This window comes from Allobosea sp. 47.2.35 (assembly GCF_024655635.1).
Classification (GTDB): Bacteria; Pseudomonadota; Alphaproteobacteria; order Rhizobiales; family Beijerinckiaceae; genus Allobosea.
The window spans coordinates 1-55,325 of record NZ_JANLGI010000013.1 but is presented as its reverse complement, the minus strand read 5'-3'; the positions used below and the strand labels follow the sequence as shown (position 1 = coordinate 55,325).

Annotated in this window: 54 protein-coding genes and 1 pseudogene (1 of these 55 running past the window's edge); 27 read left to right on the top strand and 28 right to left on the bottom strand. The window is 67.1% G+C overall.

The window, feature by feature from the left end; all coding sequences use genetic code 11:
- On the bottom strand, positions 1-1,009 hold the 5' portion of the coding sequence (locus tag NUV79_RS16495) for an NAD(P)/FAD-dependent oxidoreductase (protein ID WP_257734182.1). Its footprint begins 350 nt before the window's first position; only the first 1,009 of its 1,359 coding nucleotides appear in the window; it begins with the start codon at positions 1,007-1,009; its stop codon lies off the left edge, out of view.
- A 132-nt stretch (positions 1,010-1,141) separates the two neighbouring features.
- On the opposite strand from NUV79_RS16495, the gene NUV79_RS16490 reads away from it, so the two are divergent.
- The 6 genes from NUV79_RS16490 (at position 1,142) to NUV79_RS16465 (ending at position 5,258) form a co-directional block, all read left to right on the top strand.
- On the top strand, positions 1,142-1,741 hold the full coding sequence (locus NUV79_RS16490) for a hypothetical protein (RefSeq protein WP_257734291.1): 600 nt from the start codon (positions 1,142-1,144) through the stop codon (positions 1,739-1,741).
- Between the two features lie 30 nt (positions 1,742-1,771).
- Complete coding sequence (locus NUV79_RS16485; protein ID WP_257734181.1) at positions 1,772-2,140, top strand: DUF2147 domain-containing protein; 369 nt, start codon at positions 1,772-1,774, stop codon at positions 2,138-2,140.
- Between the two features lie 88 nt (positions 2,141-2,228).
- Positions 2,229-2,816 (top strand): sigma-70 family RNA polymerase sigma factor, encoded by a 588-nt coding sequence (locus tag NUV79_RS16480; protein WP_257734178.1) that lies wholly within the window; start codon positions 2,229-2,231, stop codon positions 2,814-2,816.
- A complete protein-coding gene (locus NUV79_RS16475; protein ID WP_257734177.1) occupies positions 2,813-3,439 on the top strand; it encodes a ChrR family anti-sigma-E factor in 627 nt (208 codons plus the stop codon). The genes NUV79_RS16480 and NUV79_RS16475 overlap by 4 nt, the downstream gene beginning before the upstream one ends.
- Before the next feature lie 56 nt (positions 3,440-3,495).
- On the top strand, positions 3,496-4,239 hold the full coding sequence (locus NUV79_RS16470) for a DUF1295 domain-containing protein (protein ID WP_257734290.1): 744 nt from the start codon (positions 3,496-3,498) through the stop codon (positions 4,237-4,239).
- The gene (locus NUV79_RS16465; RefSeq protein ID WP_257734176.1) at positions 4,236-5,258 is read left to right on the top strand and encodes an SAM-dependent methyltransferase; all 1,023 of its coding nucleotides are present in this window, start codon (positions 4,236-4,238) and stop codon (positions 5,256-5,258) included. Before NUV79_RS16470 ends, NUV79_RS16465 begins: the two co-directional genes overlap by 4 nt.
- 19 nt (positions 5,259-5,277) lie before the next feature.
- Here the strand turns inward: NUV79_RS16465 and NUV79_RS16460 are convergent, their stop codons facing one another.
- Complete coding sequence (locus NUV79_RS16460) at positions 5,278-5,691, bottom strand: DUF2177 family protein (RefSeq protein ID WP_257734175.1); 414 nt, start codon at positions 5,689-5,691, stop codon at positions 5,278-5,280.
- A 145-nt stretch (positions 5,692-5,836) separates the two neighbouring features.
- Between NUV79_RS16460 and NUV79_RS16455 the strand changes: the two genes are divergently transcribed.
- From NUV79_RS16455 to NUV79_RS16440, 4 genes are all read left to right on the top strand, one after another.
- On the top strand, positions 5,837-6,682 hold the full coding sequence (locus NUV79_RS16455) for an alpha/beta hydrolase (RefSeq protein ID WP_257734174.1): 846 nt from the start codon (positions 5,837-5,839) through the stop codon (positions 6,680-6,682).
- A gap of 231 nt (positions 6,683-6,913) precedes the next feature.
- Positions 6,914-9,040, top strand: coding sequence for a hydantoinase/oxoprolinase family protein (locus NUV79_RS16450; RefSeq protein ID WP_257734173.1), 2,127 nt, complete (start codon positions 6,914-6,916; stop codon positions 9,038-9,040).
- Positions 9,033-10,742, top strand: coding sequence for a hydantoinase B/oxoprolinase family protein (locus tag NUV79_RS16445; RefSeq protein ID WP_257734172.1), 1,710 nt, complete (start codon positions 9,033-9,035; stop codon positions 10,740-10,742). Before NUV79_RS16450 ends, NUV79_RS16445 begins: the two co-directional genes overlap by 8 nt.
- Before the next feature lie 160 nt (positions 10,743-10,902).
- Entirely contained in the window at positions 10,903-11,718 is an 816-nt protein-coding gene (locus NUV79_RS16440; RefSeq protein WP_257734171.1) for an NAD-dependent epimerase/dehydratase family protein, read from the top strand.
- 52 nt (positions 11,719-11,770) lie between these two features.
- Here the strand turns inward: NUV79_RS16440 and NUV79_RS16435 are convergent, their stop codons facing one another.
- From NUV79_RS16435 to NUV79_RS16420, 4 genes are read right to left on the bottom strand one after another with little or no spacing between them, the layout of a single operon-like run.
- Positions 11,771-12,601 carry a metal ABC transporter permease gene (locus NUV79_RS16435; RefSeq protein ID WP_257734170.1) on the bottom strand — a complete coding sequence of 277 codons (831 nt, stop codon included), beginning with the start codon at positions 12,599-12,601 and terminating at the stop codon, positions 11,771-11,773.
- Positions 12,601-13,458, bottom strand: a complete 858-nt coding sequence (gene sitC, locus NUV79_RS16430; protein ID WP_257734169.1) for an iron/manganese ABC transporter permease subunit SitC — start codon at positions 13,456-13,458, stop codon at positions 12,601-12,603. Before sitC ends, NUV79_RS16435 begins: the two co-directional genes overlap by 1 nt.
- Complete coding sequence (locus NUV79_RS16425) at positions 13,455-14,360, bottom strand: manganese/iron ABC transporter ATP-binding protein (protein WP_308218213.1); 906 nt, start codon at positions 14,358-14,360, stop codon at positions 13,455-13,457. Before NUV79_RS16425 ends, sitC begins: the two co-directional genes overlap by 4 nt.
- The gene (locus NUV79_RS16420) at positions 14,357-15,265 is read right to left on the bottom strand and encodes a metal ABC transporter substrate-binding protein (protein WP_308218212.1); all 909 of its coding nucleotides are present in this window, start codon (positions 15,263-15,265) and stop codon (positions 14,357-14,359) included. The genes NUV79_RS16425 and NUV79_RS16420 overlap by 4 nt, the downstream gene beginning before the upstream one ends.
- 24 nt (positions 15,266-15,289) lie before the next feature.
- Here NUV79_RS16420 and NUV79_RS16415 point away from each other — a divergent pair, with 24 nt between their 5' ends.
- The 6 genes and pseudogenes from NUV79_RS16415 (at position 15,290) to NUV79_RS16390 (ending at position 18,809) form a co-directional block, all read left to right on the top strand.
- Entirely contained in the window at positions 15,290-15,451 is a 162-nt protein-coding gene (locus tag NUV79_RS16415) for a hypothetical protein (RefSeq protein ID WP_257734168.1), read from the top strand.
- A 563-nt stretch (positions 15,452-16,014) separates the two neighbouring features.
- Complete coding sequence (locus tag NUV79_RS16410) at positions 16,015-16,626, top strand: IMPACT family protein (RefSeq protein ID WP_257734167.1); 612 nt, start codon at positions 16,015-16,017, stop codon at positions 16,624-16,626.
- 302 nt (positions 16,627-16,928) lie between these two features.
- Positions 16,929-17,282: pseudogene (locus tag NUV79_RS16405) on the top strand (MBL fold metallo-hydrolase); the annotation flags it as partial.
- A 71-nt stretch (positions 17,283-17,353) separates the two neighbouring features.
- On the top strand, positions 17,354-17,977 hold the full coding sequence (locus NUV79_RS16400) for a GNAT family N-acetyltransferase (RefSeq protein WP_257734166.1): 624 nt from the start codon (positions 17,354-17,356) through the stop codon (positions 17,975-17,977).
- A 76-nt stretch (positions 17,978-18,053) separates the two neighbouring features.
- On the top strand, positions 18,054-18,470 hold the full coding sequence (locus NUV79_RS16395; protein WP_257734165.1) for a hypothetical protein: 417 nt from the start codon (positions 18,054-18,056) through the stop codon (positions 18,468-18,470).
- A gap of 24 nt (positions 18,471-18,494) precedes the next feature.
- Entirely contained in the window at positions 18,495-18,809 is a 315-nt protein-coding gene (locus tag NUV79_RS16390; RefSeq protein WP_257734164.1) for a hypothetical protein, read from the top strand.
- A gap of 9 nt (positions 18,810-18,818) precedes the next feature.
- On the opposite strand, the gene NUV79_RS16385 is transcribed toward NUV79_RS16390, so the two are convergent.
- From NUV79_RS16385 to NUV79_RS16350, 8 genes are all read right to left on the bottom strand, one after another.
- On the bottom strand, positions 18,819-19,808 hold the full coding sequence (locus NUV79_RS16385; RefSeq protein WP_257734163.1) for a nitroreductase family protein: 990 nt from the start codon (positions 19,806-19,808) through the stop codon (positions 18,819-18,821).
- Between the two features lie 3 nt (positions 19,809-19,811).
- Positions 19,812-20,927, bottom strand: coding sequence for a GNAT family N-acetyltransferase (locus tag NUV79_RS16380; RefSeq protein ID WP_257734162.1), 1,116 nt, complete (start codon positions 20,925-20,927; stop codon positions 19,812-19,814).
- A complete protein-coding gene (locus NUV79_RS16375) occupies positions 20,924-22,144 on the bottom strand; it encodes a hypothetical protein (RefSeq protein ID WP_257734161.1) in 1,221 nt (406 codons plus the stop codon). Before NUV79_RS16375 ends, NUV79_RS16380 begins: the two co-directional genes overlap by 4 nt.
- A complete protein-coding gene (locus NUV79_RS16370; RefSeq protein WP_257734160.1) occupies positions 22,141-23,022 on the bottom strand; it encodes a ThiF family adenylyltransferase in 882 nt (293 codons plus the stop codon). Before NUV79_RS16370 ends, NUV79_RS16375 begins: the two co-directional genes overlap by 4 nt.
- Positions 23,019-23,981 (bottom strand): hypothetical protein, encoded by a 963-nt coding sequence (locus NUV79_RS16365; protein ID WP_257734159.1) that lies wholly within the window; start codon positions 23,979-23,981, stop codon positions 23,019-23,021. Before NUV79_RS16365 ends, NUV79_RS16370 begins: the two co-directional genes overlap by 4 nt.
- On the bottom strand, positions 23,981-27,388 hold the full coding sequence (locus tag NUV79_RS16360; RefSeq protein ID WP_257734158.1) for an acyl-[ACP]--phospholipid O-acyltransferase: 3,408 nt from the start codon (positions 27,386-27,388) through the stop codon (positions 23,981-23,983). The genes NUV79_RS16365 and NUV79_RS16360 overlap by 1 nt, the downstream gene beginning before the upstream one ends.
- A gap of 107 nt (positions 27,389-27,495) precedes the next feature.
- Complete coding sequence (locus NUV79_RS16355) at positions 27,496-27,774, bottom strand: YiaA/YiaB family inner membrane protein (protein WP_257734157.1); 279 nt, start codon at positions 27,772-27,774, stop codon at positions 27,496-27,498.
- A gap of 36 nt (positions 27,775-27,810) precedes the next feature.
- Entirely contained in the window at positions 27,811-28,506 is a 696-nt protein-coding gene (locus NUV79_RS16350; protein ID WP_257734156.1) for a PspA/IM30 family protein, read from the bottom strand.
- A gap of 123 nt (positions 28,507-28,629) precedes the next feature.
- Between NUV79_RS16350 and NUV79_RS16345 the strand changes: the two genes are divergently transcribed.
- The 4 genes from NUV79_RS16345 to NUV79_RS16330 all read left to right on the top strand — a co-directional run bounded on the left by NUV79_RS16345 (position 28,630) and on the right by NUV79_RS16330 (position 32,791).
- Positions 28,630-29,241: a TetR/AcrR family transcriptional regulator gene (locus tag NUV79_RS16345; RefSeq protein WP_257734287.1), complete on the top strand. Its 612-nt coding sequence runs from the start codon at positions 28,630-28,632 to the stop codon at positions 29,239-29,241.
- 113 nt (positions 29,242-29,354) lie between these two features.
- Positions 29,355-30,443, top strand: coding sequence for a PspA/IM30 family protein (locus NUV79_RS16340; RefSeq protein ID WP_257734155.1), 1,089 nt, complete (start codon positions 29,355-29,357; stop codon positions 30,441-30,443).
- Positions 30,443-31,093, top strand: coding sequence for a YqiJ family protein (locus tag NUV79_RS16335; protein ID WP_257734154.1), 651 nt, complete (start codon positions 30,443-30,445; stop codon positions 31,091-31,093). Before NUV79_RS16340 ends, NUV79_RS16335 begins: the two co-directional genes overlap by 1 nt.
- Before the next feature lie 3 nt (positions 31,094-31,096).
- A complete protein-coding gene (locus tag NUV79_RS16330) occupies positions 31,097-32,791 on the top strand; it encodes a flotillin family protein (RefSeq protein WP_257734153.1) in 1,695 nt (564 codons plus the stop codon).
- 72 nt (positions 32,792-32,863) lie between these two features.
- Here the strand turns inward: NUV79_RS16330 and NUV79_RS16325 are convergent, their stop codons facing one another.
- The 7 genes from NUV79_RS16325 to NUV79_RS16295 form a co-directional block, all read right to left on the bottom strand.
- A complete protein-coding gene (locus tag NUV79_RS16325; RefSeq protein WP_257734152.1) occupies positions 32,864-33,679 on the bottom strand; it encodes an ABC transporter permease in 816 nt (271 codons plus the stop codon).
- A gap of 1 nt (position 33,680) precedes the next feature.
- The gene (locus NUV79_RS16320; protein ID WP_257734151.1) at positions 33,681-34,595 is read right to left on the bottom strand and encodes an ABC transporter permease; all 915 of its coding nucleotides are present in this window, start codon (positions 34,593-34,595) and stop codon (positions 33,681-33,683) included.
- A complete protein-coding gene (locus tag NUV79_RS16315; RefSeq protein WP_257734150.1) occupies positions 34,592-35,731 on the bottom strand; it encodes an ABC transporter ATP-binding protein in 1,140 nt (379 codons plus the stop codon). Before NUV79_RS16315 ends, NUV79_RS16320 begins: the two co-directional genes overlap by 4 nt.
- Complete coding sequence (locus NUV79_RS16310) at positions 35,728-36,789, bottom strand: ABC transporter substrate-binding protein (protein ID WP_257734149.1); 1,062 nt, start codon at positions 36,787-36,789, stop codon at positions 35,728-35,730. The genes NUV79_RS16315 and NUV79_RS16310 overlap by 4 nt, the downstream gene beginning before the upstream one ends.
- Before the next feature lie 155 nt (positions 36,790-36,944).
- On the bottom strand, positions 36,945-38,243 hold the full coding sequence (locus NUV79_RS16305) for an NAD(P)/FAD-dependent oxidoreductase (protein ID WP_257734148.1): 1,299 nt from the start codon (positions 38,241-38,243) through the stop codon (positions 36,945-36,947).
- 20 nt (positions 38,244-38,263) lie between these two features.
- Complete coding sequence (locus tag NUV79_RS16300; protein WP_257734147.1) at positions 38,264-39,757, bottom strand: aldehyde dehydrogenase family protein; 1,494 nt, start codon at positions 39,755-39,757, stop codon at positions 38,264-38,266.
- A complete protein-coding gene (locus NUV79_RS16295; RefSeq protein ID WP_257734146.1) occupies positions 39,754-40,860 on the bottom strand; it encodes a mandelate racemase/muconate lactonizing enzyme family protein in 1,107 nt (368 codons plus the stop codon). Before NUV79_RS16295 ends, NUV79_RS16300 begins: the two co-directional genes overlap by 4 nt.
- Positions 40,861-40,993: 133 nt before the next feature.
- On the opposite strand from NUV79_RS16295, the gene pdxR reads away from it, so the two are divergent.
- The 6 genes from pdxR to NUV79_RS16265 all read left to right on the top strand — a co-directional run bounded on the left by pdxR (position 40,994) and on the right by NUV79_RS16265 (position 48,612).
- The gene (pdxR, locus tag NUV79_RS16290; RefSeq protein WP_257734145.1) at positions 40,994-42,535 is read left to right on the top strand and encodes a MocR-like pyridoxine biosynthesis transcription factor PdxR; all 1,542 of its coding nucleotides are present in this window, start codon (positions 40,994-40,996) and stop codon (positions 42,533-42,535) included.
- Positions 42,536-42,567: 32 nt separating this feature from the next.
- Entirely contained in the window at positions 42,568-44,178 is a 1,611-nt protein-coding gene (locus tag NUV79_RS16285) for a GMC family oxidoreductase (RefSeq protein WP_257734144.1), read from the top strand.
- Positions 44,179-44,234: 56 nt separating this feature from the next.
- A complete protein-coding gene (locus NUV79_RS16280) occupies positions 44,235-44,579 on the top strand; it encodes a RidA family protein (RefSeq protein WP_257734143.1) in 345 nt (114 codons plus the stop codon).
- 92 nt (positions 44,580-44,671) lie between these two features.
- Positions 44,672-46,039 carry a glutamine synthetase family protein gene (locus NUV79_RS16275; RefSeq protein WP_257734142.1) on the top strand — a complete coding sequence of 456 codons (1,368 nt, stop codon included), beginning with the start codon at positions 44,672-44,674 and terminating at the stop codon, positions 46,037-46,039.
- Between the two features lie 45 nt (positions 46,040-46,084).
- On the top strand, positions 46,085-47,467 hold the full coding sequence (locus NUV79_RS16270) for an aldehyde dehydrogenase family protein (protein WP_257734141.1): 1,383 nt from the start codon (positions 46,085-46,087) through the stop codon (positions 47,465-47,467).
- On the top strand, positions 47,467-48,612 hold the full coding sequence (locus NUV79_RS16265; RefSeq protein WP_257734140.1) for an iron-containing alcohol dehydrogenase: 1,146 nt from the start codon (positions 47,467-47,469) through the stop codon (positions 48,610-48,612). The genes NUV79_RS16270 and NUV79_RS16265 overlap by 1 nt, the downstream gene beginning before the upstream one ends.
- A 12-nt stretch (positions 48,613-48,624) precedes the next feature.
- On the opposite strand, the gene NUV79_RS16260 is transcribed toward NUV79_RS16265, so the two are convergent.
- The 4 genes from NUV79_RS16260 to NUV79_RS16245 are packed head-to-tail and all read right to left on the bottom strand — an operon-like array spanning position 48,625 to position 51,244.
- Positions 48,625-49,269: a CDP-alcohol phosphatidyltransferase family protein gene (locus NUV79_RS16260; RefSeq protein WP_257734139.1), complete on the bottom strand. Its 645-nt coding sequence runs from the start codon at positions 49,267-49,269 to the stop codon at positions 48,625-48,627.
- A 3-nt stretch (positions 49,270-49,272) separates the two neighbouring features.
- Positions 49,273-49,662, bottom strand: coding sequence for a hypothetical protein (locus tag NUV79_RS16255; protein ID WP_257734138.1), 390 nt, complete (start codon positions 49,660-49,662; stop codon positions 49,273-49,275).
- A complete protein-coding gene (locus tag NUV79_RS16250) occupies positions 49,659-50,609 on the bottom strand; it encodes a phosphatidate cytidylyltransferase (protein ID WP_257734137.1) in 951 nt (316 codons plus the stop codon). The genes NUV79_RS16255 and NUV79_RS16250 overlap by 4 nt, the downstream gene beginning before the upstream one ends.
- Positions 50,606-51,244, bottom strand: coding sequence for a lysophospholipid acyltransferase family protein (locus NUV79_RS16245; protein WP_257734136.1), 639 nt, complete (start codon positions 51,242-51,244; stop codon positions 50,606-50,608). Before NUV79_RS16245 ends, NUV79_RS16250 begins: the two co-directional genes overlap by 4 nt.
- Before the next feature lie 148 nt (positions 51,245-51,392).
- Between NUV79_RS16245 and NUV79_RS16240 the strand changes: the two genes are divergently transcribed.
- Positions 51,393-52,109, top strand: coding sequence for a GntR family transcriptional regulator (locus NUV79_RS16240; protein WP_257734135.1), 717 nt, complete (start codon positions 51,393-51,395; stop codon positions 52,107-52,109).
- A gap of 6 nt (positions 52,110-52,115) precedes the next feature.
- Here NUV79_RS16240 and NUV79_RS16235 read toward each other — a convergent pair whose 3' ends face one another.
- The 3 genes from NUV79_RS16235 to NUV79_RS16225 form a co-directional block, all read right to left on the bottom strand.
- Complete coding sequence (locus NUV79_RS16235) at positions 52,116-53,636, bottom strand: tripartite tricarboxylate transporter permease (protein WP_257734134.1); 1,521 nt, start codon at positions 53,634-53,636, stop codon at positions 52,116-52,118.
- A gap of 3 nt (positions 53,637-53,639) precedes the next feature.
- Positions 53,640-54,125: a tripartite tricarboxylate transporter TctB family protein gene (locus NUV79_RS16230; RefSeq protein WP_257734133.1), complete on the bottom strand. Its 486-nt coding sequence runs from the start codon at positions 54,123-54,125 to the stop codon at positions 53,640-53,642.
- Positions 54,126-54,205: 80 nt separating this feature from the next.
- Positions 54,206-55,156: a Bug family tripartite tricarboxylate transporter substrate binding protein gene (locus NUV79_RS16225; RefSeq protein ID WP_257734132.1), complete on the bottom strand. Its 951-nt coding sequence runs from the start codon at positions 55,154-55,156 to the stop codon at positions 54,206-54,208.
- Between the last annotated feature and the right edge of the window lie 169 nt (positions 55,157-55,325).

Below are 55,325 nucleotides of genomic sequence, written 5' to 3'. Positions count from 1 at the left end.
CGCAAGCGGCGTCCGGTCGGGCACGGTCGCCGATATGGTTCCAGCTCGCCCAGGCCCGGCGGCGCTTCGGCATCAGTGCCACGTCGCCATGCAGCACGGCGCGATTGCGGCTGTAGCGGAAGGCGCCGAGGGCCTCGATCTCGCCCGGACGACGGTCGGCGAGCATGGCCAGCGTCTGGTCGGCATGGGTGGCGAAGACGACATGGTCGAATGTCTCGGTCCAACCGTCGCCGGTCAGAACGACAGCGTTGGCCCCGCGCCGAACCTGCCTTACGGGCGAGCCGGCCCTCACCTCGCCCGAGAAGGCGGTGCGCAGTGCCTGCACATAGGTGCTGCTACCGCCAGTCACGGTGCGCCAGGCCGGCCTGTCGGTGAGCTGGAGCAGGCCGTGATTGTGATGGAAGCGCAGGAAGGCGGCTGCGGGATAGGACAGGATTTCCGCGCAAGGCGCAGACCAGATGGCGGCAGCCATCGGCAGGAGATGATCGTCCCGGAAGGCGGCACCGTAACCGCCGGCGGCGAGATAGTCGCCAAGCGAGACGCCAGCCGCAACGCCCGAAAGCGCGTCTCTGGAGGCATTGCGGTAAAAGCGGGTGATGTCCTGCAGCATCGCCCAGAAGCGGGGGCGCACCAGATTGCTGCGCTGGGCGAACAGGCCGGCGACGCTGGTACCGCTATATTCGAGGCGCCCGCCGTCGAGCGACACCGCAAACGACATCTCGGTCGGCTGCGTGGCGACACGCAGATGGTTCATCAGCGCGATGAAGTTCGGATATGTCGCCTCGTTGTAGACGATAAAGCCGGTATCGACCGCTGTCTCGCCGCTGCTGCCGGCAACGCGAACCGTGTTCGCATGTCCGCCGAGGCGGGGCGCGGCCTCGAACAGCACCACGTCATGCGCCTGGCCTAGCAGCCACGCTGCCGATAGGCCGGAGATTCCGGCACCGATCACGGCGAGCCTCATCGCCTTGCCCTGCGCCCGCTCGATCATCGCGTCCGTGTTTTTCATGATCGGTATACGCGGCATGAGCCGGACTGGATTTGTCGCAGCGCCACCAAAAACGTGCAGGCGGCGTGACCCAACACAGAGCCATCTGCGTAGACGAAAGGAGCCCGGGGTAGTTCGTGAGAGGTTGGGATGATGCTGGTGAGCAGGCTGAAGCGGATGGCTGCCGCGCTCAGCGCCTATGCGGCGCATCCCGATCCCCGAAGTGCCGTGGCCAATACCGTCGCGCTGGTGATCGTTTCGAACCAGCCCTTCTATCCGCTTTATGTTTACTGGGCGGCTTCGCCCGTCATCGCGCCGTCCTACCTGACCTTCCTGTCGACGCCGTTCTTCGCAGCCGTGCCGGCGGCCATGCGGCGCAGCACCTTGCTCGGGCGAGCGCTGCTTCTCGCGGCCGGCATCGGCAATACGTTGCTCTGCCGCGCCGCCTTCGGCTCCGGCTCGGGGGTCGAGGCCTTCCTGTTTCCCTGCCTCATGCTGGCGCTGATGCTGTTTCGCCGCTCGGAACGCGGCTTTGCGCTCGGCTTCACGGCATTCGCCTTCGCGACTTACCTGCTGCCGGCAACGTTTCTCGGCGGGCCGCTACACCTCTACGAGCCTGACGAATACGCCGCCCTCCAGCGCCTGAACTTCCTGAGCGCCGCATCCCTGACAGTCCTGATTGGATGGCTCTTCTCCAGGCATCTCGACACAATTTCGTGCGCCGATGAAACCAACGATGTCCGGGGAGCGTAGAGGAGACGCACCCGCCGAAAGGACTTCGTCATGACGCGCCTTCTGTTGGCTCTCGCTCTTGCTGCCATTGCAATCGAAGGCGCGGCCGCCAGCGACATGGATGGCACATGGCTGCGCGATGACGGCAATGCGCGTGTGCGCATCGCACCTTGCGGCGACAAGATTTGCGCCACCAATCTCTGGATCGGCGACACCAGCAGGGGCGAGGCAGCCGGCGACAAGCTCGTCATGACGCTGGCCCGCCAGCCTGACGGAACCTTTTCTGGCAACGCCTACGACCCCAAGCGCGACTGGACCTACTCAATGACGATCACCGCCACGCCTGGCGCACTGACCACGCGCGGCTGCATCGTCGGGCGCCTGATCTGCCGCGACGTGAACTGGAAGGCCGCCGAGTGATGGCGGCCTTCCTCATCCCGGTGATCCGCTGCGGCGCCGCCCGCGTATCTCGCTCATGGTCCCCGCTCTCGCCCTGACTGTCGACGGCATGCGCGAGGCGGGAGCCCGCGCTCAAGGAGGTCGTTTCATCGTCCTGTTCGACCCCAACAGACTGATTGCTGCCATTGCGCGCTCGGGGGACCGGGCCGCTTTCGCCGCGCTGTTCGACCATTTCGCGCCGCGCGTGAAAGGGCTGCTGATGCGCGGCGGCGCCCCGGCGGAACTGGCCGAGGAGGTCGCGCAGGAAACGCTCTTGGCCGTCTGGCGCAAGGCTGCCCTGTTCGACCCCGCGAAGGCGAGCGCTTCCACCTGGATCGCCACGATCGCGCGCAACCTGCGCATCGACATCGCCCGCCGCGAAAAGCGCTCGCGGCTGTCGCAAGTTTACGAGATTCTGGATGAAGAAGCCCCCGAACAACCCGATGCGACGCTCTCCGGCGCCGAACGCGACGCGCGCGTGCGAGCCGCGATGACCCAGCTTTCTCCCGATCAGTACCGCGTCGTCGAGCTCGCCTTCCTCGAGGGCTTCAGCCATCAGGATGTCGCGGATCGCCTCGCCATTCCGCTGGGCACGGTGAAATCCCGCCTGCGCCTGGCGCTGTCGCATCTGCGCGGCCGGCTGGAGGATTTGCGATGAGCATCATGCATCGCCCATCCGAGGAGACGCTCGCCGCCTTCGCCGCAGGACAGCTCGACGAAGGCCTGGCCGTGGTCGTCGCCTGCCATATCGAGGCGGATCCAGAGAGCCGGCGCCGCCTGCGTGAGCTGGAGGCCGTGCAAGGTGCGCTGCTGGACAAGGTCGAGCCCGTCGCGATGGCGGCAGGTCCCCGCGACGCGGGGAGCGTCGCGCGAACCGCACCGGCTTCCGGCATGGCGGGGCCGTCCCCCGAAGCCGGGATGCTACAGGTGCTTCGCCCCTACGGCCTTGGCCCGTGGCGGCCGATCGGCGTCCGCATCGCCATGCGGCGCGTCGAGGTTCCCGGCGCAGGGGCGCGCGTCTTCATGCTGCGTGCCGGGCCGGGGATCGCCCTGCCGCACCACAAGCATACCGGGTTCGAATGGACCACGATCCTCGCCGGCGCCTACGAGCACGAATACGGGCGCTACGCGGCCGGCGACTTCGATGAGGCCGATTCCGAGCACGACCACACGCCGCGCGTCGACCCTGTCGAGGGCTGCACCTGCATCGTCGCGATGACCGGACATGTGCAGTTGCAGGGATGGCTCGGCCGGCTGCTGCAGCCGCTGGTGCGATTTTGACACTCGTCTCCTTCGTCGTGGCTGTGGCCTTCGTGGCCGCGGCCATGTCGGCCTTCATGGCCTTGGCGGCGGTGGCCGAGCGTCGCACCGGCAATTCCGGCTGGATCGACGTGGTCTGGACCTTCGGGCTGGGCCTGACAGGGATTGCGGGTGTGCTGCTGCCTTTTGGAACCGGGCCGATGTCACGGCGCCTGCTCGTGGCAGCGCTCGCGCTGGCCTGGGCGCTGCGCCTCGGCCTGCACATCGCGCAGCGCACGGCCGGCATCGCCGAAGATCCACGCTATGCCAAGCTGAAAAGCGCTTGGGGCAACGATGCTCCCCGGCAACTCGCCCGCCTGTTGCAGATGCAGGCGCTGGCCAGCATCCCGCTGGGGCTCGGCATCATCCTGGCGGCCCATAATCCCACGCCTGCATTGGGCTGGGGCGATATCGCAGGCATTGCGATTTTCGTGACAGGGCTGGTGGGTGGGGCCCTTGCCGACAGCCAATTGCGCGCATTTGCCCGCTCAGGCCGTGGTGGCATCTGCGACCAAGGCCTGTGGCGCTGGTCGCGTCATCCGAACTATTTCTTCGAATGCGTGCTCTGGTGCACCTATCCGGCGATTGCGCTTGCAGCCGGATACCCCTGGGGTTGGCTCGCCGTTCTGGCACCAGCCTGCATCACGCTGCTGCTGACGCGCATCTCCGGCATCCCGCCTTTGGAGGAGCACATGCTCGCCAAGCACGGCGACGCCTATCGCGCTTACCAGAACCGAACCAGCGCCTTGATCCCGCTGCCGCCGAAAGGAGCGACGCGATGACGATCATGCAGAAGCTCTCGACCTGGGGTGAAGGCCTCCCCGTTCCCGATGCCGTCAGCCGCATGGTGATCGCGTCGCTGGTCGGGCGCACAGCGCGTTCCCTCGCGGCGCAGTCGGCCGACGCCGCAAGCTTCGCCCGCGACATGGTGGCGTTTCCGATCGCGGTTCATACCGACGCGGCCAACGCTCAGCATTACGAGGTGCCGGCCGCCTTTTTCGATCAGGTCCTCGGTCCCCGGCGCAAGTATTCCTGCTGCTACTATGCCGATCCCGGCGACACGCTGGCGGCAGCGGAAGAGAAGGCGCTGGAGCTGACCGCGGAGCATGCCGGCCTGGCCGACGGACAAGACATCCTCGAACTCGGCTGCGGTTGGGGCTCGCTGTCGCTGTGGATGGCGGAGCGCTATCCGAAGGCTCGGATCGTCTCAGTCTCCAATTCGGCCTCGCAACGCGCCTATATCGAAGAGCAGGCGCAGCGCCGCCATCTCGGCAATCTCCGCGTCGTCACCGCCGACATGAACGCATTTGCGATGGAGGGGCGTTTCGATCGCGTCGTCTCGGTCGAGATGTTCGAGCACATGGCGAACTGGCGCGAACTCCTCGGGCGGGTTCGCGGCTGGCTGAAGCCGGATGGCCGGCTCTTCATCCATGTCTTCGCCCACCGGCAGGGCTGCTATCGCTTCGATGCTGCCGATACGGGAGACTGGATCGCGCAGCATTTCTTCACCGGCGGCCTGATGCCGAGCGCTGCGCTCGCGCACCAATTCCCGGACCTCTTCACCGTGGAGGCAGAGTGGCGCTGGAGCGGCGAACATTACCGGGCCACGGCCGAGGACTGGCTGGCGAATTTCGATCGCAATCTGGCGAAGATCGATCCGATCCTGCGCGAGACCTATGGCGCGGAAGCGCCGCTCTGGCGCCGGCGCTGGCGCCTGTTCTTCCTCGCGACGAGCGGTTTGTTCGGCCATGCCGGCGGCGAGGCCTGGGGCGTCCAGCACTATCGGCTGCGCCCGACCTGACGGGTTGGCCAGCCGGGGTTTAGACCCAGCCCCAGCCCGCAAGGCGGCGGACGGTGCCGAAGGCGACCCATGTGCACAGGCCGACGACGACCGTGCCATAGACGAGGTCCACCAGCGTGATCGTCAGCGTCCAAGGCCGCAGCGTGGCGTAGTTCGTCAGATCGTAGGTCGCGTAGGCGAGCAGGCCGATGAGTGCGCCATTGATCAAGGCGGCGCTCGCGCTGCCATCGCGCAGCGCCGGCATCAGCGCGAAATAGACGACCCCGAGCGGAAAACCGAAATAGAACAGCGCCGCAGGCCAGTAACGGACCTGCTCGACGATCAGGTCCCCCAATACCGGACGATAGAGTTTGGCCGTCATCGTGCTCAGCCAGACTGCATCGCAAATGCCGAATGCGATGAGGAAGGCGACATAACCGGCAATGAAGCGCATCGTGACCTCCAGGGGTTCCGCGAGAAGATACGTCTTGCGGGCTGGCGTGGTTCAGTATCGGCTGCGACGTCGTGCTGGCGCAGCGCAGATCCATTCGAGCGCATGGCGCGTATAGATCGCGATGCTTCCTCGGCCCCAGGCGACCATGACGACCCGGATTGCCCGACGCACGATCCTGCCGCTGCTTGCCGGGCTCGCCCTGCCCGCTTGCGCAGCCCTGCGCCCCGGTGGTCTGACCGAAGGCGCGCGCGATGTGGCCTACGGCGCGCATCCCCGGCAGCGGATGGACATCTATGTCCCCCAGGGCGGTGGGGGCACGCTGAAGCCCGTTGTCTTCTTCATCTATGGCGGCTCATGGGCCAACGGGGCGAAGGAATCCTATTCCTTTGTCGGAGACGCGCTTTCCGCTCGCGGCTTCGTCACGGTGATCGCGGATTATCGCCTGGTGCCCGAGGTCCGCTTCCCTGTCTTCATCGAGGATGGCGCGCTGGCACTACGCTTCGTGCGCGACAATATCGCCCGCTTCGGCGGCGCACCGCGAGACCTCCACCTGATGGGACATTCGGCGGGCGCCTACAATGCGATGATGCTGACCCTGGACAAGCGCTACCTTGCCGCCGTGGGCATGCGTTCCGGCGACATCAGGGCTACTATCGGTCTCTCCGGGCCTTATGATTTCCTGCCCTTCGACATCGACGTCACGAAGGAAGCGTTCGGAAACGCGCGCGATCCCGCCCGGACGCAACCGATCAATTTCGCGCGCAGCGACGCCCCGCCGATCTTTCTGGCAACGGGATCGGACGACACAACGGTCCTTCCCCGCAACAGCGAGCGCCTTGCGCTGGCGCTCAGCAAGGCCGGTTCCCGATCGGTCTCCCTGAAGATCTATCCGGGGCTCGGCCATGCCGGCACAGCCACTGCGCTCTCCCGGCTGCTGGAATGGCAAGCGCCTGTCCTCGACGACACCGTCGCGTTCCTGAGAATGACGTGACGACGTTCCAGCTCTTGCGCTACCGGGGCATGGCAGCATGCGCCAGTATCCGAACTCACCGGCGAGAGGGCTGTGCGACATCATCAGGGCGATGCGTGAAAGACTTTGGAGGCTGCTGCGCGCTCCATGCAGCGATAAAGCCCCCTATCGAACTCCATAGAAAATAATAATTCGACGACATCGACGCCGCGTTCCATCCTCGCCGCCTCAGACAACGGAGGCGCGTAAGTCATGTCCATTCTCGGGGCCCGCCTGGGCGTCGATATCGGGGGAACCTTCACGGATGTCGTGCTTGAGCAGGGCGGGCAGCGGTTCTCCACCAAGGTCCTGACGACCTACGCCGCTCCCGAGGAGGCGATCATCGAGGGCATGCACCGGGTCTGCGAGAAGGCCGGCATCGCCGCCTCCGCGATCCGGCAGATCATCCACGGCACGACGCTGGCGACCAATGCGCTGATCGAGCGGCGCGGCGCCAAGACCGCGCTCATCACGACGGAAGGCTTCCGCGACGTCATTGAAATGCGGACCGAGAGCCGCTTCGAGCAATATGACCTCAACCTGACGCTGCCGGAGCCGCTGCTGCCGCGCAACCGGCGCTATACGGTCAAGGAACGGATGGATGCCCGTGGCAAGGTTCTGGTCCCGCTCGATCGCGCTACCGTCGAGGCGCTGGTCGATGAACTGCGCGAAGCCAGCTACGAGAGCGTCGCGGTCGGGCTGCTGCATTCCTATGTCAACGACGCGCATGAGCGTCTGATCCTGGAGATCCTGGCTGAACGCATGCCGGGCGCGATGGTCTCGCTCTCCTCGGAAGTCTCGCCGCAGATGCGGGAATACGAGCGCTTCAACACGACGATCGCCAACGCCTATATCAAGCCGTTGATGAAGAGCTATCTCGTCCGGCTCAAAGGGCGGCTCGCGGCGGAGGGCGCCACCTGCCCGATCTTCCTGATGCATTCGGGCGGCGGCATCATCTCACTGGAGAGCGCCTCAGAGTTCCCGGTCCGCCTCGTCGAATCCGGACCGGCGGGCGGCGCGGTCTTCGCCGCCGATATCGCCGCGCGGCACGGACTGAAGAAGGTTCTCTCCTTCGACATGGGCGGCACCACCGCCAAGATCTGCCTGATCAAGGATTATACGCCGAAGACCGCCCGCGTCTTCGAGGTCGCCCGGACCTATCGGTTCAAGAAGGGATCAGGGATGCCGATCTCGATCCCCGTGATCGACATGGTCGAGATCGGGGCCGGCGGCGGCAGCCTCGCCCATGTCGACTCGATGAACCAGATCCGCGTCGGGCCAGAAAGCGCCGGCTCCGAGCCCGGCCCGGCCTGCTATGGCCGCGGCGGCAAGCGCCCGGCCGTGACCGATGCCGACGTCATCCTCGGCAAGATCGACCCGGACAATTTCGCGGCCGGCACGATTCCGCTCTTCGCCGACCGTTCGGCGGCTGCACTGGAGGCGGAGATCGGCGGCAGGCTCGGCATGGCGGCCGAGGAAAGCGCCTGGGGCGTGGCCGAGGTCGTCGACGAGAACATGGCGAATGCCGCCCGCGTCCATGCCGTCGAGAACGGCGAGGACCTCTCGGAATACACGATGATCGCCTTCGGCGGCGCCGCGCCTCTCCATGCCGGCCGCCTCTGCGAGAAGCTCGGGATTGCCCGCTGCCTCGTGCCGCCCGGCGCCGGCGTCGGCTCGGCCATCGGCTTCCTCAGGGCGCCGTTCAGCTTCGAGGCCAACCGCACGCTGTTCATGCGGCTCGCCCAGTTCGACACCGCGCGCGTCACGAAACTCTTCCGCGAGATGGAGGAGGAAGCGACGCGGGTGGTGCGCTCCTGCGGCTGGTCCGGCGCGATCGAGGCCGAACACAAGATCTATATGCGCTATGCCGGTCAGGGCTGGGAAATCCCGGTCACCCTGACGCCTGAGGAGGCTCGCGCCGCCGAGCCCGCCGTCATCGTCCAGCGCTTCGAGCATGAATACGCCAACCTGTTCGGCCGCACGGTGAAGGGCCTCGCCGCCGAGATCACGGTCTGGTCGGTGAACGCCCACACGCCGCAGGAGGCCGTCGCTCCGGTGGCTCCGGTATCGCAGACGCGCGATGCGCCGCCTCAAGCCAGCCGCTCCGTCTTCGATGCCGGCCTCGGCCGCCGCGTGGAGGCAAAAGCCCATGACCGTACCGCCCTCCCCGCCGGCAGCCGCATCGACGGCCCCGGCATCGTCACCGAGGACGAGACCACCATCATCCTGCCGTCGAGCCGCTTCGCCGTCACGCTGAACGACGGCTGCATCGATATCCGCGTTTCAGAAGCCGCCCCCGCTGCTGCCGTCGCCGCGCGCAAGGAGCCCGCCCATGTCTGATATCTCCAGGGTCGCCTATCAGGTCATGTGGAACCGCCTGATCTCGGTCGTCGAGGAACAGGCGCAGGCGCTGATCCGCACCTCCTTCTCAACCTCGGTGCGCGAGGCCGGCGACCTCTCGGCCGGCGTCTATAACGAGAAGGGCGAGATGCTGGCGCAGGCGGTGACCGGCACGCCCGGCCACGTCAATGCCATGGCCGATGCCGTCGCCCATTTCATCCGCCGGATCGGGCGCGAGAACATCGCCGAGGGCGACGTCTACATCACCAACAACCCCTGGGAGGGGACCGGCCACCTGCACGACATCACCGTCGTCAGCCCCTCCTTCCATCGGGGGCGCCATGTCGGCTTCTTCGCCTGCACCGCCCATATCGTCGATATCGGCGGGCGCGGCTTCGGCGCCGACGCCAACTCGGTCTATGAGGAAGGCCTGCATATCCCGATCATGAAATTCGTCGACCGCTTCACGGTCAACGAGACGCTGGTCACGATCATCCGCGGCAATGTCCGCGAGCCCGACCAACTCGTCGGCGACGTCTACGCGCTCGCGACCTGCAACGAGATCGGCCATCGCCGCCTGATCGAGATGATGGTCGAGTTCAAGCTCGCCGATCTCGCCGGCATCTCGGATTTCATCCTGACCAATTCGCGCCAGGCAACGCTCGACAAGATCGCCGCCCTGCCCCGCGGCCAAGCGGAAGGCCATATGCGGATCGACGGCTACAGCCGCCCGATCGACCTCAAGGTGAAGATCTCGATCGAGCCGGACGGCGTGCTCTGCGACTGGGCCGGCACCTCCGGCGTCGACAAGAACGGCATCAACGTGCCGCTGGTCTATACGAAGGCCTATACCTGCTATGCGCTGAAATGCGCGATCGCGCCGGAGATCCCGAACAACGCCGCGTCGCTCGAGCCTTTCCGCATCACGGCGCCGGAGCACACCATCGTCAACGCGGTCTGGCCGGCGCCGGTCGCGCTGCGCCACATCATCGGCCACATGGTCCCGGACACGATCTACGACGCGCTCGACAAGCTCCTGCCCGGCCTCGTCCCGGCCGAAGGTGCCGGTAGCCTATGCAATTTCCAGGTCTCGCTCCGGCCGCGCAGCGACGGCCCCTGGCCGGCGGACGCCGTACGCGCCGAGGTCCTGACGTTCAATTCAGGCGGCTCGGGCGCGCGGCCCGCGCTCGACGGCATGAACGCCACCGCCTTCCCCTCCGGCGTGATGACGATGCCGGTCGAGGCGACCGAGCAGGTCGGCCCGGTCATTGTCTGGCGCAAGGAACTGCGGCCTGATTCCGGCGGCAAGGGCCGGCATCGCGGCGGCCTCGGCCAGCATATGGAGGTCGGCGCCTGGGAGGGCTACGAGTTCGACATCCAGGCGATGTTCGACCGCGTCCATCATCCCGCCCGCGGCCGGCGCGGCGGCGGTGGCGGCGCGCCGACGACGATCGCACTCGACGACGGCACGGCGATGAAGGGCAAGGGCAAGCAGTTCGTGCCGCATGGCCGCAAGGTGGTGATGGCCTTCCCGGGCGGCGCCGGCTACGGCGCCCCAGCCGAACGGGCCGCGAGCAGCGTGGAGCGCGACCTCGCCCTGGGCTATGTCTCGGCAGAGGCCGCCCGCGCCGAGTATGGCTTGTCCGAGGAGCGTGTAGCCGATGTGCTGGCCACCTCCCGGCGCGGTGAATTGCCTCGCTAGCGGGAAGGCTGCTGCGAGGTGGTCCGTACCCTGCGCAGTGCGGCCCAGCCGAGCTGCGGCTTGCCAGCGATCGCCGGCCGATGCCTCATTGCGTCCTCCGATAGGGATTGCCCAAGCATGGCCGCACCGCCGCGATGCGGTTGTCAGACGCGAGGATTGCATGCCGCATTACAACCGCATCCTGATCACCGGCGCTGCAGGGCGCCTCGGCTCGCAGCTCCGCGCCGGTCTTGCGCCGCTCGCGCAAGTGATCCGCCTGGCCGATCGCGAGCCGCTCGGCCCACTCGCCGCCCATGAGGAAGAGGCGATCTTCGATCTCGCCGACATGGAGGCGACGATCGCCGCGACGGAAGGATGCGATGCCATCGTGCATTTCGGCGGCGCGCCAACCGAGCGCGAATGGCAGGTCATCCTCGATTCCAGTATCCGCGGCTCCTATCACATCTACGAGGGCGCGCGGAAACACGGGATCAAGCGCATCGTCTACGCCTCGTCCGTCCATGCGATCGGCTTCCATGAGATCGGCGCGCATATTTCGGTCGATGCACCCGTCCGCCCCGATTGCCTCTACGGTGTCGGCAAGACCTTCGTGGAGAGCCTCAGCCGGCTCTACTGGGACAAATACGGCATCGAGACGGCATGCCTGCGCATCTTCTCGTCCTTCCCCGAGCCTGCCGATCGCCGGATGCTCTGGTCCTACCTGTCCCTCGCCGATTGCGTGCGTCTCGTCACGGCCTCGCTGACCGCGCCCTTCGTCGGGCATACGATCACATTCGGCACCTCGGACAACGCGGTGAAGGCGGTGGACAATAGTGGTGCCGGGCATCTCGGCTACCGCCCACAGGACAGCTCGGAGCCGTTCCGGGCCAAGGTCGAGGCAAAGGCGCCTGCTCTCGATCCGAAGACGCCAACCGGGCGCTATCTCGGCGGCCATTTCTGCGAGATGGCCCATCCGGACGATGAGGCAAAGGCCTGAAGGCGGAGCGTGGCGGGTTAGCTTTTACCGCCTCGCCGAGCTGGAGGAGACATCAAGCGACCACGACCGCCCTTCGGCTGGAATGGACGAGCGCGATAACGAAGACGAGCGACAGCAACAGCACGATCGTCGGCGCCGGCGCGCTGTCGAGGAAGAACGAGAGATAGACGCCGAGCAAAGATCCGATCACCGCGATCGCGACCGATGCCAGCAGCATCGTGGCAAAGCGGCGCGTCAGCAGGAAGGCGATGGCGCCGGGCGCGATCAGCATGGCGATGGCGAGAATGATGCCGACGGCTTGCAGCGCGCCGACGATGGTCAGCGAGATCAGACCGAGCAGGCCGTAATGCAGCAGCTTGACCCGCAGGCCAACCGCCTGGGCGTGCGCCGGATCGAAAGCATGCAGCAGGAAATCCTTCCACTTGATGCCGATCACGGCCGCCGTGAACAAGGCGATCGCGGCAGCGCCCGCAATATCGGCTCCGGAGACGCCGAGCATGTCGCCGAAGAGGATGTGGTCGAGATGCACGTCGGACTGAATCTTGACGTAGAGCACGAGGCCGAGCCCAAACATGCCCGAGAAGACCACGCCCATCACCGTGTCCTGCTTGATCCGGCTGTTTTCCTTCAGGAAGCCGGTCGCGGTGGCGCAGACCATGCCGGCGGCGAAGGCGCCGATCGCATAGGGAAAGCCGAAGATATAGGCGAGGACCACGCCGGGAAACACGGCGTGGCTGATCGCATCGCCCATCAGCGACCAGCCCTTCAGCACGAGGAAGCAGGACAGCAGCGCCATCGGCACGGCGACGATCGCCGAGATCACCAGCGCATTGACCATGAAGTCGAAGCGGAAGGGCGAGAGCAATGTCTCGATGACGATCATCAGCCGGCCTCCAGTTCGCAGGCGGCGCGGCGGCGGGCGGCCAGCAGGCCGTGCTTGGGCGCGAGGAAGAAGGCGATGAGGAAGACCGTCGTCTGTAGCACGACGATGATGCCGCCGGTCGCACCATCGAGAAAATAGCTGGCATAGGCACCGGTGAAGCTGGTCAGCGCGCCGATCGCGACCGCGATCATCAGCAGCCGCGGGAAACGGTCGGTCAGCAGATAGGCCGTGGCGCCGGGCGTGACCACCATGCAGATGACGAGGAAGGCACCAACCGTCTGCAGCGCCGCGACGGTCGAGGCCGAGAGCAGGGTGAAGAACATCAGCTTCAGCGCCGTCGGGTTGAGACCGATCGAGCGCGCATGGCTCTCGTCGAAGAAGGTGACCATCAGGTCCTTCCATTTGACGAGCAGGATGGCGAGCGAGACGAAGCCGATGACCGCGAGCTGGATCGTGTCGGCCGGGGTGATGGCGAGCACATTGCCGAGCACGATGGTCTGGATGTTCACCGAGGTCGGCGAGAGCGAGACCATGAACAGGCCGAGCCCGAAGAAGCTGGAGAAGATCAGGCCGATGATGGCATCTTCCTTGAGCCGCGTCCGCTGGTTCAGGAAGAGCATCGCGCCGGCCGCGAGCCCGCCGGAGAAGAAGGCACCGACCGAGAAGGGCAGCCCCAGCATGTAGGCGCCGGCCACGCCGGGCACGATCGCATGCGAGAGCGCATCGCCGATCAGCGACCAGCCCTTCAGCATCAGATAACAGGACAGGAAGGCGCAGACGCCACCGACCAGGGCCGAGACCCACATCGCGTTGCGCATGTAGCCATAGGCGAAGGGCTCGAGCAGAAGCGCGGTCATGGCCGCTCTCCGTCAGGCGTATCCGCCTCCCGGCGGGATGCCTTGCCTTCGCGCAGGATCAGCGGCCGCTCGTCATCGGTGAAGACGCCGACCGGGGCCTGCCCGTCGCGACCGGGCTCGTTCAGCACGAAATGGCGGAGCACGCCGCCGAAGGCGCGCTGCAGGTTCTCCTGCGTGAAGGTCTCCGCCGTCGGGCCAAAGGCCAGCACAGTCCCCTTGATCAGGATGGTGCGGTCGCAGAATTCCGGCACGGAGCCGAGATTATGCGTGGAGACCAGCATGACGCGGCCCTCGGCCCTGAGTTCGCGCAGCAGGGCGATGATCTGGTCCTCGGTCTTGACGTCGACGCCGGTGAAAGGCTCGTCGAGCAGGATGACCCGGCTGTCCTGGGCGAGGGCGCGCGCGAGGAAGACGCGTTTCTTCTGCCCGCCGGACAGCTCACCGATCTGGCGCTTGCGGAAGGCGCTCATGTCGACGCGCTCCAGTGCCGTCGCGACAGCCTCGTGATCCGCAGCCTTGGCGATGCGCATCATGCCCATATGGCCGTAGCGGCCCATCATCACGACATCCTCGACCAGGACGGGGAAGGTCCAGTCGACCTCCTCGGCCTGCGGGACATAGGCGATGAGATTGCGGCGCAGCGCCTCGCGCACGGTCATGCCGAGGATGCGGATGTCGCCCCTGGCCAGGCGGACGAAGCCCATGATGGCCTTGAACAGCGTCGACTTGCCGGAGCCGTTCACGCCAACGAGGGCCGCGATCGTGCCGGTGGGGATGCGGAAGCTCGCATCCCTGAGGGCGGTATGGCCATTGCGATAGGTGACGGTCGCATCGGTCACCGCGATGCCTGAGCCCTCCTCCGCGGTGGACGGAAGCGAGTAGCCGGCAACGGGAACATTCACCGCGTCAATCCCTTCGCGATCGTATCCGCCGTGACCTTGAGCAGATCGATATAGGTCGGCACGGGGCCGTCCGCCTCGCTCAGCGAATCCACGTAGAGGACGCCGCCATAGGCGGCGCCGGTCTCGCGCGCGACCTGCTGGGCCGGCTTCTCGGAGATCGTGCTCTCGGAGAAGACCACGGTGATCTTGTTCTTCCGCACGGCGTCGATGACCTTCCGGACCTGCTGCGGCGTGCCTTGCTGATCGGCATTGATGGGCCAGAGATAGAGCTCCTTCAACCCGAAATCGCGGGCCAGATAGGAAAACGCACCTTCGCTGGAGACGAGCCAGCGCTTCTCGGCGGGAACGGCGGCAAGCTCCGCCTTGATCGGATCGACCGCCGCCTTGATCCGGGCCTTGTAGGCTTCGGCATTGGCCTTGTAGGCCTCGGCGTTCTTGGGATCGTGCTTGGCGAAGGCGTCGCGGATATTGTCGACATAGATCAGCGCCGCTGCCGGCGACATCCAGGCATGCGGGTTCGGCTTGCCCTTGTAGGGCCCCTCGCTGATCCCCATCGGCTGGACGCCCTGCGAGACGACGACACTCGGGACATTCCGGAGGTTCCGGAAGAACTTCTCGAACCACAATTCGAGATTGAGGCCGTTCCAGAGGATGAGCTGCGCACCCTGCGCGCGCTGGATGTCGCCCGGCGTCGGCTGGTAGTTATGGATCTCCGCGCCCGGCTTGGTGATCGACTCGACCACAGCGACGTCACCAGCGACGTTGCGCGCGATATCGGCGATCACCGTGAAGGTCGTGACGGCCTTGAACTTCTCCTGAGCCGCGGCGGGCATGCCGCCGAAAGCGGCGACGAAAGCGGCACCCACCAAACCGATCAGAGCCGATCTACGTGAACCGAGGGCCATCGAGGCATCCTTATTGACAATGAATTGCAACAACTCATTGCTAACCCGAAGCCGCCACGGTTTGCAAGTGCGATTGATTCGCAATTAGAAATTTTCGCGCAAGCCGAATACCTCGCGGCGCTTCGGCGCCGCGAGGAAACCTTCAACGACATCGGCACGCCGACCCGCGTCGTCGCGATCGAATGACCATCGACGAAGCCGGTATGTTCGCCGGCGAGCAGGATGCCGACGAAGAGGCTCGGCCGGTAGGAGCCCGCCACCCGCTCGGCGCCGAGATACTCGAAATCGCAGCCGGTGAGATGGACGGAGGGTCGGATCGGCTCGATCCAGTAGCCGCCACGGGCGAAGGAGACGCCGGTCTGGAGCACCTGCCGCGAGGGCGGCGATCGACAGATAGACGGTGCCGTCGAGATAGGCCTCGACGTCCCGGCAGGAAATCTCGCCGCTCACAGGGAGCCGATGGTCTTCGGGATACTCGATCACGGGTCAGCTTTTATAGGTGGCCTCCAGCGGCTGAGAATCCATGTGCATTGCAACATGAATTCCATCAAGTCTTTGTTTTTGATATTGAATTATAACCCTTCGATACTGCCGCCCTCTTGGGCCTGCTCCGAAAACTGCTTCTGATCAAGTTTGGCCGGGATCGTCGCCCGTCGTCCGCCACTCCTGATCGTGGAAGGTGGCGCGACGCTGCACGGCATCGGCTTTCGGGCATCGCCGTGAGCGAATGGTTCCCTCGGCAACCCGGCATGCTACAGGGCCTGATGGCCGCCCGCTTCACCCTCGTCGAAACCAGCTCTGCCCGGCAGGAGATCAAGAGAAGCCGCTTCGTCGCGATCGCCGCGCCCGCTGCCGACGAAGCCGCGGCGAAGGCGTTCATCGCGGCACATTCCGATCCCGAGGCCAACCACAATTGCTGGGCCTGGCGCTTCGGGCAGAGCTATCGCTTCAACGATGACGGCGAGCCAAGCGGCACGGCCGGCAAGCCGATCCTCGCTGCCATCGACGGGCAGGCCCTCGACGGCGTCGCCGTCGTCGTCACGCGCTGGTTCGGCGGCATCCTGCTGGGCAGCGGCGGCCTGATCCGGGCCTATGGCGGCACGGCCGCGCTGTGCCTGCGCGAGGCCGGCAAGGTCGAGCTCGTCGAGACGGCAGCGGCGACGATCGCCTGCAGCTTCGGCGACCTGACGCGCGTCCAGGTCAGGCTTGGGGCGCTCGCGGGCGTACAAATACGCGATCAGGCCTTCACGGATACCGGCGCGGTCCTCTCGGTTTCCGCGCCGAAGGCCGACATCGATAGCCTCAGCCGGCTTGTGACGGACCTCACCAGTGGGCGGGCGTTGATTCGGTGGGACAGGTAGCGGCAGCAACCTTATTCGCGGCGGAACAATGGCAGGCCCAAGACGGTTCCCCCTCCATCGCAAGGAAGGAGGCAACAATGGGCTTGGTCGAGATCAGCGTGGTTCTGGCCTGCGCTTCGGCTTTCGGCTTCTACATCTCGGCCAAGGAAAGCTGAGCCCGGCACGAACGGCCTTCGTGATCGCTACCGCCCCTGACCTGCTCACGCATCGCTCGGCAGCAGGCGTGCACGCAAGCGCGGTGCGATCCCGTCCAGGAACGCACGGGCCTTGATGGGCAACTGGCCGTGGGCGGCATGGACGAGCTCCAGGCGATCGATGGCGAGCGCGGCATCGTGCCCGGCGTATCGATCGTCGATCTCGCCGGCCACACGCCAGGCCAGATCGGGGTGCGCATCGAGGATGGTGGCAAGAGTCTGCTGATGGTCGGGAACATGCTCTTCCATCCGTCGCTTCACCCGGTCGCGCCCGATATCGGCTTCATCTTCGAGCAGGACCCGGAGGCTGCCCGCGCGATGCGCGCCCGATTCTTCCCGCGCGCGGCCGAAGAGAAAGCCCTGATCGCGGCGACCCATATGCCGTTCCCGGGCCTCGGCCGCATCGCCTTCGACCAAGGTCGCCTGCGCTGGCTGGCTGCGGAATGGGCCCATCAAGCGTAAGGAAGCTGCCGAGCAAGGCTCGTCACACGGGTCGGGACCTTCCCGGCCCGTTGGCAATTGGAGACCATCTGATGAATCCCATCGAAATCTGGGCGTTCGGCTATGCGGTGACGCGGAGTTATCCGGCGCCCGGCCCCGTTCCCACCGGCCTCTGGCTGGACGTCGGCAAGCCCGATCAGCGGGGGCGTTTCGTGCTACCAAGGTTCGACCGGGCCGTCCTTCCCGAGCTGGCACGCTCGGTCGACGAGCCGCATACCTATATCGAGGTGCCTGCGCCCCGCGAGGTTGCCGTGCCGTTGCTGCCGGAAAACTGGACGGCACGCGAGCGCGCCTATCTCATGACGACGACGCTAAAGGCATCCGCTCCTGCCCTGCCGCCCGGGTATGAAGCGGTGACGAGCGAGGACGGCGCCGCGCTCCGGATCGACATCCGAAATGAAGGCGGGGAGCTGGCCGCGAGCGGGACGGCGGGATTGGTCGACGGCCACACCGTCTTCGACCAGATCCTGACCCAGCCCGAGCATCGGCGCCTGGGCCTCGGCACCGCCGTCATGGGCGCCCTGACGCAGCGATCACTCGAACGCGGCGCCAAACATGGTACTCTGATCGCCTCGCCGGACGGCCGGGCCCTCTATCAGACGCTCGGCTGGACGCAGTGGTCGGAGGTGACGTCCGTGATCAGCCCGGGGCGCTAGAAGGCGCTCTTCACGTGGGGCAGCCTTATCCGTCCGGGCGCCCGTAAGTTCGTAACAGCAGGAGGTCAGGCACGGCATGATGCGCAATCTCATCGCAGCAACGGTGGCCCTGCTGGCCGTGCTGGTTTCGCTGCCGGCCAACGCCCAGTTCGACGCGACACCCGGCAATGCCCCGCTCTATCCGGGCGGCCCGCGGCAGGGGCTGGGTCCGCCGTCGATCACGGACAATATGCCGGATATCCGGCTGCGTTCGAGCCAGGGAGGCATTCCGGGAGCCGGACCGCCGGTCGGGGCCGGCGCCCCCAGTCCGCGCTTCTACGAACCGAGCCCGTCATCGAGCAGGCTCTACCGCAGGGCGGAGCGCACGAGCGCCCTTGGACGCCATTGCCGGACGCCGGCACGGCAATGCGCCCTGGCCCAGCCGGCCGCACTCGGAGACGATTGCTCCTGCCGCACGTCCAAAGGGCGCCGGCAAGGTTTCGTCGTCCGCTAACCCTACGACAACGAATACCGGACCATGGAGCCGCTATCCTCCAGGCAGGAACTGCGCCGCGCCTTCAAGCGCATCGAGCGCGAACTACCTCCCCGGCTGGCCGCGGGCTTGCGCTGGCTGCGCCATCCCGAGTCCCGGCTTGTCCGCGTTCCCGCCGGCATCGCCCTGATCGCGGGCGGGATCTTCTCGTTCCTACCGCTGCTCGGCGCCTGGATGCTGCCGCTCGGCCTGCTGCTGCTCGCCGCCGACATGCCGATCCTGCAAAGGCCGATGGCGCGCTTCGCCCTGTGGTGCCTCAGCCTGCTCGATCGCTTTCGCTCGCGTCGCAAGCGCGACTGAGACCACCCGTCAGACGATCAGCTCTGCGAGAGGCAGGCGTGCGCGCGCCGGTCCGGCGCCGGGTGGAACACGGCCGAGCCGGAAGACATTAACGAGCCTGCGCCCGGCTGGCAGCGGATGACGCGCGACGAGAGCGGCGCTGCTGACCGGCCAGTCGGCGAGCACCGAGACCGGGCAGGCGCCGAGCCCTTGCGCCACGATCGCGAGCCAGGCGCGATAGAAGGCGCGGCCTGTCTCGAGCGGGTCCTCGCCCTCGGGCCGATGAAACAGCGCCATCGCGCCATGTGTGGCTTTGCTACGCTCCCGCGAGAGCGGCTCCACGAGGCCGATGCGCCGCAACCATGGAAAGAGCGGCCCCAACACGAGTGACACGCCCGTGGCTTCGATAGGCCCGAAGCCCATCGCTTGGGCATTGAGGCCATCGCGATCATAGCGCGGATCGCTGCGTGAGAGCCGCATCCAGGCAAACAGCTCGCGGCGATGCGCGTCCGCGCTGAGGAAATGGAAGCCGGCGCGATCTGCCAGCTCGGCGATATCGGCAACGGCTGGACCGGGCGGGACAAGGAGCAGGTCCGGCGCAGTCGCGAGCTTGCCAAGGGCATCCTGCAGAAGCGCGTCGATGGGCTGGAACCGGCCACGCCAGCTATGGCGACTGGCGACGGCCGCCGCAAGCGGATCGATTGGCCCTCCCGCAGCGAGTGTCAGCCGGGCGATGACGCGCAGCCCCGAGGCGTCACCCGGCCGCTCATCCATCTCCACGCGCACGATCCTGAGCCCATGCCGGCCGCAAGCCAGCGACAGCCCTTCCAGCGCCGCGCCATGCGAGAGCCTGACGTCGTGTCCGCTCGGGTCCGCCACCGGCACACGCCGCCGCTCATCCTCCAGCAACAGCACCGCATCCGCCGCGAGCAGGCGCCAGCGTGTCGGTTGGATATTATGGACGCTCGGCGCGAGGCTCGCCTCGGCAATCAACGTCCGGAAAAGATCGCTATCGAGCATCGTTCAACCTCGCAGGGGCTTGGCGAAGAGATGCAAACGATGCAGCGGTTTCGCACCGGCCTTCTCGGCCTGCCGCAGGCTCGGCCCGTTGACGTCGGCGATCCAGGTGCCGCCGAGCTCGGTATAGCCGGCGGCCTTGAGCGCGCTCGCCACCTTGAACAGCATCGCGCCGTTCAGGCCGCGATTGTGGAAGGCGCGACTGACCGACTGATAGACGATGACCGCGCGCCGGTTCGTCCAACGATGCCGCAGGAAGCGGAACGGGAAGCTCAGGCCCATGCGGCCGCCCACCGCCTTCACCAGCGGGTTGAGGTCGGGGATGGCGATGATCGCGCCGACCGGCTCGCCCTTGTGGTGGACGACGGTCGAGATGCGCTTGTCGATGACCCACATCATGTCGCCGGCCTGGAAACGGTACTCCTCGGCGGTCGGGGCTACGAACATCGGGTTGGCGTCAAAGCCGTCATTGAGGATCAGCCGGGAATCCTCCAACCGTTCGGCGAAATGGCGGCGGTCGATCGGCATCCAGCGATAATCGGGATCGGCGAGGATCTCCTGCTGCTTCGGCCCGAGCAGCCCAAGCGGATCGATATCCGCGAGGTCGATCCGGAAGGTCGTCATCGGGAAGGCCGGGGCATAGCCGTTCGCTTCGAGCAGGCGCGCGATATGCGGCGGGCTCCAGAGCATGTCGGTGAAGGGCGCGTTCCCGAAACCACCGGTGACGACACCGGCCTGCTGCATCGCGGTGAGATTGAAGTTGCCGACGAGTTCCGTCATGCCGCGCTCGCGCGCCCATGCCTCCACCGCGCCGAGCAGGGCGGCGGCGATCTCGGGATCATCCGCGCAGTCGAAATAGCCGAACTGCGCACGCATCGTGCCGTGCCGGGCATTGGAGGCGTCGTGGATCGCCGCGACGATACGGCCGAGCGGCCGGCCGTCGCGCAACGCCGTGAACAGTTCGAAGCGGCCATGGCCCTGCGTCACCAGCGGGTTTCTGGCGGGATCGAGCATGCGGTCGAAATCGGACCACATCGGCGGAACGTAGGGGCTGCCGGCCGGATAGGCGTTTGCCGTGACGGCGAAGGCGGCCTTGCGGTCGTTGCCGCGGATCTCGATCATGCGCGTGCCTCGCTCGGTGCCGTCGCGAGCAGGCGGCGCACCAGCGCCAACGCCGTCTCGGTCGCAGGATCGGCCGAGACCACCGGCACGGTCACCAGAAGCAGGTCGAGCGGCGCCTCGCCCAGCACGAGCAGGTGGCTCGCGGCATGGGAGGCCATCAGCGCGGCCAGGCGTTCGGCTGCCGGGTCGGTCGGCGGCCAGGGCCAGCCGCGGCCGGAGGCATGGAGCACACCGATGCTGTGCAAGGCCGGTCGCAGGATGGCTGGATCGTACTCAGCGAGTGCGGTCTCGTCTAGCCGGCGGGCGCTTGTGAAGAGCGGATGGGCCGCGATCTGAGCGATCAAGGCCTCGCGCGTACCGGCCTTCGACCGGGCGAGCGAGTCGAGCACGCCGGGCGCCTCTGCGTCGAAGGAACTCGACAGCGCATCGACCGCCAGCGCGATGGCCAGCACGCCGGCCAGAGCCACGGCGCAGAGCCGCGCGATATGGGCGAAGCCGGCATCGGGCGTGACAAGCGCGGCCGCGAAGCCAAGCAACAGCGCTCCGGCGACGCGCAGGCTCAACATCGCTGCCCGTTGTCGCCGGGCCGGCGCGGCGCCGCCCGCAACCAGCAGGATCGAGACCAAGAGCAAGGCGCCGACACCGCCGAGCCTGACCGGTATGCCCGGCAGCAATTCGCGGAAATCGCTGAGCGCGAAGGGCAGGATCAGGAAGGCGCAGAGCCCGAGCCGCCAGACGCTCGTATTCTCGGACGCCGTCAGCGAGGCCTGGTCGCGGCGGAACAGCAGCATGCCGCAGAAGGCGAGGGTCAGGAGCTGGAAACCGGCGAGCGCCAGATCGTAGACTGCTCCGGGGTCGTCGAGGCCGATGAGGCTGGCGAGGACGAGCAGGAGCGAACCGGCAAGCACCGCGATCTTGCCCGGGCGTGGCGCGTGCCGGCGCAGCATGCCCTCGGTCACGATCAGGGCGCCGAGCGGGAACAGGGCGGCGCAGGCCAGCGCCAGCCGGCCGAGCAACACGCTGCCGCTCCACCAGCCCAATGCCCGCAGCGTGAAGAGCGCGGCGACCAATCCCATCGCGACGAGGAAGCGCCGAGCCAACGCGCCGCGCGGGTCGCGACGGCGCAAGGTCACCATGGCGACGGCGAGCCCGAGCGCGCCGCAGAGATCGACGATCGAATCCGCCACCAGGCCCGGATTGGCGAAGCCGCCGGTCATGGACCCGCCACCATCTTGGCCAGCGCCCGCGCCACGAAGGGCTTGAGCAGCGCCGCGACCGGTGTCGGCCAGGGCCGCTCAACTGCCGGCCGGTAGGGGTTGAAGAACCAGCCGCGGCAATCGATGCCGGTGCGCCGGTCCAGCGTGAGCGCGATCGCCTCATAGGCCATCATCATGCCGGTGGTGATCACCATCGGCGCGAAGGACATGCGGCTGCGCCGCCCGGCCGCGACCTCGCCGGCGATGGCGAGATCGACATGGTGACGCGAGCGCGAATGCAGCATGACATGCGTGACCTCGCAGAGCATGGCGGCACGCTTGTCGTCCTCGGACAGCGTCCGCCAATCCTTGCCGATAGTCGGGAAGCCCAGCCGCTCCTCCGGGCGGGGATCATCGGGGCGCACCACGATCACCGAGGGCAACGGCGCCATATAGGCGTCGATCACGGCCGCGCCCGCTGTCTTCGCCGTACGGTAGAGATGCAAGCCCGCGGCGATGTCGTCCATGCCGTTGACGATCACCTTGCATCGCCCTGCGATCTCAGGCAGCCGCTCGACCCATTCGGCGCCGAGCACCTCGATCTCGATTTCGGGATTGATCGCGCGCGCGGCCTCGGCCGCCGCTTCCGCCTTCGGCCGGCCGATCGTGCCGGCATGGGCGAAGACCTGCCGGTTCAGGTTCGAGATCTCGAAGACGTCGATATCGGCGATGACGAAACGGCCGATCCCGGCCCGGACCAGCGCCATGAAAGCCGCCCCGCCCATGCCGCCCACGCCGCAGACGAAAATCGTCGCCACCCGCAATTTCGCCTGCTCGGCCTCGGAGACGAAGCCGATATTGCGGGTGGCGAAGAGGTCGTAGCTGAAGCCGGGGATCATGGTTTCGACCTCGATGGGCGCGGACGCAGCGTACCGAAACGGCGGGTGTCGTCGAGCCAGTGCACCAGCGGCAAGAGCAGGCGCTGCACCAGCAGGAAGGCCGAGGCACCGATCAGCCCCGGCAGCGAGGCGCGCGGCACCTGGCCGAGCAGGTAGCGCCGCGCCGCCGCGAGGTCCATGCGGCCAAGCTGGAGCACGTCGTCGCCGCGCGCGTAATCGAGCTTGTCGCGGCAGAAGGCGTTGTAGCGCTCCTCGCGGTGATGCGTTGCCTGCTCGAAGCTCTTCTTCAGGTCGTCCGAGCCGCCGGTATAGGCGTCCGTGATGATCGAATTCGTCTCGTCGAAGCCGGCTTCGGGGCCGACGCCGAAGACATGGCGGTGATCGCGCATGATCTGCCGCGCGAGCGTCAGATGCGCGAAGCTCTGGCGGCTGCCGGGATCGGGCGAGGGATACACCTCGGAAAAGGTCTCGCAGACCATGCCGACCACGCCCGGCACCTGCGTCACGTTCGAAATCCAGCGCGGGCGTAGGCCGCCACGGACGAAGAGCACGAGCACGGTCAGGCCGTAGAGCACCCAGGAGAGGCCGCGGCCGCGCACCTCGGGATCGACCATGACGAGGCCGAGATGCGTGACTTGCTCGGGCTCGCCAGCGAGCGTGAGCGGCATCTGGGCCAGTGCGTTGAAGGCGATCGGCCGGCCGGTCGCCGTCTCGCTGATCAAGGTGATGATGCTCTGGCTGAGACGCTCGCGCTCGCCGGAGAAGACGCCATAGGTCAGCGCGCCCTGCGCCAGCGTCCGCCCCGCGACCGTCCGCAACTGCTCGACCAGCGCGGCCAGCTCCGCATCATCGAGCACGGTACCGGGCCGCTCGATGATGCGGGTCTGCTGGCCCGGCGCCGTCGCCAGCGTCAGGTCGAGCGTCGGCCGGGTCAGCGCCTTCAGCCAGAAGCCGAGCATCAGGCCACCACCGGGGCGGGCGCGACTGCCCGCTCCTTGACCAGCCGAGCGATGCCGGCGAAGTCGAGCTTGCCGGAGCCGAGCACCGGCACGGCCGGCACCACCACGACCTCGGCGGGGATCATCAGGTCCGCCGCGCCCCTACTCTTGGCGAAGGCCTGGAAGGCGGCGCGCGTCGCGTCTCTCTGCTGGGTCACCAGCACCAGCCGCTCGCCCTTGCGGGCATCGGGGAGGCTCGCGACGCCGGAGAGAACGCCCGGCCAGCATTCGGCGGCGAGCGCCTCGACCGCGGCGAGCGAGACCATCTCGCCGGCGATCTTGGCGAAGCGCTTGGCCCGGCCCTTGATGGTGACGAAGCCGTCCTTGTCGATCGCGACGATGTCACCGGTATCGTGCCAGCCTTCGGGCGGCGGTTCGAGCACGCCGGGATTCTCGGACTTCAGATAGCCCAGCATGATGTTGGGACCGCGCACATGCAGGCGGCCGCCTTCCTCGACGCCCGGCATCGGCTCGAGCCTGGCCTCCATGCCCGGCATGATCCGGCCGACCGTGCCGAAGCGGTTGAACATCGGCGTGTTCAGCGCCAGCACCGGCGCGGTCTCGGTGACGCCATAGCCTTCTAGGATGCGCAGGCCGAACTTCTCCGCATAGGTCCGCCGCGTCGTGTCCTTCACCGGCTCGGCGCCGGCCACGATATAGCGCAGCGAGCGTAGGTCGTAAGGGTGTGCGGCGCGGGCATAGCCGGTGAGGAAGGTGTCGGTGCCGAACAGGATCGTCGCGTTCGAGCCGTAGACCAGCTCCGGCACCATTCGGTAGTGCAGCGGCGAGGGATAGAGATAGACCGGCACGCCCGAGACCAGCGGCAGGATGAGCCCGGCCGTCAGACCGAAGGAGTGGAAGACCGGTAAGACGTTGAAGACCTTGTCGCGCCGGCCGAAATCGATGCGCGCCGCAGCCTGCGCCGCATTGGCCAGCATGTTGCTGTTGCTGAGCACGACGCCCTTGGGCGCGCCTTCCGAACCCGAGGTGAACAGGATCGCGGCGCGGTCCGAACCCTTTGCGGGCTCGATCGCCTCGCCATAGCGCCAGAGCGCCCAGAGCTTGTCGGCGGTCGAGACGGTGGCACGGACATCCTCAAGGTAGACGATCTTCACCTCGGCCGAGAGCGCCTCGATCAGCGGCCCCATCCTGCCCTTCTCGACGAAGGCGCGCGAGGTCACGATCGTGCGGACCTGCGCTCCCTTGCAGGCGGCGGCGATATTGCCGGCGCCGGCCGTGAAATTGATCATCGCCGGTACGCGCGCCGCCGACATCAGGCCGAGCAGCGTCACCGCCGCGCCATTGGCATTGGGCAGCATCACGCCGATTGCCTCGCCCCTGGCCGCCAGCGGCATGAGCTTGCGGCCGAGCACCTCGGCGCCGATCAGCAGGCGCTTGTAGGTGAGCGTGCCGGTGATCGGATCCTCGACCGCGACGCGGCCCTTGCCGTTGAGCTTCGCGGCTTCGGCCACCGCCTCGAAGACGCTGCGATCGATATCGGTGGTCTTGAAGATCAGGTCCGACATGATCTGGTAGAGCGCAGCGCCCGCCGCCTGGCGGCGCGGCTTGCCCTTGAGCGCGTCGGGCACGGTCAACGTGACGGGATCGAGCACGGTGACGCGCACCTTGGGGAACCAGCGGCGGCGAACCTGCTCGCGGGTCAGGGGCGAGAAGATCGTCGCTTCCAGTCCCTCGATGCGGACGGGCACGATCGGCACGCCGGATTTCTCGGCGATCATGCCGACGCCGTCATAGACCTTCATCAGGCTGCCGGTGACGGTGAGGCGCCCTTCCGGGAAGATCACCAGGCTCTCACCGTTCTTGACCGCATTGATCAGCGAGCGCGTCGCCAGAGGGCGCGAGGGATCGAGCGGCATGGCCCGCGTCAGCTTCAGGAAAGGCTTTACCCACCAGCGCTGGGCGATGCCGTGGTCGATGGCGAAGACCGGCTCCTTGTCGAGGATCGAGAGCGCCAGCGCCGCGTCGAGGAAAGAGACATGGTTCAGCGCGATGATGGCGTTGTCGCCGGCCTTGGCAATGTTCTCGCGGCCGGTGACCTCGACGCGGTAAAAGGCGCGGAACAGGATCGAGAGGAAATCGCTGAGCGGGTTGGTCGGCAGCGTCCGGAAGATCCAGACGGAGGCTGCAATGGTCAGGATGCCGATCAGCAGGAAGAGATGGCTCAGCGTCAGGCCCGCCGCCTGCAGCAGGGCGACGACCGCGGCACCGGCGACCATGAAGGCGGCCGAGAGCACGTTGACGGCGGCGACGATGCGGGCGCGCTTCTCGGCCGGCGCCCAGGCCTGGGTCGCGGCGAAGGAGGGCACGATGAAGATGCCGCCGGCGATGGCGAGGCCGGCGAGGTCGATGCCGACGCGCCATGCCGACGTATTACCGAAGAAGGCATCGAGATCCTGCGCCGGCTGATGCGCGATAATGCCGGAAACGGCCCAGCCGAGATCGAGCGCGAACAGGCCCATTACGATGCCGGCGACCGGCACGGGCAGGAGCACGATGCGCCCGCTCGCCAGGAAGGAACCGATGCCGGAACCGATGGCGATCGCTATCGCGAAGGTGGCGAGATAGGCCGAGACGACCATCTCCGTGCCGCCCATGCCGTTCTTCACCAGCGCCGGCAGCAGTGCCATCACCACGGCGCCGATCAGCCAGAAGAGCGAGACCATGACGCCGGTGCGCCACAAGCGTGCATCGGCCCAGAGATCTTTCAGGAGGTCGCGGGTCGAGCGCAGGATGTTGCGGTCGATCGCGAGATCGGGCGCGGCTGGCCCGGTCTTCGGAATGAACAGGGTCGCGAACCAGCAGGCGAGCGCGAAGACCATGATGAGCAGGCTGAGCTGGGCAGCGTCGCCGCCCTCGCGCGCCGTCAGGCCGCCGGCGATGGTGCCGAGCAGGATCGCGATGAAGGTCGCGCCCTCGATCAGCGCGTTGCCGGCCGGCAATTCCTCGCGTTTCAGGTGATCCGGCAGGATGCCGTATTTGATCGGCCCGAACAGGGCGGCGATGACGCCGAACAGGAAGAGCGCGACGAAGAGCATCGGCACGGAATGGAGCGTGAAACCGAGCGCCGCGACGCCGGCCGCGCCGATCTCGGCGAGCTTCAGACGCTGCGCCATCATCGCCTTGTCGAAGCGGTCGGCCATCTGGCCGCCGATGCCGGAGAGCAGGAAGAACGGCGCGATGAAGAGCCCGCCCGCCAAGGTCACCAGCGCTTCGCCATGCGAACCCGCAAGCCGGTAGAGGATGATGAAGACCAGCGCGTTCTTGAGGAAATTATCGTTGAAGGCGGAGAAGAACTGCGCCCAGAACAGCGGCGCGAAGCGCCTCTTCAGCATCAAGGTGTCGAACATCATGCGCTCGCAACGGTTCGAGGGAGGTTCGCATCGCCTTGCCAAGCAATCCTTGCCGCCGGCGGGCGATGCGATCTTGCGGTTAAGCGGGACTTACCGGCCGTGCCTCAAAGCACCGGCTTGCCGGCATCCATCAGCAGACGCTCGGTGCGGGCATCCTCGATGCGGTTCACAAGCTTCGCGGCCTCGTGCATGTCGCGCACGGTCTTGGTCATGGTGATGCAGGACTGGACGAGCATGACGCAGCCCATGGCGAGATAGCCCTTGGCCCACCAGTCGAGCGGCAGGAACAGGATGCCGGAGCCGACCATCGCGGCGGCGGCGAGGAACGAGGCGTAGGTGAAGCTGACCCAGGCGCCACTATGGGGCTGAACGTTCTGGTTCATGACGGCGATCTCCCGTTTGAAATGCGATTGTTGCGATCAGTTGGCTGGAGCGGCCGTACGGCTGCGCAGCCGCTCCAGCACGTCCTCGGCAGTAGTCCGCAATCGGGGGCCGAAGCCCTTGGCGGCAAGCTTTTCGGTTACGGAGGCCGCTGCCGCGCCATCGAGTTCGTCGAGTGCCGTCTCTGCGGCTTCCGCCTCGACCTGACGCTCGCGCAGCCGCTTCAGCGTCTGCTCGGCCTCGGCCAGCGTCGCCTCATGCGCCGGGCCGGGCTCGATCCGGCCCTGCCGCATCTGGCGCACGGCTTCCGAGGCACGGGCAAGGCGCCGGCCACGATCGAGCTCGGCGATCCGGGCCTGAGCCTGGGCGACATGCCGGCGCAGGCGGAGGATCTCTGCCGCGAAGAGCGCCTGCGCGCTCGCGGCAGCATTACGGTCGGCCTCCAGCGCGGCGATCGCCTCGGCGCCTTCGCGGGCGAGACCGTCATTGCTGGCCGCCAGCGCCGCGGCGACACGGCTTTCAAGATCGGCGATGCGGGCATTGCCGGCCGCGAGGCGCTCGGCCTCCTGCCGGTCCTGCGCGATCGCAATAGCCAGTGCCTTCTTGGCGCGTTCGAAGGCGGCGGCAGCGTCCCGCATCTGCTGGTCGAGGATCAGGAGCGCGTTGCGATCGACGAAGCGTTCCCCGGCAATGGCGGCGTCGCCGCGGACGAAGGTGAGAAACATCTTGAGCATTGGCTTTCCCCTGCTATGAACATCGTTCATAAATTGATTGGTAGCGCATCCTTGAACATCGTTCAATACAAATATTGAACGATGTTCAAGGGTATGAAAAACGACCACGGCGAGAGCGAAGAGATGACCACCACGGCGGCGCGACGGGACCGGCAGCGCGAGCAATTGATCGAAGCGGCGGAACGGGCCATCGCCGAGAAGGGCCTCGCGGGCCTGAAGGCGCGCGAGCTCGCCCAGGAGATCGGTTGCTCGCTCGGCGCGATCTACAATCTCGTCGCGGATATGGACGAGCTCGTCCTGCGCGTCGGCTCGCGCACGCTCGCCCGGCTCGACGCGACGCTAAGTGCAGCGTCTCCGCCCGCCTCGTCACAGGATGAGGCTAGCGAGGCGCTCGTCGCAGTCGCCCTCGCCTATTGCGCCTTCGCCCGCGACAACCTTCAGCTCTGGCGCGTGCTGTTCGAGCACCGGATGGCCGAGGGCTCGACCGTACCCGACTGGGCGGTCACCGAGCAGATGACGATGTTCCGGCACATCCTCCAGCCGCTTGTCCTGCTGGTGCCGGATCGCAGCGAGGAGGACAGGAACCTGCTCGGCCGGACGCTGTTCTCGGCGGTCCATGGTGTCATCGCGATCGGGCTGGAGGAAAAGCTGATCGCCGTGCCCCGCCGCGAGCTTGACCGCCAGATCGAAGGGCTGGTGCGCCTGGCCTGCCGCGGCCTCGCCGCCGCGAATTGAAGCTCCGATAGAGACAGCACGTTAACTTTCATGGGCCCTGGGCCAGGCGCACCCTTGAAAGCACCAATGAAGTGCTTTATATAAATTTCATGATCAAGAAGCCTCAGACAACGATGGCGCTTCTGCTGGCGCCCAGCGACGAGGATCGCGAGGCGCTGAACGCCACCCTCGCCGCCTATCGGCAGGCCATGGCGATCCTCGGCGGCACGACGGGCGCCAATCTCGTCGCGCTGCACGAGGAGGCCTATGAGGAGATCCGGGCGCAGACCGGCCTGCCCTCGCGCATGGCGACCTTGGCGCTGCGCGACCATAGCCGGCAGAACCCGGACCAGCCGGCTGTCGAGATACCCCTCGATTCCAAGCTTTTCGCCATCAAGGGCCCGGACAGCATCAGCATCGCCACCATCAACGGGCGCATCGTCGTCCCCTATTCGGTGGATGGCTATCGCGGTGGCTGGAACGATTTTGCCGAGGCGCGTCTGTCCTTCCAGGGATCGACGATCAGCGTCCTCGTCGCTGTCCAGGCCGGAATTCACACACACAAGGAGAGCACGATGTCCAACGAAGGAATCCTTGCCCGCCTCGGTCGCGTGATCGCCGGCGTCGTCAACAATGCAGTCGATGCGGCCGAAGGCGCCAACACCACCGCCGTCGCCCAGCAGGCCGTGCGCGAGATCGAGAAGATCGCCGAGGAGGCCCGCGCCGCGCTCGGCGTCGCCGTCGCCGCCGGCCATCGCCTCAAGGCGAAGGCGGCCGATCTCGACGAGGAAATCCGCGACCTCGACCAGAAGATCAAGACGGGGCTGGAAAAGGGCCGCGAGGACCTCGCCCGCGCCGCGACCGGCGTCCAGATCGACCTGGAGGCGCAGCGTGCCGCGCTCGCCAAGGCGGTCGCGGAGAATGCCGGCGAGATCGCCGAGGCCGAAGCCACCCTGCGCAGCATCGCCTCGGCCCGCGCCGATGCGATGAAGCGCCTCGACGATGCCAGGCGCGCCGAACGCGCGGTCGCCGCCAGCGATCCCGCCACGCCCTCGCAGCGCAACGACCAGCGGCTTGCCGCGGCGCTTTCCGCCGTCGAGCGCGTCACCGGTGTCCCGGCCAAGCCCATGGCGGGCGCGTCCGAGGTCGAGGAGCTCGGACGGCTCCAGCGCGAGGATGCGATCGAGGCCCGGCTCAAGGCCTTCCGGGAAGGCCAGCGCTGATGGGCGACATCATCCAGCCGGGCACTGCGCCCTTCTGGGTGGCGCTGATGGTCGTGGCCGGGCTCGGCCTGATCGAGCTGGTTTCGGTCCTGATCGGCGCCTCGGCCTCCGGCCTGCTCGATGACGGACTCGGCCATCACGGACCGGGCGACCACGAGCCCGGCCTGCTCGGCGGCTGGATGTCCTGGCTCAATGCCGGCGGCGTCCCGATTCTCGTGCTGGCGGTGATCCTGCTCACGGCCTTCGCGATCTTCGGCTTCGCGCTGCAGAGCCTCGCGGCGCGAATGCTGGGGCCGCTGCCGCTCTTGATCGCCGTGCCGGCTGCCGCTCTGGCGGCCGTGCCCGCGACGCGCTGGGCGAGCCGGGGCATTGCCCGGGTCATCCCGCGCGACGAGACCAATGCGCTGAGCCAGTCCGATTTCATCGGCCTGATCGGCACCGTCACGATCGGCCCGCTCGACCAGGGGCATCCCGGCGCGATCCGCGTCAAGGACCGCTACGACAACGTTCACATCCTGCGTGCCAGGGCGGCGCCGGGACATCTGATGGCAACGGGCACGCTGGTGCTGATCGTCGATGGAGCGGACGGCCTGTTCGAGGCCATTCCCGCGCCGGACAGCGTCGCAAGCAGCGCCTCAACGGGGGTCTGAGACATGGATTTCTTCACGCTCGGCATCATCGCCGCCAGCATTCTCGTCGCCATCGTGGTGATCGGCATCATCATGACGTCGCTTTACACGCGGGCGACGCGCGACAAGGCCTATGTCCGCACCGGACTGGGCGGCAAGAAGGTGGTGCTCGACGGCGGCTCGGTCATCCTGCCGATCTTCCACTCCTATTCCTGGGTCTCGCTCAGCACGCTGCGTCTTGAAGTCAAGCGCGCCGAGAACGAGTCCCTCATCACCAAGGACCGGATGCGGGCGGACATCACCGCCGAGTTCTATGTCCGCGTGAAGCCGGATGCCGAGAACATCGCGCTCGCGGCGCAGACGCTCGGCGACCGGACCAACGATGCCGATGCACTGAAGGCGCTGGTAGAAGCCAAGTTCGTCGACGGCCTGCGCTCGGTCGCCGCCACCATGTCGCTACGCGACCTGCAGGAGCAGCGCGCCGAGTTCGTGAAATCGGTGCAGGCGGCCGTCGCGCATGACCTGCAATCCAACGGCCTGGAGCTGGAATCGGTCTCGCTGACGCGGCTCGACCAGACCGACATCAAGCATTTCAACCCGAACAACACCTTCGACGCCGAAGGCCTGACGGCCCTCACCAAGATCACCGAGGAGCGCAAACGCGAGCGCAACCAGATCGTGCGCGACAACGAGGTCGAGATCGCGACCAAGGACCGCGAAGCCTCGCTGCGGCGCCTGACGATCGAGCGCGAGCAACGCGACGCCGAGCTCAGCCAGGAGCGCGACATCGCCAACAAGACCGCCGAGACCCGCGCGGAAGCGGCCAAGGCCGAGCAGCTCGCCCGTCTCAACGAGGAGACGGCGCGGCTCGAAGCCGAGCGCGGCATTGCCGAGCGCGATGCCGAAACGCGGCAGGCCCGTGAATCCGCCCGCATCGCCGCCGAGCGCGGCATCGCCGAGCGTGAGGCCGAAGCCCGCAAGATCACCGAGACCGCGCGCATCGAGGCCGCGATCGCCGTCGCCCAGAAGACCGAGGAGGAGCAGGCTGCGCGTGCCCGCGCAGACGAGGCGAAGGCTTCCGCCATCACCGCCGAGGAGCAGGTCACCACCGCCCGCGAGGTCGAGATCGCCGAGCGTGCCAAGCGCATCGCCGTGATCGATGCGCGCCGCAGCGCCGAGCAGGAAGCGACAGCCCTCACCGTCAAGGCCGAGGCCGAGCGCCAAGCAGCGGAGAACCTCGCCGCTGCGACCAAGATCGAGGCGGAGGCCGAGGCCGCCGCCGCCAAGATCCGCGCGGCCGGTGTGATCGAGCTCGGCGAGGCGCAGGCACGCGCCGAGCGGGCCAAGAACGAGGCCCGCAACGCGCTCTCGCCGGCGATCATCGAGTTCGAGCTGAACAAGGCCCGCGTCGATATCGTGCCGGCGGCACTCGCCCAGGCGATGAAGCCGATCGAGAAGATCTCGGATATCCGCATCTTCAGCGCCGGCAACCTTGCGGGTGCCATGAATGGCGGCGCCGGCGGCGACCAGCCGAGCGCGGTCAACGATCTGTCGAGCCAGCTGCTCAGCTTCACCGCGCAGAAGCCGATCCTCGACGAAATCCTGCAACAGGCCGGCTTCAAGGGCACCGACCCGACGCAGGCGCTGCTTGCTGCCTCAGTGGGCGGGGCGGCCGGGACGCAGGCAAAGCCGGCTCCGTCTGCCGAGCCGAAGAAATAAGCCTGGCTTCCAACGGTTCATTTCACGACGCCGGCCGCCCCACGGTCGGCGTTTTTTTGTGATCGCGCTTCCTCAGTTCTCGCTCTTGCCGAAGAGCTGCGACACCGCCAGCAGCAGCGACGTAATCACGATCATGATCGTCGAGATCGCGGCGATGGTCGGGTCGATCTGGTCGCGCAGCGCCAGGAACATCATCCGCGTCAGCGTCGCGTTATCGCCGCCGGAGACGAAGAGCGCGATCACGACCTCGTCGAAGGAGGTCAGGAAGGACAGGATCGCCGAGGTGACGAGGGCGAAGCCGATCTGCGGCGCCGTCACCTGTAGGAAGGCCTGGGTCCGCGTCGCGCCGAGGCTGCGCGCCACCCGCTCCTGGTCGAGATCGAAGCTCTTCAGGGCCGAACCGACGATCATCATGACGATCGGAACGGCCAGCATCGTATGCGCCAGCACGATGCCGACGAACGAGTTCACCATCTTGAGCTGCACATAGGCGTAGAACAGCGCGATGCCGACGAGGATGACCGGCACGATCGTCGGCGTCAGCAGGGCGAGGATCGCGAGCCCCGCGAAGCGCAGACGCGCGGCATGCAGGCCATAGGCCGCGAGCGTGCCCATCGGCGTCGCCAGCAGCGCCGTGCAGAAGCCCGCCTTGAACGAGGTCGCGGTCGCCGCCATCCAGCTCGACGAGGCGAAGTAGGCCTCGTACCAGCGCAGCGACCATTCCCGCGGCGGGAATTCCAGGTATTGCGACTGGGAGAAGGACATCGGGATGACGATCAGCGTCGGGATCGCCAGGAAGGCGAGCACCAGCGCGCCGACCGCATAGAGCCAGAGCCGCGCGCCGTGGCTGATCTGCGTGTCGCTGGCGGGGCGATCGAGCCAGCTCATCTCAGTGCCCTGCCCCAAACAGGCCGGCGCCGCGCGACAGCCGCGCCGCCAACACCAGCACGACCAGCGTGATCACCAGCAGCACGACGCCGAGCGCGCTGGCCGCGCCCCAGTTGAAGAACAGCTCGATATCGTTGGCGATGCGGTTCGAGACCATGGTGACCTTGCCGCCGCCGAGCATGGCGGGCGTCACGTAGAAGCCGAGGCAGAGCACGAAGACGAGCGCGGCCCCGGCCGCGAGCCCGGGCAGCGAGAGCGGGAAGAAAACGGTCCAGAAGCCGTGGACCGGCGTCGAGCCGAGGCTGGCGGCGGCGCGCAGCAGGTTGCGGTCGATCGCGCGCATCGTGCCGTAGAGCGGCAGCACCATGAAGGGCAGCATGATATGGACCATGCCGATCAGCGTGCCGCCCATGTTGTGCACGAGCTGCAAGGGCTCGCTCCACAGGCCGAGCTTCATGCCCCAGGTGTTGATGAGCCCGCTGCGCTGGAGCAGCACGAGCCAGGCATAGGTGCGTACCAGCAGCGAGGTCCAGAACGGCAAGAGCACCGCGATCATGCAGAGATTGGCGGCGCGTCGCGGCAGTTGCGACAGGAAATAGGCCAGGGGATAGCCGAGCAGGATGCAGATCAACGTGGTGACGAAGCTGATCTCGAAGGTGGTGCGGAAGGTCCGGCCATAGGAGGGCTCGGCCAGCATGCGCCGATAGTGTTCGAGGCTCAGCGCGCCATTGTCGTCGAGGAAGGACAGGCCGAAGAGCCAGCCGACCGGCACGAGCATGGTGACGGTGACGAGCAGAAGCGCCGGCGCCGCGAGGCTCGCCAGCCCCATGCGCTCGCGCCACTGATCGCGCCGCAGGCCCGAGGCATGGTCGTCGCCGGCCGGGCCGGCGGCATCGAAGGCGCTCGCGGCCGTCACGGCTCGTCCTTGGTCTCGTCGGGCAGCAGCACGGTATCGGAGACCGCGATGCCGATGCGGACAGGCGTGCCCGGCGCGCGCGGCGGGCCCTCGCCACCGCGTGTCGTCAGGCGCAGCGCGACCGGGCTGCCGCCGTTCAGGACAGCCTGAAGGAGCAGCGTATCGCCCTGATAGACCGCGCCGGTGATGCGGCCGTCGAAGCAGTTCATGCCCTCGCCTTCGCCCGGCCCCAGCAGATGCAGGCGCTCCGGCCGCAGCACCATCGTACAGCGGCCCTGCTGCGTCGGCAGGTTCTCGGCGCGGATGGTCGCGCCGGCGGCGCGGGCGACGCCGGCAGCCACCGCGACATCGAGGAAGGAGGATTCACCGATGAACTCGGCGACGAAACGGCTGCGGGGATCGTCATAGATCGCGCGCGGCGTATCGATCCGGGCGATGCGGCCGCGATCGAGAATCGCGACGCGGTCCGACATGGTCAGCGCCTCGCGCTGGTCATGCGTGACATAGACGGTGGTGGTGCCCAGACGCTCGTGGAGCTGGCGCAACTCGATCTGCATGCGCTCGCGCAATTGCTTGTCGAGCGCCGAGAGCGGCTCGTCCATCAGGATGATGCGCGGCTCGAAGACGATGGCGCGTGCGAGCGCGACGCGCTGACGCTGGCCGCCGGAGAGCTGGTCGATGCGGCGGGCACCGAAACCGCCGAGCTGGAACATCTCCAGCGCCGACTCGACGCGCCGGGCCACCTCGGCCGCCGGCACGCGGCGCAACCGCAAGGGAAAGCCGACATTGCGCGCGACGTCCATGTGCGGGAACAGCGCGTAGTTCTGGAAGACCATGCCGATCTCGCGCTTATGCGGCGCGAGGCGGACGACCTCGCGCTCGCCGAAGCGGATCGAGCCCTTGTCGGGCCGCAGGAAGCCGGCGATCGCCATCAGGAGCGTCGTCTTGCCCGAGCCGGAGGGGCCGAGCAGGGTCAGGAACTCACCCGGCCGGACGTCGAGATCGATCTCGTCCAGCACGGGCACCGCGCCATAGGCCTTGCTCAGCCGCCGGACCGCGATGGGCAGGGCCGTCGCGGAACCCGAGGCGGAAGCGGCCGCAGCGTGCGACCGCTCGTGATCGCCGGCCTGCCTCATTCGGTCAGCATGTTCTGGTAGGCGGAGGAAGCCTGGGCTTCGAACTTGATGTACCAGGCGAGGTCGACCGGCAATTGCCTGGCGGCGTTGTCGGGATGGGACGGCAGGGTCTTGGCGAAGGCTGCATCGATCGCACCGCCCTCATAGGCCTTCTTGTTGGTCGGGCCGTAGGTGATGTATTTCGTGAACTCGGCCTGGTATTGCGGCTTGCTGATCTCGGCGAGGAACTTCATCGCCAGATCCTTGTTCGGCGCGCCCTTGGCGATCGCGAAGCAATCATAGTCGAGCAGGCCCTGGTTGAAGGTATAGGCGACCTTGGCGCCGTCCTTGGCGGCGACGTCGAAGCGGCCATTCCAGCCGGTGATCATGTCGACCTCGCCGTCCTTCATCAGCTGGGCATGCTGCGCGCCCGAGCTCCACCAGACCGCGATATGCGGCTTCAGTTCGCGGATCTTCTTGATCGCGCGCTCGATGCCGCCGGGCTGCGACAGCACCTCGTAGACCTTGTCGGCGGGAACGCCGTCGGCCATCAGCGCCGGCTCCAGCGCGCCGGCCACGCCCTTGCGGTAGGAGCGCTTGCCGGGGAACTTCTTGACGTCCCAGAAATCGGCCCAGCTCTGCGGGCCGTTCTGGCCATAGGTCTTGGTGTTCCAGGCGAGCACGGTCGAGAACACGTCGCCGCCAACGCAATAGTCCTGCGCCGTGCCGGGCAGGAAGTTCGAGGTATCGATGACCTTGTAGTCGAGCTTCTCGAGGATGCCCTCGGCGCCGGCGCGGGCGGCGCTGCCGGAGCCGCTGGCGACCACGTCCCAAGTCACGGCGCCGGCCTTCACCTTGAGGCGCAGATCCGCGATGCTGGTATAGGTCTCCTCCTTGATCTTGATGCCCAAGGCCTTCGCGGCTGGCTGGAAGAGCGCCTTGCTCTGGCCTTCCTGATAGGAGCCGCCGAAGGAGACGACGGTCAGTTCCTGCGCCCAGGCGGGCGCAGCGCTCAACAGGCCCAGGCCCATGACGAGGGCAAGGGCCGTTCTCGTCGGCGTGATCGGCTGGCGCGGCATGTGTCTGTTCTCCCGTTTGAAAGATGCGTTCCCCAAAGATGAGCGCGCGGTTGGCCGGCCAGCGGCGTCCGCACATCTCGCCTCATGCAGGGTCCGGCGAAATTGGTCTGGCCATAAGGTCCACTCTGAGAATTCGGGGCGGCCAATCTGATGGGTTAGCGCGCCAGCCGGTCGCGCCAGCTGTAGTAGAGGACCGAAGGCGCGAGGAACCAGGGATTGCCGGTGTAGAAGGGCCGGGTCTGGAAAGGCAGGCCGTCGAAAGCGGTCTTGCCTTCCGCGAGGCCAAGCACCTGCTGGCCGAGGCGCATGCCGAGATAGCTCGCCATGCCGACACCGGAGCCGCAATAGCCCATGGCGTAGTGCATGCCTTCGTGCCGGCCGATATGCATCAACTCGTCGAAGCTATAGGCGACGAGGCCGCACCAGGAATGGCTGATCTTGCGATTGGCCAGTTCCGGGAAGATGCCGCTCATCGCGGCATGGAGCAGCGGCCCGCTGCGGCGCGGGTCGGTCTCGCTCAGCGAGACGCGACCGCCGAACAGGATGCGCCGCCGATCGGGCGAGGCGCGGTAGTAATAGACCACCTTGCGGGTGTCGCTGACGATGCGGTTCTTCGGGATCAGCCTGTCGACCAGCGCCGGCTCCAGTGCCTCGGTCGCGATGACATAGCTGCCGATCGGGATGACGCGACGGCGCAGCCAGCCGGTTAGCGGACCGGTATAGCCGTTGGTAGCGATGACGACCTCGCGGGTGCGGATCGTGCCGCGCGGGGTCTGGACGAGGAAATCCTGCCCGATGCGCTCGATACCCGTCGCCGGGCAATGCGGGACGAGTTCGGCACCGGCCGCGACGACGCGCTGCAACAGGCCCTGATGGTAGCGGGCCGGATTGATCGAGGCATGGCTCTCGTAGACGACGCCGCCATGATAGAGATCGGAGCCGATCTCCGTACGCTGCTCGGAGCGCGGCACGACATGGCAGGCGACCTCCAGCCCTTTCGGCTGGGTTCCGACGCTACGGGCCAGCTCCTCATATTTGCCGGGTGCATGCGCCGCATGGAAGCGACCGACGACGCCGAAATCACAGTCGATCCCCTCGTCGCGGACGCAATCGCCGATATAGCGAAGGGAGTTCCGACCCTCCTGCATGATCGCGAAGGCGCGCTCGCGGCCATGGCGGCGGCTGAGTTCGTCGAAGCCCGGCTTCACGCTGGTCGAAATCTGGCCACCATTGCGGGTGCTGCAACCGAAGCCCGCCGCCTCGGCATCGAGCACGACGGTGTGGCGCCCGCCGCGTACCGTCTGGAGCGCTGCCTGCAAGCCGGTATAGCCGGAGCCGACGACGACCACTTCGGCCTGTTGCGGCGGATCGCTGCGCGGCAGCTCCGGCCGGGGCACCGCGTCCCACCAATAGGGCGCGGCCTGGAAATCACTGGCGAACAGATCGCTCGACATTATCGCGTCATCCCCCCGGATCAGATTCGCGCCACCACACTCTTGAGCTTGCAGTAGGAGCGCAAGCCCGCCATGCCCTTGGCGCGGCCGAAGCCGGATTTGCGGTTGCCGCCGAAAGGCATCGCGATGCCGCCGGCGAAGAACTCGTTGATATAGACCTGGCCCGCATCGACAGCCCGCGCATAGCGCCAGGCCTTTGCGTGGTCTCGCGTGTAGATGCCCGCGACCAGCGCATAGGAGGTGGCGTTCGCCGCTGCGATGGCCGCCTCGAAATCGGGGACGACCTGCACCGTCAGCACCGGCCCGAAGATTTCCTCCTGCACCAGAGGATCGCCCGGGCCATCAGCGAGCACGATGGTCGGCCGGTAGAACCAGCCGCCGCCGCATTCCTCGGGCGGCACGACCGCACCACCCGTGAGGATGCGATTGCCGGCAGCACGGGTGCGCTCGACATGGCTGGCGACGCGCGCGAGTTGCGCCGGCGAATTGATCGGCCCGATCCCGGCATCGCTCAGGCCGTGGCCCGGCCGCAAGGCCTGCGCGCTGGCGACGAGACGTTCAAGCAAAGGCTCGGCTATCGCCTCCTCGACGATCAGGCGCGAGCCGGCCGAGCAGATCTGCCCGGCATTCTCGAAGATCGCTTCCATGATGCCGGCGATGGCCGCGTCGCTATCGCAATCGGCGAGCACGACGAGGGGAGACTTGCCGCCAAGCTCCAGCACGAGCCGGGTGACATGCTCGGCCGCGGCCCGCATCACGCGTTGCCCGGTCGCGACCGAGCCGGTGAAGGTGATGTGGTCGATGCCGGGATGGGCGACGAGCGCCGCACCGGCCTCAGTGCCGGTGCCGGCGACGACGTTGAGCACGCCTGCGGGCAAGCCGGCCTCATGCAGCAATTCAGCCAGCATCAGCGTCGTGAAGGGCGTCTGCTCGGCCGGCTTGACCACGAGCGTGCAGCCGGCCGCGAGCGCGGGCGCGATGCCCCGCGCCGCCGTCGAGAGCGGATAGTTCCAGGGCACGATCTGGGCGGCGACCCCGACCGGCTCCTCGATCGTCAAGCCGACATGGTCAGGGCCGAGCGGCATGCTGTCGCCATGCAGCTTGTCGGCCGCGCCGGCATAATAGGCGAAGGCCTTCACGACGCCGCCGACATCGCCCTCGGCTTCCGCGAGGCGCTTGCCGGAATCGAGGGTCTCGACCACGGCGAAGCGGGCCGCGCGCTCGGCGATCAGGCGGCTCGCTCGCATCAGGATGTCGCCGCGTGCGGCCGGGCTCAGACGCGACCATGGGCCGGAGAGTGCAGCGCGCGCCGCTGCAACGGCGCGATCGATATCGGCGCCGTCACCGGCTGCAACCGTCGCGAAAGCCGTTCCCCGGCCAGGGTCGAAGCTCTCCATCCGCCGCCCGGAGACGGATCCGACGAAGCTGCCATTGATGAAATGCCCGCCCGGCAGGCAGGCGAGTGTTCCCGTCCGCAAGGCTTCGGCGACGAGCTCGGCGCGATCCGCGATCACGCGCCGATCTCCGTGACCTGATAGGCGGCCCTGTCGAGCCAGGACGGCTCGATCTCGACGCCCCAGCCCGGCCCGTCGGGTATCGCGACCATGCCGTCGCGTGCTTGCGGCGGGTTGCGCAGCAGTCCCTGCTCCCAAGGATAGTAATCCGGCCCCTCGATCGAGAATTCGACATAGGGCCCCGCATTGGCCAGCGCGCCCATGATGTGCAGTGTGAACGCGGTCACCAGCGACTGGTTGGCCGAATGCGGCGTCACCGGCAGGCCGGCGGCTTCCGCCCAGCGCGCGACTTTCAGCATGCGCCCGACGCCGCCGATATAGCAGACGTCCGGCTGCACCACGTCGACCACGCGACCGTCGATCATGGCGCGCCAGACGGCGAGGTCGCAATCCTGCTCGCCGCCGGTGACATCGAGATCGAGCGCCTCGCGGACCTCGCGGGTCCAGGCATGCTCCCAATAGGGACAGGGCTCCTCGAAATGAACGATGCCGTGATCCTGCAACATCTTGCCGACCGCGATGGCCTTGGCCGGCGAATAGGCGCTGTTGCCGTCGACGAGCAACGTCGCATCAGTGCCGAGCGCGCGCCTGATCTGCGGCACGATCGCCTCCGTGCGGCCCGGCCATTCGTCGATATCGCGGCCGCATTCACGGCCGACCCGGAACTTGAAGGCGCGGTAGCCATGGGCATCGCGCAGGCGCAGGAAGCGCTCGGCCTCGGCCTCCGGCGTGATCTCGCCGCGCTTCATGCTGGAGGCATAGACCGGGAAGGGATGCGGCGTGCCGCCCAGCAATTCGCAGACGCTCTTCCGCTCGATCCGGCCGCGCAGGTCCCAAAGCGCGGTATCGAGCCCGGTCATGGCGCGACAGAGATAGGAGCCGGGAAACTTGTGCTCGCGCTCGCCGATGGTCGCGATCAGCTCGTCGATGTCGAAGGCGTTTTCGCCGATCGCCCAGCGCGCGACCTGCCGATGGAAGACGGTCGCGGTGATGTCGGCGTTATAGGGCGAGAACTGGCCCCAGCCCTGGCTGCCATCCTCGCATGTGGCGCGGACGAAGCCGACGTCCTGCGTCGAGAAGCTTTCGAGCCGGGTGATCTTCATCGCTGCCGCTATCCGTTCCGGGAGCGCCGCCCGGCGGGACCGCAGGCAGCTTCGGCGCAAGAAGGGGCTTGAATTGGCCTGATCCCAAGGTCCATTCTCGCCAAATCGACAGTCCATTCCTCTTCAAGGCATCATGGTCAAACGCGAGGAAGGCGCCCTGCTCCAGTCGATCGTGCTGGACCGCGAAGGCGAGCATGGGCTCAGCGTCCAGATCTGCGCGGGCCTGCGCGAATTGATCCTCGGCGGCGCACTCAAGGTCGGCGAGCGTTTGCCGGCGACGCGGACGCTGGCGCAGGAATTCCGGGTCGCCCGCACCACCATCGTCGAGAGCTTCGAGCGGCTTGCGGCGGAAGGGCTGATCGAGACGCGTGTCGGATCCGGCACCTATGTCAGCCAGGCGCTGGCGAACGAACGGCCGGCGCCTGCTGCTGCGGCCACCGCCGCGCCGACGGCGCGGGTCAAGCTGGCGCAGGCGATGAACACGGCGTCAAAGCTGTTCGGCACGCGCCTGCCGCACCAGCCCCGCGCCTTCACCACGGCTATGCCGGCCTTCGACGCCTTCCCGATGGCGCAATGGGCGAGGCTTTCGGGCAAGCACTGGCGCAAGCCGCGCCATCAGGTGCTCGGCTATCCCGATCCGCATGGCGAGCGGGCCTTGCGGCAGGCCATCGCCGCCCATCTCAGGCTCAATCGCGGCATCGCCTGCGAATGGCAGCAGGTCTTCGTGGTGGCCGGGGCGCAGCAGGCCTTCCAGCTCATCGCCGCCACGCTGCTCGATCCCGGCGACAAGGTCTGGTTCGAGGATCCCGGCGCGATCGGCGCCCGCAACAGCATGATCCAGTCGGGCGTCGAGATCGTGCCGGTCCCGGTCGACGAGGCCGGGCTCGTGGTCGAGGAGGGCCTGCGCCGTGCGCCCGAATTCCGGCTCGCCTTCGTGACGCCGGCGCATCAGCAGCCGCTCGGCGCCAAGATGAGCCTGGAGCGGCGGCTCGCCCTGCTGGAGGCGGCCGAGGCCAGCGGTGCCTGGATCATCGAGGACGACTGGGACGGCGAGTTCTGCTTCCAGGGCGCGCCGATGGCGACGCTGACCAGCATCGATCGCAGCGGCCGGGTGATCTATGTCGGGACCTTCTCGAAGACGCTGTTCCCGTCGCTGCGGCTCGGCTTCCTCGTCGCGCCGCCGCATCTCGTCGAGCAGATGGGCATCTGCCTCGAAGCCTTCTCGCCGGGCGTACCGACGGCCTTGCAGGGCATCGTCGCCGATTTCATCGTCGAGGGGCATTTCGCGACACATGTGCGCCGCATGCGCAAGCTCTATCAGGAGCGCTATCAGGCATTGGAAGATGCGGCGTGGGAGCATCTGGCGCCCGATCTGGGGGTCGTGCCGACACAGACCGGCATGCATACCATCGCCCATCTCCGCGATGGGCTCGATGCGGCCGCACTAACGCATGCGGCGGCGAAGCGTGGCGTCACGGTCGCGCCGATCAGCCGCTTCTGCCTCGAACCCGCCGCGCAGGACGGGCTGGTGCTCGGCTTTAGCGGCTTCACGCCCACGGAGATCAAGGCCGGCGTGCTCGATCTGCGTCGCAGCATCGAGGACCTTGCCAATAGCGACCAATGGACTGGTGCTTCGATGGGAATGGCCCTTAGCGGGAAGCCCAATCCTGCCTAGGATTCGTGCCGGGCAGGCTGAGTGAGAGCATCTTGAGCGAATGGGACGTGATCATCGTCGGCGCGGGTTCGGCCGGCTGCGTGCTGGCCGGGCGGCTTGCCGAGGCCGGCCAAGGCTCGATCCTGGTTATCGAGGCCGGCCCGCATGATCTCAGCCCCTGGGTCCATCTGCCGATCGGCTACGGCAAGACCTTCTACCATCGCCGCATGAATTGGATGTACCGGACCACGCCGCAAGCGGAGCTGGGCGGGCGGGAGATCTACCAGCCGCGCGGCAAGATCGTCGGCGGGTCGAGCGCGATCAACGCGATGGTCTATGCCCGCGGCCAGGCCGAGGATTTCGACGAGTGGAAACGGCTCGGCAATCCCGGCTGGGGCTGGGCCGAGGTGCTCGCCGCCTATAAGCGCATGGAGGACCACGCACTGGGCGCTTCGATCTGGCACGGCACCGGGGGCCCGCTGCATGTCGAGAACGTCGCGGCGGAGGTTCACCCGCTGACGCCCCTCTTCGTCCGGGCCGCCGGCGAGACCGGCCTGCGCTTCAATCCGGACCTGAACGGCGCGACCAGCGAGGGCGCCGGCTTCTACCAGATCACCACGCGCGGCGGGCGGCGTGAATCCGCGGCGCGGGCCTTCCTGCACCCGGCGCGGCGGCACGGGCGTGTGAAGCTCGAAACCGACACGCAGGTCACGCGCATCCTGTTCGACGGGCGGCGCGCCATCGGCGTCGAGGCCAGACGCGGCGGCGAGACCTTGCGCTTTCGCGCGCGGCGGGAGGTCGTCCTGTCCGGCGGCGCGTTCAACTCGCCGCAATTGCTGCAGCTTTCCGGCATCGGCCCGGCGGAGCTGTTGAAGCAGCACGGCATCGCGCCGCTGCTCGACCTCCCGGCGGTCGGGCGCAATCTCCAGGACCATCTCTGCTACGATCATGTCTATCGCTCGAAGCGGCCGAGCCTGAACGATGCGCTGCTCTCCTGGCCGGCTCGCATCGGCATGGCCGCGAATTATCTGCTGCGGCGGCGTGGACCGCTTTCGCTTAGCGTCAACCAGGGCGGCGGGTTCTATCGCACCAGGCCGGAGCTGACGCGGCCGGATATGCAGCTCTATTTCTCGCCGCTGAGCTATGAGCGCGCCGTGCCGGGCGTACGCGCCCTGATGAAGCCCGACCCCTTTCCGGGCTTCAGCCTGAGCGTCTCGCCCTGCCGGCCGCTCAGCCGCGGCCATGTCGCGATCCGCTCGCCCGAGCCATATGTCGCGCCGGAGATAGCGCCGAACTACCTCTCCGATCCCGAGGATCTGCACACGCTTCTGGCCGGCGCGCGCTTCCTGCACCGGCTCGCGGCGACGCCGACGCTCTCCGCCGTGATCGACACCGCGATCCGGCCGGGGCCGGAAGCGGTCGATGAGGAGGCGCATGTCGCCGCGATCCGCGCCAACGCCTATTCGGTGTTCCACCCCTGCGGGACCTGCCGGATGGGGCCCGATGCCGGCGATGCCGTCGTCGATGCCAAGTTGCGGGTGCATGGGATCGAAGGTTTGCGCGTCGTCGATGCCTCGATCTTCCCTACGATCCCCTCGGGCAACATTAACGCGCCGGCCATGATGGTCGGAGAGCGCGCCGCCGCCCTGATGGCGGAAGGTTGAGAGCGAATTCCCTGCCCCGCCGGCCGTCGCCGGCATCATTCCCCGGAGGACAGACCATGATCACGCGCCATGAAGTGACCGCACGATTGAGCAAGGTGCTCGTCGCCAACGGCTTCGCCTTCCTCTCCGGCCTCACCGCCGCCGACCGCAGCGGCGGCGTGCGCGAGCAGACCACCGATATCCTCAAGCAGATCGACGGCTATCTGGCGATAGCCGGCACGGACAAGACCCGCATCGTCGTCGCCAATATCTGGCTGAAGGATATCGCGAATTTCAACGAGATGAACGCCGCCTGGGAAGCCTGGGTCGATCCGGCGCAACCGCCGGCTCGCGCCACCGTCGAGTCACGCCTGGCGGCCGAGAACATCCTGGTCGAGATCCAGGTCCAGGCACTGGTCTGATCCCTGCATAATCCGCACGAGGACATGCGAGCCGGCTATTCCGCCGGACGCATTCCCGTGTGAAGATCGCGCATCGGAGATGGATAACCGGCATGACGCAAGCGTACACGTTCGACGCTCTGAAGCAGGATGTCGCCCACGGCCGCATCGATACGGTGCTGGCCTGCCTCGTCGACATGCAGGGGCGCCTGATGGGCAAGCGCTTCCATGCCGCCTTCTTCATCGAAAGCGGGCATCACGAGACGCATAGCTGCAACTACCTGCTCGCCACCGACATGGAGATGGAAACCGTAGCCGGCTATGCGGCGACGAGCTGGGCCGCCGGCTATGGCGACTACACGATGAAGCCGGACCTTTCGACCTTGTGCCGCGTGCCCTGGCTCGAAGGCACCGCGCTTGTGCTCTGCGACGTGCAGGACCATCACGGCCATGACATCCCGCATTCGCCGCGCGCCGTGCTGAAGAAGCAGGTCAGGCGGCTCGAGGCCATGGGGCTCAAGGCCTATATGGCGACCGAGCTCGAATTCTTCCTGTTCGACCAGAGCTACGAGAACGCCAGCGCCGGCGGCTATCGCGATCTCAAGACCGCAAGCAGCTACAACGAGGATTACCACATCTTCCAGACGACGAAGGAAGAGGCGGTGATGCGGGCGATCCGCAACGGTCTGCAGGGCGCGGGCATCCCGGTCGAGAACTCCAAGGGCGAGGCTTCGGCCGGGCAAGAGGAGATCAATGTCCGCTATGCTGACGCGCTGACGATGGCGGACCGGCACGCGATCATCAAGAATGCCTGCAAGGAGATCGCCTGGGCGCAAGGCAAGTCGATCACCTTCCTCGCGAAGTGGAGCAACGCGCATGCCGGCTCCTCCTCGCATATCCACCAGTCGCTCTGGAGCGCCGACGGCAAGACGCCGCATTTCCTCGATGCGCAGGCGCCGCACGGCATGTCACCGCTGATGCGGAACTATGTGGCCGGCCTGCTGGCGCATGCCTCCGACATCACCGGCTTCCTCGCGCCCTATATCAACTCCTACAAGCGCTTCGTCGCCGGCACCTTCGCGCCGACCAAAGCGGTCTGGAGCGCCGATAACCGCACCGCCGGCTACCGGCTCTGCGGCGCCGGGACCAAGGGCATCCGCATCGAATGCCGCGTCGGCGGCTCGGACCTCAACCCCTATCTCGCCATGGCGGCGTTGCTCGCGGCCGGCATCGACGGCATCGAGAAGAAAATGGAGCTGGAAGAGGCCTTCGTCGGCGATGCCTATGGCGACCGGAACGTGCGCGAGATCCCGAAGACCCTGCGCGACGCGACCGTCGCGCTGAAGGGCTCGGCGATGCTGCGCAAGGCCTTCGGCGACGACGTGATCGACCATTATGTCCGCGCCGCCGAATGGGAGCAGGAGGAATACGACCGCCGGATCACCGATTGGGAAGTGAAGCGCGGCTTCGAACGCGCCTGACCCCGGCTCCTCCCAAAGAGAATTCCAGCCAGACGGATAAAGACGATGACGATGATCCGATGCGTGTCGCCGGTGGACGGCTCGGTCTATGCCGAGCGGCCCGCCCTGAACCTCGACGACGCCAAGGCCGTGGTCGCTCGCGCCCGCAAGGCGCAAAAGGCCTGGGCGAAGCGCCCGCTCGACGAGCGCATCGCGCTGGTGCTCAAGGGTGTCGCGCAGCTCAACGAGATGGGCGACGAAGTTGTCACCGAACTCGCCTGGCAGATGGGCCGGCCGGTGAAGTATGGTGGCGAGTTCAAGGGCTTCAACGAACGCTCGAACTACATGGCCTCGATCGCTGGCGACGCACTGGCGCCCCTCGTGATTGAGGACAGCGCCGCCTTCAAGCGCTTCATCGCGCGCGAGCCGCATGGCGTCGTCTTCGTGATCGCGCCGTGGAACTACCCCTATATGACCGCGATCAACTCGGTCGCGCCGGCCCTGATCGCTGGCAATGCGGTGATTCTCAAGCATGCCAGCCAGACGCTGCTGACCGGCCAGCGATTGGCACGCGCCTTCCATGAGGCCGGCGTGCCGGAAGAAGTCTTCGCCAATGTTTTCCTCGACCATGAGACCTCGTCGCGCCTGATCGCCGAGAAGCAGTTCGACTTCATCAATTTCACCGGCTCGGTCACGGGCGGGCAGGCGATCGAGCGCGCCGCCGCCGGCACCTTCACCGGGATCGGGCTGGAACTCGGCGGCAAGGACCCCGGCTATGTCATGGAAGACGCCGATCTCGACAAGGCGGTCGACACGCTGATGGACGGCGCGACCTTCAATTCCGGGCAATGCTGCTGCGGCATCGAGCGCATCTATGTCCATGAAAGCCTCTACGACGCCTTCGTCGAGAAATCGGTCGCCTGGGTCTCGAACTACCGCCTCGGCAACCCGCTCGATCCCGAGACCTCGCTCGGGCCGATGGCGCATAAGCGCTTTGCCCAGGTCGTGCGCGAGCAGATCACTGAGGCGACCGCGAAGGGCGCGCGGGCGCTGGTCGATCCAAAACTGTTCCCGCAGGACGATGGCGGCGCCTATCTCGCGCCGCAGGTTCTGGTCGATGTCGACCATTCCATGACGATCATGCGCGAGGAGACCTTCGGCCCGGCTGTCGGCATCATGAAGGTGCGCGATGACGCCGAAGCGGTCGCCCTGATGAACGACTCCAAATACGGCCTCACCGTCTCGCTCTGGACCAGCGATGCCGAGCGCGCCGCCCGGCTCGGCCAAGAGCTGGAAACCGGCACTGTCTTCATGAACCGCGCGGATTATCTCGACCCGGCCCTGTGCTGGACCGGCGTCAAGGAGACCGGGCGGGGCGGCTCGCTCTCGGTCATCGGCTTCCACAATCTCACCCGTCCGAAATCCTACCATCTGAAGAGAGCTGGCTGATGCCGATCACCGCGAACTGGAGCTATCCGACCGCCGTCAAGCTGGGCGCCGGGCGGATCAGGGAACTGGCCGATCACTGCAAGGCGCTCGGCATGAAGCGGCCGCTGCTCGTCACCGATCGCGGGCTCGCGAGCATGGCGATCACCGCCAATGCGCTCGACATCCTCGAAGCCGGCGGGCTCGGCCGGGCGATCTTCGCCGATGTCGATCCTAACCCGAACGACCGCAATCTCGACGCCGGCGTCCGCACCTTCAAGGCCGGCGGGCATGACGGCGTCGTCGCCTTCGGCGGCGGCTCCGGCCTCGACCTCGGCAAATGCGTGGCCTTCATGGCCGGGCAGACCCGGCCGGTCTGGGATTTCGAGGATGTCGGCGACTGGTGGACGCGTGCCTCGATCGAGGGCATCGCGCCGATCGTCGCCGTGCCGACCACGGCGGGAACCGGCTCCGAGGTCGGGCGCGCCTCGGTCATCACCAATTCGCAGACGCATACCAAGAAGATCATCTTCCACCCGAAATTCCTGCCGGGCGTGACGATCTGCGATCCTGAACTAACCGTCGGCATGCCCAGGGCGATCACCGCGGGCACCGGCATGGATGCCTTCGCGCATTGCCTGGAGGCCTATTCCTCGCCGTTCTTCCATCCGATGAGCCAGGGCATCGCGCTCGAAGGCATGCGACTGGTGAAGACCTATCTGCCGCGGGCCTATGCCGATGGCGGCGATATCGAGGCGCGCACGCAGATGATGGCGGCCGCCGCGATGGGCGCCGTCGCCTTCCAGAAGGGGCTCGGCGCGATCCATTCGCTCTCCCACCCGGTCGGCGCGGTCTACCACACCCATCACGGCACCACGAATGCGGTGGTGATGCCGCCGGTGTTGCGCTTCAATCGCCCGGCGATCGAGGAGAGGATCGCGGCGGCCGCGGCCTATCTCGGTATCCCCGGCGGCTTCGACGGCTTCTACGATTTCGTACTGAAGCTGCGTTCCGATCTCGGCATTCCCGACAAGCTCGGCGCGCTCGGCGTCGGCACCGACCGGATCGACGAGCTGGCCGAGGCCGCCGTGGCCGACCCCTCGACCGGCGGCAACCCGGTCGAACTCACGGTCGATGCGGCGCGCAAGCTGCTGATCGAGTCGATCTGAGATCGACAGATACTATGAACCGGCGCGCAGCTTGCGGACGATGTTCGCGGCGCGCCGGATCGCGGTAATCGCGGCGCCGATCGCGATCAGCCAGAGTGCCGCGACGAGGACCGAATTGTGACCGCTCCAGAGTGGTTCCAGCAGTGAGAGCACGGTCGCCGCGGTGATCGTGGCCATGCGGTGCTGCTTGGCCATCGGGCCTGAGAAATCGGCGGGCAAGCCGCAATTGCGGCCGAGCTCGCGCGTATAGGCGGTCAGCACGGCAAAGGCCGCCGCCGTCCAGCCCAGAGCCGGCTGACCCACGCCATAGCCGGCGCTGACGAGGATCAGGATATCGGCGACACGGTCGGGGAATTCGTTCCAGAACGGCCCGTCCGGCGCCTGCTTGCCGCCCTCGATCGCAACCATCCCGTCGAACAGATTGCAGAGCAATCGGAACTGGCAGAACAGGGCGGCTACGAGCAGCAGGGCAACGCGAGAACCGCCCGTGGCCATGCCCGCCTGCCAGAAGGCCACGCCGGCAGCGGCCGCCATCAGCATGCTCGCCATCGAGATCTGGTTCGGCGTCACGGAGGCCGTGCTGAGCTTGCGGGCGATCGTGCGGGCCCAGCCGGAGTCGCGGCTGGCGAGCGGGCGGCGGTTCTCGTCCTGCGCCATGGTTCAGGCCTTCCGGATGCGCCAGAGCGAATAGTTGTAGAGAGCGGCGTAGCTCGTCGCGACGATGAGCGGCACGGCGATGGTCTTGGCGATCTCGGGCGTCCCGCCGAGCGTGTGCAGGATCGTCAGCAGGGTCGCGGAGACGAGGCCGGCGATCACGGGCGGCGCCAGCAGGGCCGTGAAGCCCGAGAAGCGGCTGGCGAGATATTCGATCGCGCGTTTCAGGACCAGCGTGATCGTCGCCGAGATCGCGCCCTGCAACAGGCCAGCATAAAGCGGCGACGGCATCGGATGGGCGCGGTTGGCGAAGGCTGCCCAACTTCCCATCGCGAGGAAGGCGAAGCCGACATGGACGATGCTGCTCCGCATCAGGCGCGCGAGCGGTCCGCTCATACGGCCGACCAGCCATAGCGGACGAGATGGAAGAAGATCGGCGCCGAAAAGACGACCGAATCGAGCCGGTCGATGAAGCCGCCATGGCCGGCGATCAGGTTGCCCCAATCCTTGACGCCGCGGTCGCGCTTGATCGCCGACATGACGAGCCCACCGAAGAAGCCCATGAGGACGATGACCAGCGCGAGAAAGGCCGCCTGCAGCGGCGTGAACGGCGTCATCCAGGACAGGCCGGCGCCGACGGCGGTGGCGCTGAGCGCGCCGCCGACGAAGCCCTCGACCGTCTTCGAGGGCGAGAGCTTCGGGGCGATCTTGGTGCGGCCGAGCAGTTTGCCCCAGACATATTGCAGGACATCGCTGATCTGCACGACGATGACGAGGAAGGTGATCAGCAGGACGTTGCGGCCCTCATAGCCGGCGATCTCGAGGCTGAGCAGCGCCGGCACATGCGAGGTGGCAAAGACGCAGATCATCAGCGCCCATTGCACCTCGGCGATGCGGATCAGGAAATGGTCGGTATCGCCGCGCGCCGCGGCGATGACCGGCATCAGCAGGAAGGCGTAGACCGGGATGAAGATCGAGTAGAGCCCGTACCACTCGATCCAGATCAGGTAGTACTGCACCGGCAGCACCACGAAGAACGCCGTAGCCAGCGCCCAGTGATCGGCACGGCGCGTATCGGTCAACGTGATGAATTCGCGCAGCGCCGCGAAGGAACAGAAGCCGAAGAGCAGGGTCACGCCGGTCTTGCCGCCGATGAGCGCGAGCCCCATCAGCACGACCATGACCCACCAGGCCCGGATGCGATCGTTCAGGTTCTCGACGACGGCATTGGAACCGTCTGGCGAGAGCTTGCGCTCGAGCACGAAGCCGATGGTTGAGGCGACAACGAGGACGCCGAGAATGCCGGCGAGCACGGCCACCAGATCGGGATGCGGCATCGTCATGACGCGTTCGCCTTCGGGGACAGGGCGAGCAGCGCGGCTTCGGCCCGCGCCAGGAAATCGGGCTTGGCCTCGCCTTCGCTGAGGCGAAGCGGCGCGCCGAAGGTGACGGTACAGATCAGCGGGATCGGCACGAACTCTCCCTTCGGCATGACGCGGTTGAGATTGTCGATCCAGGCCGGCACGAGGGCCACGTTCGGCCTGGTCTGTGCCAGATGGAACAGGCCGCTCTTGAACGGCAGCAGGCGCGCCTCGGTGGTGTTGCGTGTGCCTTCCGGAAAGACGATCAGCGAGGAGCCGGCATCGAGCGCCTCGGTCATCTGGATGACCGGGTCGCTGGTGCGGCTGTCGCGGTCGCGGTCGATCAGGACGGCGTTGAAGACATCGCGGCCGATGAAGCGGCGCAAGCCACCCTTCAGCCAGTAATCGCTGCCGGCGACGGGGCGCGTCGTGAAGCGCGTGCGCCGCGGCAGTACCGTCCAGATCAGGACGAAATCGCCGTGGCTGGCATGATTGGCGAAGTAGATGCGCTGCTCGTCGACGGGCTCGACGCCTGTCCAGCGGCCACGGACGGCGGTAATGAAGCGTGCGAAGAAGAGGATGAGCGCGCCCGCCAGACCTGCCGCTATCCCACGCATTCCGCCGGTCCCACCCTCGTTAGCCTTCGAGACGAGGTAGCGCCTGTTACCGGCCCTGTCGATATCGGCGGCAAGGCGATGATGAGGCTCGGCAATCGCAGTTGCTGCGCTATACTCCGCGCAACAGAAGCAGATAGGCACCCGCTCGATGCTGGCCGAGACTTTGCCCCCCGCGAGCGTGGGCGTCACCGTCAAACTCTATGACGATCTCTCCTCCGCCATCGTTTCCGGGGAGATCGCGCCCGGCGCCAAGCTGAGCGAGCCGGCGATCGCCCGCCATTTCGGTGTCAGCCGCGCGCCGGTGCGCGAGGCGATCCGGCGCCTGCAGGAGCGCGGGCTCGTCACCTATGTCGCCAACCAGGGCGCGCGTGTCGCCGAGCCGAGCGCGGCCGAATTCCTCGCACTCCTCGACGTGCGTGAGGCGACCGAAGGCATGGCCGCACGCCTCGCCGCCGAGAGCATGAGCGAAGACGAGATCGCGGCACTGGAAGCGCTGGTCACGGGGCATCGCGACGAGATCGAGCGCAATCCGATGGGCGCCTATCTCCAGGACGAACCGGAGGCGGATTTCCACCGCCGGATCGCCAAAGGCAGCGGCAACCCGATCCTGGCCGAATTGCTCTGCGAGCAGTTCTATCCGCGCCTGCGCCTGTGCCGGCGCCTGCATTCCACCGTCCCGGGGCGCGGCCGCGAGGCCTGGCGCGAGCATATGCGGATCACCGAGGCGATCAGCCATCGCGACGGTGAACTCGCGGAAATCCTGATGCGACGCCATATCCGCGCCGCCCGCATGGCGCTGCAGGCAGCGCTTACGGCAAGCGAAAGCGCCAAGCCCGGCCAGCGCCGGGGCGGAACGAAGCGCTGATCCAGCTCAGCCGGCGGCAGCGGCCGATTGCCCCTCCGCCTCGGCGCGGCGGCGACGATAGGCCAGCAGCGGCGGCACGATCAGGACGAGCGCGGCGACCCCGAGCAAAGTCGCCGCGATCGGGGTGCCGACCAACACGCTCCAGTCGCCCTGGCTGACGGCCAGCGCGCGCCGAAGCTGGATTTCCGCCTGCGGGCCGAGGATCAGGCCGATCAGGGCCGGCGCGATCGGAAAATCATGGACCCGCGCGACATAGCCGACGAGGCCAAGGCCGCACATCAGCGCGAGGTCCATCCAGGAGGTCGAGAGCCCCCAGACGCCGACCATCGCGAAGACGACGATGCCGCCATAGATGTAGTGTCGGGGTATCAGCAGCAGCCTGACCCAGATGCCGACCAGCGGCAGGTTGAGGATCAAGAGGATGACGTTGCCGATATAGAGCGAGGCGATCAGGCCCCAGAGCAGGTCGGGATTGGTCGCGAAGAGCAGCGGGCCGGGCTGGAGCCCGTAGTTCTGGAAAGCGGCGAGCAGCACGGCCGCCGTCGCGGTCGAGGGCAAGCCGAGCGTCAGGAGCGGCACGAGGATGCCGGCAGCGGCGGCGTTGTTGGCGGCCTCGGGGCCAGCGACGCCCTCGATCGCGCCCTGCCCGAACTCCTCGGGGTGCTTGCTCAGGCGCCGCTCCAACGCATAGGACAGGAAGGTCGGAATTTCCGTTCCCCCCGCCGGTAGAGCCCCGATCGGGAAGCCGATCACGCTGCCGCGCAGCCAGGGCTTCCACGAACGCGTCCAGTCCTGCCGGGTCATCCAGCTGCCGCCCGAGAGCGGATTGATCGCGGCCGGCGCCGCGCTATGCCGGCTCGCGACATAGAGCGTCTCGCCGATGGCGAAGAGCGAGACCAGCACGACGGTGAAGGAAATGCCGTCGAGCAGTTCGAGCGAGCCGAAGACCATACGGGTCTGGCCGGTCTGGGTGTCTATGCCGATGGTGCCGAGCGCGAGCCCGAAGAACAGGGCAGCAAAGCCCCGCACCATCGAGCGCCCCATCACAACCGCGACCGAGGTGAAGGACAGCATCATCAGCGCGAAATAGTCCTCAGGGCCGAAAACGAAGGCGAGCTCGGCGATGGCGGGCGCGAGGAAGGTCAGCGCCAGCGTGCCGACCGTACCGGCGACGAAGGAGCCGATCGCGGCGGTCGCCAGCGCTGCGGCGCCGCGGCCACGCCTTGCCATACGGTTGCCTTCGAGCGCCGTCATCACCGAGCCGCTCTCGCCCGGCGTGTTCAGCAGTATCGAGGTGGTCGAGCCGCCATAGAGCGCGCCGTAGAGAATGCCGGCGAACATGATGAAGGCAGAGGCCGGATTGACCTGCGCGGTGACCGGCAAGAGCAACGCGATGGTCAGGGCCGGGCCAATGCCGGGCAACACGCCGACCGCCGTGCCGAGCCCGCAGCCGACGAAGGCCCAGAACAGGTTCATCGGCTGCAAGGCAACCGCGAACCCGCCGAGCAACTGGTTCAGGATGTCCATGGCTTAGCCCAGCAGCGGGAAGAACGGGCCAAGGCTGATGCCAAGGCGGGAGAAGCCGAGCCAGGCGAGGCTGGCGATCAGCGCGCCGATGCCGAGATCGAGCAGAGTGCGGCGCGAGCCGAAGGCATGGGTCACCAGCGTGAAGGCCAGCATCGCGCTGAACGGAAAGCCGAGCCAGCGGATCGTCAGCAACGGCACGCCGACGCCGGCCAGCGCCATCAGGAAGGCGGGGCGCGAGAATGGCGCCTCCTCCTCATCCTCGCTGGCAGGCGCGAGCTGCCCCTTCAGCGCTTGCACGATCAGCAGGAAGCCGAGCAGGACGAGGCCGAGCCCGACGGCGAGCACCATCGCGGCCGGACCGACACCAACATAGTTCGTGGTCGAGGCGATGCTGCGCGCGCCGTTGAGCCAGAGCACGCCCATGATCAGGATGGCGAGCCCGAGCCACCAGGGCCGCCCGCCGGCCGCGGCAGCCGAACCGTTCTTCATCGATGACATCTGCCTTGCCCGCTTCTTCGCGATGGATCGCGGGCGGCGCACTCAGGCACGCCGCCCGGCTTCGACGGAGGCTATTTCAGGATGCCGACTTCCTTGAGCGCGCTCGTCCAGTTGGTTTCCTCGCTCTTGAGGAAGGCGTTGAAGGCGTCGCCCGGCAGATAGGCATCCTCCCACCCTTGCGTCTTCAGCGTCTCCTTCCACTCCTTGGTGGCGTGGAGCTTGGCGAAGCGGTCGAGCCAGGTCTTCTTGGCGGCGTCGCTCATGCCGGGCGCACCGACGAAGCCGCGCCAGTTGCCGACCTCAACCGGGATGCCGGCTTCCTTCAGCGTCGGGGCGTTGAGACCCTCGACCCGCGTCGGGCCGGAGGTCGCGATGATGCGGATGCGGCCGGATTCGGCGAAGGCGCGGAATTCAGAGGCGCCGGAGATCGCCGCCTTGATCTTGCCGCCGCCGAGCGCCGCCAGGATCTCGCCACCGGAGAAGGCGACGAAGTTGATCTTCCCGACCGGCGCGCCGGCATGCTTGGCGAGTAAAGCCAGCATGACGTGGTCGGCACCGCCGGCCGAGCCACCACCTACAGAGAGCGCGCCGGGATCGGCCTTGAGCGCGGCGATGAAGTCCGCCGGGGTCTTGATTGGCGAGTTCGCGGGCACGGCGATGGCGTTGTACTCGTTGGTCAGGCGCAACAGCGGCGTCGTGTCCTTGAGCGAGACCGGCGTCTGGTTGGTGATGACGCCGCCGACCATGATGACGCCGGTGACCAGCAGGGCGTTGTCGTCGCCCTTGGCGGTGCGGACGAACTCCGCAAGGCCGATCGTGCCGGCAGCACCGCCCTTGTTGGTGAAGGACGCCCCATCCGTGAAGACCTTGGACTGGGCAAAGGCCGCCATGGTGTGGCGCCCGGCGCCATCCCAGCCGCCGCCGGGATTGGCGGGAATCATCACCTTCGCCGGCTCGGCCAAGGCCGCGCCAGTTCCGAGCCCCAAAGCCAGGACGCCGGCCATCGTCAAACGCTTCAGCATCTTCATCTCCTCCCGTTGTCGTTACGCCGCCCTTTTTCGACCGGTCGTTTCTTGCCGCATCATTTGCGGTTCAGGCGCCGGGTCTTTCCGGTACCCTGATGTCCTCATGCACTACGCTCGCGCTGGGGCATGCCTTCCGGCGTGATCGTCGCGACGATCGAGGCGTCGA

What these genes read in the sequence shown, in the direction of transcription:
- NUV79_RS16305 (WP_257734148.1), bottom strand. Translation starts at nt 38,243, where the DNA reads ATGTCGAGCGATCTGTTCGCCAGTGATTTCCAGGCCGCGCCCTATTGG.
- NUV79_RS16485 (WP_257734181.1), top strand. Translation starts at nt 1,772, where the DNA reads ATGACGCGCCTTCTGTTGGCTCTCGCTCTTGCTGCCATTGCAATCGAA.
- NUV79_RS16445 (WP_257734172.1), top strand. Translation starts at nt 9,033, where the DNA reads ATGTCTGATATCTCCAGGGTCGCCTATCAGGTCATGTGGAACCGCCTG.
- NUV79_RS16265 (WP_257734140.1), top strand. Translation starts at nt 47,467, where the DNA reads ATGCCGATCACCGCGAACTGGAGCTATCCGACCGCCGTCAAGCTGGGC.
- NUV79_RS16480 (WP_257734178.1), top strand. Translation starts at nt 2,229, where the DNA reads ATGCGCGAGGCGGGAGCCCGCGCTCAAGGAGGTCGTTTCATCGTCCTG.
- NUV79_RS16235 (WP_257734134.1), bottom strand. Translation starts at nt 53,636, where the DNA reads ATGGACATCCTGAACCAGTTGCTCGGCGGGTTCGCGGTTGCCTTGCAG.
- NUV79_RS16310 (WP_257734149.1), bottom strand. Translation starts at nt 36,789, where the DNA reads ATGCCGCGCCAGCCGATCACGCCGACGAGAACGGCCCTTGCCCTCGTC.
- NUV79_RS16335 (WP_257734154.1), top strand. Translation starts at nt 30,443, where the DNA reads ATGGGCGACATCATCCAGCCGGGCACTGCGCCCTTCTGGGTGGCGCTG.
- NUV79_RS16420 (WP_308218212.1), bottom strand. Translation starts at nt 15,265, where the DNA reads ATGGCCCTCGGTTCACGTAGATCGGCTCTGATCGGTTTGGTGGGTGCC.
- NUV79_RS16340 (WP_257734155.1), top strand. Translation starts at nt 29,355, where the DNA reads ATGGCGCTTCTGCTGGCGCCCAGCGACGAGGATCGCGAGGCGCTGAAC.
- NUV79_RS16490 (WP_257734291.1), top strand. Translation starts at nt 1,142, where the DNA reads ATGCTGGTGAGCAGGCTGAAGCGGATGGCTGCCGCGCTCAGCGCCTAT.
- NUV79_RS16295 (WP_257734146.1), bottom strand. Translation starts at nt 40,860, where the DNA reads ATGAAGATCACCCGGCTCGAAAGCTTCTCGACGCAGGACGTCGGCTTC.
- NUV79_RS16460 (WP_257734175.1), bottom strand. Translation starts at nt 5,691, where the DNA reads ATGCGCTTCATTGCCGGTTATGTCGCCTTCCTCATCGCATTCGGCATT.
- NUV79_RS16390 (WP_257734164.1), top strand. Translation starts at nt 18,495, where the DNA reads ATGGAGCCGCTATCCTCCAGGCAGGAACTGCGCCGCGCCTTCAAGCGC.
- NUV79_RS16375 (WP_257734161.1), bottom strand. Translation starts at nt 22,144, where the DNA reads ATGACCGGCGGCTTCGCCAATCCGGGCCTGGTGGCGGATTCGATCGTC.
- NUV79_RS16350 (WP_257734156.1), bottom strand. Translation starts at nt 28,506, where the DNA reads ATGCTCAAGATGTTTCTCACCTTCGTCCGCGGCGACGCCGCCATTGCC.
- NUV79_RS16385 (WP_257734163.1), bottom strand. Translation starts at nt 19,808, where the DNA reads ATGCTCGATAGCGATCTTTTCCGGACGTTGATTGCCGAGGCGAGCCTC.
- NUV79_RS16355 (WP_257734157.1), bottom strand. Translation starts at nt 27,774, where the DNA reads ATGAACCAGAACGTTCAGCCCCATAGTGGCGCCTGGGTCAGCTTCACC.
- NUV79_RS16270 (WP_257734141.1), top strand. Translation starts at nt 46,085, where the DNA reads ATGACGATGATCCGATGCGTGTCGCCGGTGGACGGCTCGGTCTATGCC.
- NUV79_RS16465 (WP_257734176.1), top strand. Translation starts at nt 4,236, where the DNA reads ATGACGATCATGCAGAAGCTCTCGACCTGGGGTGAAGGCCTCCCCGTT.
- pdxR (WP_257734145.1), top strand. Translation starts at nt 40,994, where the DNA reads ATGGTCAAACGCGAGGAAGGCGCCCTGCTCCAGTCGATCGTGCTGGAC.
- NUV79_RS16380 (WP_257734162.1), bottom strand. Translation starts at nt 20,927, where the DNA reads ATGATCGAGATCCGCGGCAACGACCGCAAGGCCGCCTTCGCCGTCACG.
- NUV79_RS16230 (WP_257734133.1), bottom strand. Translation starts at nt 54,125, where the DNA reads ATGAAGAACGGTTCGGCTGCCGCGGCCGGCGGGCGGCCCTGGTGGCTC.
- NUV79_RS16410 (WP_257734167.1), top strand. Translation starts at nt 16,015, where the DNA reads ATGCTACAGGGCCTGATGGCCGCCCGCTTCACCCTCGTCGAAACCAGC.
- NUV79_RS16450 (WP_257734173.1), top strand. Translation starts at nt 6,914, where the DNA reads ATGTCCATTCTCGGGGCCCGCCTGGGCGTCGATATCGGGGGAACCTTC.
- NUV79_RS16250 (WP_257734137.1), bottom strand. Translation starts at nt 50,609, where the DNA reads ATGACGATGCCGCATCCCGATCTGGTGGCCGTGCTCGCCGGCATTCTC.
- NUV79_RS16370 (WP_257734160.1), bottom strand. Translation starts at nt 23,022, where the DNA reads ATGATCCCCGGCTTCAGCTACGACCTCTTCGCCACCCGCAATATCGGC.
- NUV79_RS16255 (WP_257734138.1), bottom strand. Translation starts at nt 49,662, where the DNA reads ATGAGCGGACCGCTCGCGCGCCTGATGCGGAGCAGCATCGTCCATGTC.
- NUV79_RS16455 (WP_257734174.1), top strand. Translation starts at nt 5,837, where the DNA reads ATGACGACCCGGATTGCCCGACGCACGATCCTGCCGCTGCTTGCCGGG.
- NUV79_RS16475 (WP_257734177.1), top strand. Translation starts at nt 2,813, where the DNA reads ATGAGCATCATGCATCGCCCATCCGAGGAGACGCTCGCCGCCTTCGCC.
- NUV79_RS16260 (WP_257734139.1), bottom strand. Translation starts at nt 49,269, where the DNA reads ATGGCGCAGGACGAGAACCGCCGCCCGCTCGCCAGCCGCGACTCCGGC.
- NUV79_RS16440 (WP_257734171.1), top strand. Translation starts at nt 10,903, where the DNA reads ATGCCGCATTACAACCGCATCCTGATCACCGGCGCTGCAGGGCGCCTC.
- NUV79_RS16400 (WP_257734166.1), top strand. Translation starts at nt 17,354, where the DNA reads ATGAATCCCATCGAAATCTGGGCGTTCGGCTATGCGGTGACGCGGAGT.
- NUV79_RS16240 (WP_257734135.1), top strand. Translation starts at nt 51,393, where the DNA reads ATGCTGGCCGAGACTTTGCCCCCCGCGAGCGTGGGCGTCACCGTCAAA.
- NUV79_RS16225 (WP_257734132.1), bottom strand. Translation starts at nt 55,156, where the DNA reads ATGCTGAAGCGTTTGACGATGGCCGGCGTCCTGGCTTTGGGGCTCGGA.
- NUV79_RS16330 (WP_257734153.1), top strand. Translation starts at nt 31,097, where the DNA reads ATGGATTTCTTCACGCTCGGCATCATCGCCGCCAGCATTCTCGTCGCC.
- NUV79_RS16470 (WP_257734290.1), top strand. Translation starts at nt 3,496, where the DNA reads ATGGCCTTGGCGGCGGTGGCCGAGCGTCGCACCGGCAATTCCGGCTGG.
- NUV79_RS16365 (WP_257734159.1), bottom strand. Translation starts at nt 23,981, where the DNA reads ATGCTCGGCTTCTGGCTGAAGGCGCTGACCCGGCCGACGCTCGACCTG.
- NUV79_RS16345 (WP_257734287.1), top strand. Translation starts at nt 28,630, where the DNA reads ATGACCACCACGGCGGCGCGACGGGACCGGCAGCGCGAGCAATTGATC.
- sitC (WP_257734169.1), bottom strand. Translation starts at nt 13,458, where the DNA reads ATGACCGCGCTTCTGCTCGAGCCCTTCGCCTATGGCTACATGCGCAAC.
- NUV79_RS16395 (WP_257734165.1), top strand. Translation starts at nt 18,054, where the DNA reads ATGATGCGCAATCTCATCGCAGCAACGGTGGCCCTGCTGGCCGTGCTG.
- NUV79_RS16275 (WP_257734142.1), top strand. Translation starts at nt 44,672, where the DNA reads ATGACGCAAGCGTACACGTTCGACGCTCTGAAGCAGGATGTCGCCCAC.
- NUV79_RS16325 (WP_257734152.1), bottom strand. Translation starts at nt 33,679, where the DNA reads ATGAGCTGGCTCGATCGCCCCGCCAGCGACACGCAGATCAGCCACGGC.
- NUV79_RS16315 (WP_257734150.1), bottom strand. Translation starts at nt 35,731, where the DNA reads ATGAGGCAGGCCGGCGATCACGAGCGGTCGCACGCTGCGGCCGCTTCC.
- NUV79_RS16435 (WP_257734170.1), bottom strand. Translation starts at nt 12,601, where the DNA reads ATGATCGTCATCGAGACATTGCTCTCGCCCTTCCGCTTCGACTTCATG.
- NUV79_RS16280 (WP_257734143.1), top strand. Translation starts at nt 44,235, where the DNA reads ATGATCACGCGCCATGAAGTGACCGCACGATTGAGCAAGGTGCTCGTC.
- NUV79_RS16245 (WP_257734136.1), bottom strand. Translation starts at nt 51,244, where the DNA reads ATGCGTGGGATAGCGGCAGGTCTGGCGGGCGCGCTCATCCTCTTCTTC.
- NUV79_RS16360 (WP_257734158.1), bottom strand. Translation starts at nt 27,388, where the DNA reads ATGTTCGACACCTTGATGCTGAAGAGGCGCTTCGCGCCGCTGTTCTGG.